Here is a 57,671-nt window from a genome sequence, read left to right as displayed (position 1 = left end):
CTGGTTGGAAATGGCTATTTGTCCAAAAGGAGCAGTAGCCATCTCGCTCATTTCGTGAATCTCGTAACCATAGCCTGTCGTCTCAAAGAGGGGGGCCTCCTGACAAGTCTTCAAAAGATAGTTGCTAAAGGCTTCTTTTCCACCCATAAGCTGGATTAAGTCTGGGATGTCGTGTAGGACGCCTAAAGTTGCTTGGATGGCAGAGCATTCGGCATAGTCGCGTCCCCAACTATAAGGAGAGAAGTCAGGCCGGAAGTTGCCTTGACTATCACGCGCTCGCATGTAACCTGTCTCAGCGTCAAATAGATGGCGGTAATTTTGTGATGCGGCCTTGTAGGTTTCAGCGATTTCTATTTTCCCTAGTTTTTCAGCACAGCTAGAGATACAAAAGTCACTATAGGCATAGTCTAGGGTGTGGCTGACGCTTTCGTGGTGGTCGGTAGAGAGGTAGCCTAGTTCTTGGTATTGGGCTAATCCGTGACGAGCATTGATGCCGAGAGGGTCGGACTTGCAGGCTGTTTCAAGCATGGCTTGGAGGAGTTCTTCTTCTAGGTCGGGGGCCATGTCCTTGCAGGCGCTATCTGCGATAATGCCATCTAGCAGGGTACCTGGCATCATGCCACGTTCATCTGGAGCCAGCCATTTTGGAAGGAAACCAGTATCGCGGTAGTTATTGAGAAATCCTTCTAAAAAGCGGTGATAGTGTTCTGGTATGATAAGAGCAAAGAGGGGGAAGGTGGTGCGGAAGGTATCCCAGAAACCATTGTTGCTGAAGAGGACACCAGGCTTGACAGTTCCAGTAGCCAAATCTATGTGGATGGCTTGTCCTGATTCATCAACCTCATAAAAAGTCTGAGGAAAGAGGAAGAGTCTGTAGAGACAGTGATCAAAGAAGGTCCGGTCAGCCTCTCCTGTCTTTATAACATCAAAACGATGGAGGAGATTTTCCCAGTCCGCTTGTGCATTCGATTTACAGCTATCAAAATCTTCTTGAGGTAGATTAAGCAGTGCTTGAGAAGGAGAGATGAAAGAAGTCGCTAGCTGAATTTCAGCATGACTATCTGCCAGGTCGATTCGCCAGTCTTCGCCTTCTTGGCTGATAGCAATAATATCCGTATTCATTTGCAGGGTAGTGAACAGTATCAGTGGATTTTTGTTGGTCTCAGTTTTTCCTTCTTGTCGCAGGGCAAGATTTCTCTTATCTACTTGCTCTATTGTCAGTTCATCTGCCGCGTGAAGATAGAGGGAGAGGGCTTTGCCTTGCTTTTGTTCCAAACGAATAGAAGCACCGTAGCGAGTCGGTGTGAGCTGGCTTTCAATCTGATAGCGCAGGGAGAAAATTTTCAGATAATGAGGTTGGAAAGAGGCCTTATCTATGTCATAGGAAGATTGGCGGTGAAAGAGGCTGTCTCCACCTAGTTGGCCTGTGATAGGTGTCAGAAGGAGCCAAGAGTAGTCGCCAATCCAAGGGCTGGGCTGGTGGGTTAATCGAATCCCTTGAAATATAGGCAGATGTGGGTCGAAAAACCAAGATCCCTCCTGGTCGCTGGTCTGGGGGACAAAGTAATTCATCCCAAAAGGCACGCCTGTGTATGGAAGGGTATTTCCCCGAGAAAAGGCATGCTTGCTGGCAGTTCCAAATCGGGTATCGATGGTTTCAAGTAGTGGTTTCATAGTCTTTCCTTTAGCTGTTTTTCTACATTATATCAGAAAAATAGGGACTTTAGATATGGGGTTCAAAAGAAAGCAATTTTGTAGAAAAATGAACCTGTTTCAAAATAAATCTAACAAAAACCTTGTTGCTATTGGCTTTTTGCTTTGTCTTGAATTGTTAATTTTTGAATTTGCTCCCCTTTTTGCTCCCCCTATAGTGCTTTTAGTGCAGTTTCGTAGAATGATACTGCTTTTTTTGCGTTCTCTTTTGAGAGGTGGCTATATGTGTCCATGGTCATGCTGATTTGAGAGTGACCTAGACGGTGCTGGAGTTCCTTGTAAGGTATTCCAGAGTTAAGCAGTAAACTAGCGTGAGTATGACGGAAACCATGAAAACCTATATTCGGAACATCAGCGCGTTTAAAATGTGTTAGTAATCTTTTTTTAAGTTTTACAATGCTAGTATATTCATGAATGAAGTCAGAAAATACTACACTTTCACGTTGCCCTATCTTCCAAGCCTCTTTAGTTTGGCGTAGTTTGTACTGCTTCAGCATGCTAACAGTCTCTTGATCTATATCTATATCCCGATAACTAGACTTAGATTTTGGGCTATTGATTTCTAAATACTGATTTAGTGTCTTGGTGACATGCACGATAGCATTATCTAAATCTATATCAGACCAAGAAAGGGCTAGAGCCTCATTGATACGGCAACCAGTTGCCAGTAGGAACTTATAGAGCGTTACATCATAGTAATAACGATATTTACAACTATCTAAATTATCAAGATAAACAAGAAACTTTTTTAACTCTTGATTATCAAAGTGCTTTAGCTTTTGTCGCTTTGCTTTCTGAGTGTTACGAGGTAAAACCACATCACGCGCAGGATTGGACGGTATTGCTTGCATGGTTACGCCATACTGTAAGATACGTTTGTTTAAAGCGTGTATCATATCATAGTGTAGAAAAGCGCCCTCTTCCCCTCTATTAGCCTTATCAGCAAGTTTATTGATAATTGACTGAATAAGTGGAGTAGTGAGCTTATCGAGCTTATACTCCCCGAAAGTAGGCAATATGTGATTATCTATTAGCGCTCTAACGTTTCCTTGAGTGTTTGGCTTAACTGTATTCTTATAGCTTTCCCACCAGAGAGTTGCCAATTCTTGATAGTTTCTTATGGTAATAGCCTTTTGTCTGGTAGATCCTGCTTTTTGAAAAGCTATTTTTTCTTGATTGGCTTTCTGCTTAACTTCCTTTTGTGTCCGACCTGTTACTTTGGTTTTTACTTTCTTTCCTGTTACCTGGTCAACTCCTAGATATACATTAGCACGATAGACTTTACTACCGTCTTTTTTTATAACTTCAGTTATTTTCATGATTTAAACCTTTCTAAAATACATCAGCAGGCAAGCCATTATCAAAAAGGTTTTATATCATGCTAGGGCTTCACAGATTTCACCTATTTTAATTGGTTTTCGGGAGCTTGGCTAAGATTATTCATTGTAACCAATGCCCCAGTAAGGGATATATTGCATATTCTTTTTACCAGCATTTTCATCATAGATTTTTATTTTATTATTTTCTAATGCAAGAGAAATGAGTTTAGAGGCAACGGATGATTGTTTATTTGTCAATCCAAATCTTTCTCTAAGTGTGCTATTTGTCATATAATCATCTTCGATGTAAAGTATGGCGGAATGATAATAAATAGCATTTATTTTTTCTCTGTTACCCATTTCTTGGATTGTTCGTCGTTGATGTAAAGTAACGACAGTATAATTATCTTTTGCAGTGATATCGGGAGCAGGTAAGTGATTTAATTCAAGGGTCAGTATAATCTTGTCTATACCGCTACCACGCGATTCTACTAGATGCATCTTTCGAAATAGATTAGCTAAATCTTCATTTCGAGAGTATGGAGGCATGTCAAGCAATCGTTCTGGACGATTAAGAGGGGAACCAGGATTGGTAAATACTACTCTATTATCAAAGATTTCAATTATTGGTGAGCTCCCTTTTACAGAAAAATCCTGATGCACTATTTGATTTGCAACAATCTCACGTATAACAAGAGGGGGATAATCCGTATCAGAGGTTATTTGTCCGTTTTCTTTTAATGTCTCAGGTTTTCTAGGTAAATGACTATTGATAAATTTTAGCAAACCATCAAAACCAACAGCAACTCCTTTACTAGCTGTATTATCGGCTACTGCACTGAGTTTATTATTACCATCATATCTGATTACTCTTAAAGCATGCGATGATAGATTTTCAAAGTTTTTAAGATTTTTTGCGAAAGTAAATGCCCCCATATTGGTCAAATTAAAACTTTTCCCAGAAGGTTCTACAATACCATCGTTTATCATATGGGTAATAATTTCTTCGTCAGTTGAACCGACAAAATGGCCTAACATTTTCAAATAAGAATTAACATCAAGTAATTCTTTGATTTCATCAAATGTACATGCAGTTTTTGCATATTCTTTTTCAAATGATCGTGCCTCAAAGGATTTCCATAACTCTCTTTCTTTTTCAGGATAATCCTTTAAATTTTTCAAAGATGAACCGCTTCTGATATATCGATCCCCTTTAAAAGCAACAGGTCTACCAGCATTCATATGGATAACTAGAACGACAACATGATTTTGATCAATATCATATTCTTCAAACCGAATTGTAATACGAGGGTCGAGCATTCTTTCTAGCCAAGTAATAAATGGTTCTCCACCATGTTTTTCAGTTTTTGGGTAGAACTTCGTGCCAAAAATCTCTTTTGAATCGTCGTCAATCCCCCAAATTAGGTACGAAAATTGTCGATTTAAAATTGCTGATGAATTGGCCAAAGCTGATATATATTTACCTATACGTTCATGATCATTATTATTTACTTTATATTCAATAATTTCATCTTCATTTTTAGTTAATAACTTTAATAATTTTTCTGAATCTCTATTTTCCATAATTTTTATTTTCCAAGTAAATTCCAAGTAGGCTAAAAACGTTGTTAAATCAACTATTTTTTATTTTCTAAGTAAATTCCACGCGCTTCAGGATTGTTTAACATTGTGGCGCGTGGGTATGCTATAGGTCGTATTTTTCCTTTTTAGGTAATTCATTGACAATTTGACAAATAGCTTTTAAATTATCGTATGACAAAAAGTCTAAATTATATATGATTTCGTTTTTTAGTACAGGAATATCAGACATTTCGCTTAAGGCTATCTTTATTCTTGAACTATAATTATCTGATAAAAGGTCATCTTCAGTCATTTCTAAGTATTCTTCTGCATCTTTTAAAATGTTTTCAAGAGTTTTTGCTTCTTCATACCCCAACAGATACCCAACGCTTACCCCGAAGAAGTCAGCTAGTTGCTGGGCCTTTTCTGGTTTAATTTGGCTTTCTCCGTTTTCCCAATTTTGAAGAGTCCGATAATGAACCCCAATATTTTCAGCTAACTCTTTTTGAGATAGCTTTTTTTCTTGTCTCAATTCTTTCAATCTATTCATGTTTTATCACACCTTTCACAGATGATTATATACTATATCTTAGAAAAAGTACATTTTTTTTGTGCAAAAATTAAAAAAACAGTTGATAACAGAAAAAATATTGTGTATCATACAATTAAAGCACAGAAAAAATGTGTGAAACCCTCCAACCTTTCACACTTTCAATCTATTCATGGAGGGGGATTTTTTAGAAAGGGGGAAACCTATGAGCAAACTACGAGGCTATCGAGTTATGCTTGGACTAACTCAGCAACAAATGGCGGATAAGCTAAAAATTTCTTTGCAGTCGTACAACAACAAAGAATTAGGTAAAACGCCATTCAATGACAAAGAACGTCTAGCGATTAAGTCAATGGTTGCAGAAATCAGATCAGATATAACCATAGATGAACTATTTTATAGCTAGAAAGGAGCGAACCAATGGAATTAGTCTACATGGACGGTAAGAAAGAGCCGTATACACTGAGCAGTATTGTGGCAGAATGCACGGGATTGCAACATCACACAATAACCAAGACGATCCGCAGACATCAAGCAAGGTTTGAACAGTTCGGAAAGGTTGGATTTAAAATCCAAGCTATGGAGAGTGGCCAGAATACCAAGGACTATATTTTGAATGAGCAACAAGCGACCTTGTTAGTTACATTCTTAAAGAACACCGAGCAAGTGGCCAACTTCAAAACCAACCTAGTCAAAGCATTCTTTGAAATGCGTGATGAACTTTCTAAGTTCCGTATGCAGAGGGCGCTAGAAAAGCCAAAAAGAAAAACCTTGCATGACAGTATTGAGAACTGGGAGGCAAAACCCAAGCACGCGCATAGCACCATGAACAACCTGCTACTGAAGGCAGTAACCGACAGGAACGCTAAGCAGTTAAGGGAAGAACGTGGGGGCTATAATGGCATCGATAGCTTGACCAGTGACGAGCTGGAGCAGTACCAGGCATTTGAGGACATGGTAATAGCTATGATTGGCTTGAATATGAGTTATCAGGAAATCAAGGCTATGGCATTCAGAAATAAAAAAACACGCCAAAGAAGCGCGTGATTGCAACAAAAAAGGCTTAGCAATAACCACACCGCAGAGCCTTTCACACTAACACTAAAACGAATTTAACAAAGCAGGCAAGCTATTATCAAAGAGGTTTTAGTAAAGATTTATACCTAGATTATAGCATATTTAGGGCAATTTGACCATACGGAGAGCGCCAACTCTTTAAACTGGTACTTTCTCACGCTTTCAATTTGGCGAGTCTGAGCGTGAGGATATCGTCTATAAGAAACAACTCAAAAAGCCCGCGCTCAGAAATTTGGCGACCGAGAGCATGAGGCTGTAGGCAAGAAAAACTGTATAAGAAACAACCATTAAAAATCCCCACACTCAAATTTTGGTCGAGGAGAGTGTGAGGATATCCTGGATAGTAAAAGGCATTAAAAAGCCCTTAGGGCAATTACACAACATAGAAACAGAGGTAAAAAAATATGGATACATACTTTAAAGATTTTGAAACAGAGTTAGGACTTGTAGAAGAAAAGCTAGATATTTTATCAGAGTGGCATTTATCAAAGAAACACCACGGAGCAACCGAGATTGCTGAAGATTGTAGATCAGCAATTAGTCAGTTATGGATTCAATTTTATAAACTATCGGAAACTTATAAAAAGCAAGAGGCAAGTCATGAGGAGTTTTTTAATAGGAATGTTGAGAACCTGCTTGGGGAATTAAAAAAATATGACGACGACTGTACAGAAAGGCATGGTGAAGCTCCTGACTGGTTGCTATTCAATTTCTTAGATCAAGCAATAAAAGAAAACAATCTAAGTAATGGGATCAATCATACAACTACTTCAACCTGGATGTACTTACGTCGTTTAGTAGTTGCTGATTTAGAAGAAAGAGGGCTATTAAAATGACACTAGACCTAGACAACATGACACAAGCAGAGTTTGATGAAGTAATGGCAGAAATTAAGTCAAGAAATCCAAACCTATTCCAGTTTATCGCTGATTTTTTAGATAGAAAGGTAACACCCGAAGAGGTGGACGACTTCCTGAAGATGGAGCGAACTGAACAAGTGGACTATATCAAGAATTACCAAGCGAGGGCATAACATGAATGAGTTAGATTTAACCAATACACAGGCGGTAATCTTCATGGTGGTATTGATTGGCTTACTGCTTTATTTAAACCATCGAGACCGCAAAAAAAGCGCCCAATTTGAGCGAGAAAACCAACAGACGATAGAAACACCTAGCGAGGATTTAAATCCTGAATATGGGCGATATATCCAGCTTGCAGGGGTAAGAGTTTACGGAGGGATGAAATGAGTTACACAGTGAAGATATACCCTGATATTGAAAAAATACCAGACGAACCTTATTTTACTAAAGATATTTTTCTAGCTACGTGTATGGACAATGCAACAAAGTTAGCTGTAACTATGGGCTTGTTGACAAAACAAACGTTGGATTTAGAGACTAAGACAGCTATTTTGAAAACCCTTGATACAATCATAGAAACTCAAAAAGATATTTTGCGAGGGGTAACGAGCGGACAAATAACCTTTTTGAATAAAAGCAAAGAAGAGGAGGAACTGAATGAGTCTATCAGAGAATGACAAACGAGTATTAAGACTAATCAAGGTAGGTGCTGAGAACTCCATAACAGGGGCAGAAATCAGCCTACTCACCAAACTAGCAGAAAGAACCGTGCAAGATATTATCAGTCGTCTAATCACGCGCCATAGCGTTCCTATTGTTGGGGTTCGCCATGGGACATTTAGAGGATATTTTATCCCAGCTAACAAAGAGGAGCTACTGGACGGTGCAAAAACCTTTTACAATCAGATACGAGAAGAAGAAAAGCGCCTAGCGGTGTTGATGAACAGCGACCTAGAAAGCTACAAAGAAACCTTGAAGGAGGTGGGCGGATATGTTTAGCCTAAGCCGAGAAAGTGAGCAAGACCTAGTGCATGGCATTCTGGAGGTAGTGGAAAGATACCATGAAGCGCGTGATAAACTCAAACCACGACTGACAGGCTTAATATCAGCCCAGGAAGTCATGGACGAGTTAGATATAAAATATATGACACTCCAAAAATGGGAAAAAGCAGGGCTAAGACGATACCATCCACCGCTTGAAGATACAAGAAAGGTTTACTATAAAATAACTGACATCTGGAAGTTTCTGGGGGTAGAAAATGGGTAGATATAACACACACCCAGCACAGGGCGGAGGCCATTATCATGACATTAAATTGTATAAGCACCGTGGCAGATCTTTGGAACAGTTCCAAGAACAAAAGCTACTGAAGAAGTTAAAAAAGAAACGCAAAAAGGGGCGATAGTATGACAATTTATGAGGCTAAAGGCTTTCAGAGTAATCTTGTCTATCCATTTGATAAAATTGAGCCGTTCCAGTACATTGAACGCTTTAAGCCTTTGGTAGTCCCTGAAGGGGCAAACATTGAAGAATTTAAACGTACACAAGCGCCTTACTGTATCAGTGGGAAAGTGACGCCAGAAAAGCATGGCAGTTACAAGCGAAACAACTCCAGTCTAATTTATCGGGATTTGATTTTCCTTGATTATGACGATATACAGGGGACGTCTGAGGGCTTTATAAAGGCCGTTTCTAGCGCTTTATTTGGCTACTCTTACATCTTATACCCGACTATTAAACATAGCTTAGAAAAGCCCCGTTTTCGCCTTGTAGTGAAGCCTGCCAACGTGATGAACGAGTCAACCTATAAGCAGGTAGTGAAAGAGATTGCTGACAAGATTGGGCTACCCTTTGACATGGCTAGTTTAACATGGTCACAACTCCAAGGGCTACCAGTAACAACAGGCGACCCAGCAAGTTATCAAAAGATTGTGGAGCATGGACTTGATTATCCAGTCCCCAAGGTTGAACCAAGAGCGAAGCAAGAAACTACTGAGCGTTACAAGCCTAGAGCAAGTGGCCAGAGGTCAATGACTATGAGAATTATTGACACGCTTTTTAATGGCTTTGGAGATGAGGGAGGGCGCAACGTAGCACTGACACGCTTTGTAGGTTTACTCTTTAATAAGTGGGTTGATTGCGACCTAGAGACCGCCTACGAGCTGACAAAGATAGCTAATAGCGTGACAGTTGAACCATTGCCTATTGAGGAGCTAGACCGCAGTTTTAGCAGTATAGCACGGGCTGAATATAGAAAGAGAGGATAGAACCATAGAACTAGAAGAATTAGGAAACCTAGAAAGTGAAATCTTAGAGGCGCGTGAAAGCGAAGATAAGCACTTTAAGACTTTCAAAGGTGTTAGGGGACAGCTTATCAAAGAGTGTCAAGAAATCAAGGACAAGGCTTATCAGCAAGCTTATGAAGAAGTTATGGCAGACAGCAAACACCTTGAAAATGTAAAGGCAGGCAGGTTGACCGAGGCCCAGCATGAAGAACTAGCCCAGCAGAAAGGCGAGGAAAAGAGCAGTAAGGCCTTACCAACTAATCCGCTGGGAGTTGCTATTATGTTAAAAAAGTACGTCCGATTTATTAGAATTAAGCCAGAGGCACAAGGGCAAAAAGCCCCATTATATTTCTATAATCCTGATTTTGGTATCTGGTTAGAGGATAATGAATTTTTGCAAGATCTTATTTCTGTCATTTATCCAAACGCAACGGAAAAACAGGCATTTGACACGCTTTATAAAATAGCTAGACAGAGCCAAATGAGGGAAATCCAAGGCAATTATACTGTAATTGGGAAACAGCTATACAATGCTAAGACAGGCATTTTTGAAGAAACGACACCAGAGATTACAGCAACAAGAAAGATAAAAACAGGTTATAGCCCTGGAGCAGAAGAGCCTATAATTAACGGCTGGAAGCCGACAGCTTGGCTTTTAGAGTTGTTTGACGGTGACAAGGAGCTTTATAACCTTGCTATCCAGATTATAAAAGCAAGCGTCACAGGGCAGTCTTTGCAAAAAATCTTTTGGCTTTTCGGTGAAGGTGGAACAGGAAAAGGAACTTTTCAGCAGTTACTTATAAACCTAGTTGGTATGGAAAATGTGGCAAGTTTGAAGATCACTGGTTTAACAAAAAGTCAATTTTCAACGTCTATATTATTGGGAAAGTCGCTTGTAATCGGTGATGATGTACAAAAGGACGCAGTAATTAGAGACACTTCAGATATGTTTAGCTTAGCAACAGGCGACATAATGACCATAGAGGACAAAGGGAAACGCCCTTATAGCATACGCCTTAATATGACGGTAGTACAATCTTCTAATGGTTTACCAAGAATGAACGGGGATAAATCAGCTATTGATAGGCGATTTAGAATTTTACCTTTTACCAAAATATTCAAAGGTAATCCTAACAAGGCTATCAAAGACGATTACATTAATCGCAAAGAAGTGCTGGAGTACCTGGTTAAGTTGGCTATTGAAACACCAATCGCTGACATTAACCCTACGAAGTCTATTGAAATACTTGAAGAACACCATAAGGACATGAACCCCGTTATTGATTTTGTTTCTAAGTTTTTTACTGATGAATTGACAAGTGAGTTTATTCCTAATAGTTTTGTCTATCACGTTTGGAAAGGTTTCCTAGAATACTATGGTATTAAAGAAAACAGGTCAGAAATGGGCTTACATCGAGAAATCAAAAGCAACCTGCCTGAAGGTTTCGCAGTTGGCCAGAAGGTTATCCCTGCAGGGCAACAGATCCATAAAGGTTTTTATCCTAAAGAAGACCTACCGCCGTTTGCAAGCGTAGCCTATGCTAATGGTAGGGCAACACCCGAAAAGCAGAAAAAGCCAAAGAATGAACGCGGGTATTACAACCATTGGCCAGAGTACAAAAAGAGAAGGAAAAGAAAATAAGAATTTTATACACTTTACACAGTAGGGCAAAAATTTTATACACTTAAAAACGTTGTCATATCAAGGGTTTTATACACTTTATACGAAAAACACGGAAATAAAAAAATTTCCTTATATTATGTTTTAAAAATGGGGTCCCTATTATCCCTATATATGTTTTTATTTTAATGTATAAAGCGTATAAAGTGTATAAAACAATAGCAAAACCCTTGGCATTACTGACTTTATTTTTTATACACTTTTAAAAACAAGTGTATAAAATTTGTAAGAAGCGTATAAAAAAGGGGACAGAAAAATCAATTAAGTACAAAAGGAGTAAAAAACATGAAAATTAAACTATTTTTTTATTACAAATGGCAACAATCACTAGAAAATTTTGAACAGGAAGTAAATGATTTTATGGCGACCGTGCAGGTAATTGATGTAAAACATTCAACCGCAACCGTAGGAGATAGTGATGGTATGGGTGCGATTGCTGGTTTGCTAGTATTATACAGATAACAAAATGGGGTAGATAGTACCGACCCCCTTGCAATGGTGTAACTACTAGTGACACCCTTAAAACAGAAAGAGGAAAAACAACATGACATTAAAAACATTTTCAGATAAAGCAAAAACATTCACTTTCACTTACTATTTTTGTGATCAGGCGACCGCTCAAGTAGCAGGTCACGCGCTACTGGGATATATGACTGGAACATATTGCCAGCCTGTAATCTCATTGACCTACAAGGATAAGGGAACGCTTGTCGCTGAGTATGTGGAAGATCACAAGCTAAACAAGACTTTCAAGCGTATTTGTGATAGCTTTAAAGACTACCACAAACAACCAGAAGAGGCTGAAGCATTTGAGGAACGTTACAAACGGGAGCGCGTGCTTCAACTCAAAGAGTCAGAGGACTTTGATAGTTTACTGAATAAGGTCACAGATTACGAGCTGGAACTATTAGACTATGCTGATCGCTTGCTTTCTGATAAGCCTATCCCTATGGACTCTATGACCGCTTTTGGTACGTTGGAAATGCTGGGCGATGAAAAGTATTAGCCTACTCCAAAAGTTGGACGTAGAGGGCGAATATAAAGGCCTTGCTGGTTATACAGAGCATTTGAAGTAGAACACAGGGGAGCAATCCCCTTTTTGTTATCAAGTCAATAGTTTTGGGTTTTTCCATATAGGGGGAAATAATGAAGCGGTTAGCAATAGAAACAATCACTAAACCAATGAAGCTGAGAGGAATATCTAAGGGTATAGCCGAGTTGGACGGTCAACGTTTAGAGATTGATTTGGATAATTTAATGATTGATTTTGGTGGAGAGTCATTTGAATTAGACAGAATAGCAGGAACTAAGGGAGGTAATCGATATTTCTTTCTTTGCCCTGATTGTGGTAGACGGTGCAGGTTGCTTTATAAACGGTATTTATATTTTAGTTGCGGTACTTGTCTAGATATCCACAAGAGCACTCTGAACCGCAGTAAAACGGATTGCCAATACTACTGGGAGCTTGCACTAAAAGAAGCCAGAAAGGTAGAACCAGGGTGGAGTCCTAGACGTGGTGGATATATGTTTGATAGTTTCCCAGAAAGACCAAAGTATATGAAGCGTGACAGGTATCATAAGCACTATAGGAAGTTTTTGAAGTATACTAAAAAAGGAGATAGATTTTGGTTGAATGGTTCTAGATTGTGAGACAATATGTAGTAGTGTGCAATTTACAAAACGAACAAATACTACATATTAGACGGTTTGAATGTTAAAAAAGCTAGATATATCAAGGATTTAAGTAAGCAGAGCGTTCCAACAAAGGGTGCGATAAATGGAGCGCGTGTTTTGATAAAAAATTATTCGTTTAGGAAAAGGAAACAGGAAATACTTAGGTTTTGGTTAGGTAGTGGCAGTAAATATGCCTGACAAATGGCAGGGTTATGTGTGTTGAACTCCGAGCGAACGCCGAGAAAGTGGCTATATCCCCCTATCATTTATCAAGCAGATAAGAGCAATAATAACCCTCCTTAACTCCCTGAGAAACGACAAGCAGATAAGCGAAGTTTTTAGCCCTCTTATTTCGGATCTACTCCTTGCAGAATGATAAGCAGATAAGGACGACAATAACCCTTCTTAATTGCTTACAAAACGATAGGGGGTTAAGACGAATTTAAAAGTTCCTTATTTTCATTTTTCTCCTTGTCAAACGGTAAGGAAATAAGACAGGAAATAACATCGCTTATTTTGATTTTGCTCCCTAAAAAACTGTAAGGAGATAAGGAGACTTATTAGCTTCCTTAATTTGAATTTTCTCCTTACAAAATGACAGGGAAATAAGAACTAAAATAACTCCCCTTATTTTCCTACCAAATGATAAGGAGATAAGAGCAGTTTAAAAGTCTGTTATTTTGGATTTGTTGCTTACCAAATGATAAGCAGATAAGCAAAGAAATAACTTGCCTTAATTGCTTGCAGAATGACAAGGAAATAAGAGAAATAAAAACATCCCTTAATTGCTTATCAAACCATAAGGAGATATGGGGGCTATCTCCCTCCCCACGCGCTTCTATGAGCTTCACACCGTCATTGTACATTTTTTCTCACGGGAAAGAATTTGAAGCTAGAGCGAACATAGAGAAATAGCAAAAAAAGCCAAGGCGCTCCGCCTCAGCTATAATCTCAATAATATTATATCATGAAGGAGCGAACTAATGGAGCTGGATAAGTTTAAAACGATGATGAACGTCAGAGAGAGGATGACATACTTTCTGAGATTCCAGAGGATGGCAGGGAGTGAAAACCAAGTTAGTATCGATGAAGAGGCTTGGAAACTTGTCTTACCTGATCAGTGGAATTTGAGTGGTGAACATGAAAAAGCAATCCGTGAGGGGTTGGAAATATTCGCCAACGATATCAATAAGATAGAGAACAAGCGAGCCAGAAAATACTTTATTATCCATTATTGCTACATGAGGAAGAAAACAATGAGTGAATGCGTAGAGATGGCAGGTACTAGCTCCACTAGCTACCACCGATACAAACAGATAGCCGTCTTAAACTTTGCGAGAATCCACCAGAACGGAGAGCTAGAAGCATATAAGTAGGTAAATGTAGGCTGAGGCTTCATATTCGCCCCCTATTTTGCTTTGTTTCGTACTGGACAACTAAAACACCATGGATAAACTACAAGCCCTCAGAAACGAATCTGGGGGCTTTTGTGAGGTCATAATCTTATAAACCACGCGCTTCATGGTATAATATACCTATCAGCAACCAGCAATAAAAAAAGCACGTTTGACCGTGCTAGTTTCTTGCCTGCTGAACTCGTTAAATCTTAGCCCTTTTGTGGGGCTTTTTTGCTCCCCTTTTTGCGTACTTTGGGGGAGCAAGTAGTAAAAAGTAATGTTAGTGTTTTTTGTTCAAAAGCGCGTGATATAAGGGTCAGGAAGCCCTAAGGAAACCTAAAATAATAATTCTTTTATTATGTAGAAAAATGACTATCATTTGTGTATGTATTTTCTGTCTCAAAAGCTATATACTGAAAATGAAACTTGTTTGAAAGAGGATACTGCACGATGATTTATTCAAAAGAAATTGTTAGAGAATGGCTAGATGAAGTGGCAGAGCGGGCTAAGGACCATCCAGAGTGGGTGGATGTTTTCGAGCGTTGCTACACCGATACCTTGGACAATACGGTTGAAATCTTAGAAGACGGTTCAACTTTTGTCTTGACTGGGGATATTCCTGCTATGTGGCTTCGAGATTCGACAGCTCAACTCAGACCCTACCTGCATGTGGCTAAAAGAGATCCCCTCCTGCGTCAGACCATTGCAGGTTTGGTTAAACGTCAGATGACCTTGATTCTAAAGGATCCTTATGCCAATTCCTTTAACATTGAGGAAAACTGGAAGGGTCACCACGAGACTGACCATACAGACCTTAATGGCTGGATTTGGGAACGCAAGTATGAGGTGGACTCGCTTTGCTATCCTTTGCAGCTGGCTTATCTCCTCTGGAAAGAGACTGGCGAGACTAGTCAGTTTGATGAGACTTTTGTCGCAGCAACTAAGGAAATTCTTCATCTGTGGACAGTGGAACAAGACCATAAGAACTCTCCTTATCGTTTTGTCCGCGATACGGACCGCAAGGAAGATACCTTGGTAAATGATGGCTTTGGCCCTAATTTTGCAGTGACAGGCATGACCTGGTCAGCTTTTCGTCCGAGTGATGACTGTTGCCAGTATAGTTACTTGATTCCGTCCAATATGTTTGCTGTGGTAGTCTTGGGTTATGTGCAAGAAATCTTTGCAGAACTGGACCTAGCTGATAGCCAGAGTGTTACTACAGACGCCAAGCGCCTCCAGTCTGAAATCCAAGAAGGAATTGAAAACTACGCCTACACAAGCAACAGCAAGGGCGAAAAGATTTATGCCTTTGAAGTGGATGGTCTAGGAAATGCCAGCATCATGGATGATCCAAACGTACCAAGTTTGTTGGCTGCACCTTATCTGGGCTACTGTTCGGTCGATGATGAAGTGTATCAAGCAACTCGTCGTACCATTCTGAGTCCTGAAAATCCATACTTCTACCAAGGAGAATACGCTAGCGGTCTCGGAAGTTCTCATACCTTCTATCGCTATATCTGGCCAATCGCCCTTTCTATCCAAGGTTTGACAACAAGAGATAAGGCAGAGAAAAAATTCTTGCTGGATCAGCTGGTTGCTTGCGATGGTGGTACAGGTGTTATGCACGAAAGCTTCCACGTGGATGACCCAACTCTTTATTCTCGTGAATGGTTCTCTTGGGCTAACATGATGTTCTGTGAATTGGTCTTGGATTACTTGGATATCCGCTAAGGAACACGCTTTAGCGCAACTGATTCTTGGAAAGAATCACAAATTTACATTTAACGTTAACAATAAAAATTTAAATTTAGAATGAGGTTTTACTTCATGGAAAATGTTGTCGTACATATTATCTCACATAGTCACTGGGACCGTGAGTGGTACTTGCCTTTTGAAAGCCATCGTATGCAGTTGGTGGAATTGTTTGACAATCTCTTTGATCTCTTTGAAAATGACCCTGAGTTCAAGAGCTTCCACTTGGATGGTCAAACCATTGTCCTTGATGACTACTTGGAGATTCGCCCTGAAAATCGCGACAAAGTCCAGCGCTACATTGACGAAGGAAAATTGAAAATTGGTCCTTTTTACATCTTGCAAGATGATTACTTGATTTCAAGTGAAGCCAATGTCCGCAATACATTGATTGGTCAAGCAGAATGTGCAAAATGGGGCAAATCTACTCAGATTGGTTACTTCCCAGATACCTTTGGGAATATGGGACAAGCGCCTCAAATTCTTCAAAAATCAGGCATTCATGTGGCCGCTTTTGGTCGTGGTGTGAAACCGATTGGATTTGATAACCAAGTCCTCGAAGATGAGCAGTTTACTTCTCAGTTTTCCGAAATGTACTGGCAGGGTGCGGATGGTAGTCGTGTTTTGGGTATTCTCTTTGCCAACTGGTATAGTAACGGGAATGAAATCCCGGTTGATAAAGACGAGGCATTGACCTTCTGGAAACAAAAATTGTTAGATGTGCGTAACTACGCTTCGACCAACCAATGGTTGATGATGAATGGCTGTGACCATCAGCCTGTTCAGAAAAATCTAAGCGAAGCCATTCGTGTGGCAAATGAACTCTTCCCAGATATGACCTTTGTTCATAGTTCTTTTGATGAATATGTTCAAGCTGTAGAAAGTGCCCTACCAGAGCAACTATCAACGGTTACAGGTGAGTTGACCAGTCAGGAAACAGATGGCTGGTACACACTTGCCAACACTTCTTCATCTCGTATTTATCTCAAACAAGCCTTCCAAGAAAATAGCAACCTCCTAGAGCAAGTTGTAGAACCCTTGACGATTATCACTGGGGGGCACAACCACAAGGATCAGTTGACCTATGCTTGGAAAACACTCTTGCAGAACGCGCCGCATGATAGCATCTGTGGCTGTAGCGTGGACGAAGTTCACCGCGAGATGGAAACTCGTTTTGCCAAGGTCAACCAAGTAGGAAACTTTGTTAAGAGTAATCTTCTGAACGAGTGGAAGGGAAAAATCGCTACAGCTAAGGCTCAAAGTGACTATATCTTTACTGTCATTAACACAGGTTTGCATGATAAGGTCGATACTGTCAGCACAGTAATTGATGTTGCGACTTGTGATTTCAAGGAATTGCACCCAACAGAAGGCTACAAGAAGATGGTTGCTCTTACCTTGCCAAGTTACCGTGTGGAGGACTTGGATGGTCGTCCTGTAGAGGCTAAAATCGAAGACCTTGGGGCTAATTTTGAGTATGATTTACCAAAAGACAAGTTCCGCCAAGCTCGTATCGCTCGCCAAGTGCGCGTGACCATTCCAGTTCACCTAGCACCACTTTCTTGGACAACCTTCCAATTGCTGGAAGGAGAGCAAGAACACCGTGAGGGTATTTACCAAAACGGAATGATTGATACGCCATTTGTAACGGTGAGTGTGGATGACAACATTAAAGTCTATGATAAGACAACTCATGAAGCCTATGAAGATTTTATCCGCTTCGAAGACCGTGGTGACATAGGAAACGAGTATATCTATTTCCAACCAAAAGGAACAGAGCCAATCTATGCAGAGCTTAAGGGCTACGAGGTCTTGGAAAACACAGCTCGCTACGCTAAGATTTTGCTCAAACATGAATTGACCGTGCCTGTCAGTGCAGATGAAAAGCTAGAAGAAGAGCAAAAAGGCATCATCGAGTTTATGAAGCGTGAAGCTGGACGTTCAGAAGAGTTGACAAGCATTCCTCTGGAAACTGAGTTGACTGTCTTTGTTGATAATCCACAAATCCGATTTAAGACTCGCTTTACCAACACTGCCAAAGACCACCGTATCCGTCTCTTGGTCAAGACTCATAATACTCGTCCAAGCAATGATTCTGAAAGCATCTATGAGGTGGTGACACGACCAAACAAACCAGCAGCTTCATGGGAAAATCCTGAAAATCCTCAACACCAACAAGCCTTTGTTAGTCTGTATGACGATGAAAAAGGTGTGACTGTATCCAACAAGGGATTGAATGAATACGAAATCCTTGGAGACGACACTATTGCAGTGACCATTCTGCGTGCGTCAGGTGAGCTAGGTGACTGGGGCTACTTCCCAACACCAGAAGCACAATGCTTGCGTGAGTTTGAAGTCGAGTTTGCGCTTGAATGCCACCAAGCCCAAGAACGCTTCTCAGCCTATCGTCGTGCTAAAGCCTTGCAGACACCATTTACCAGCCTTCAGCTTGCTAGACAGGAAGGAAGCGTGGCTGCGACTGGTAGCCTTTTGAGCCATTCTGTTCTCAGCATACCGCAAATCTGTCCAACAGCCTTTAAGGTAGCTGAAAATGAAGAAGGTTATGTCCTTCGCTACTACAATATGTGTAGTGAAAATGTACGTGTACCGGAAAGTCAACATCTCTTCCTTGACCTACTGGAACGACCATACCCAGTTCATAGAGACCTCATTTTACCACAAGAGATTCGTACAGAATTCATCAAAAAAGAAGGAATTTAATTTCAAAAAGTAAACATAAAGAGAAAGGAGAGGCGAAAAGGTAAGAACTAACTGCTGATTCGCCCCTTTTATGGTAAAAACAATGACTATTGCAACGATTGATATCGGAGGGACTGGGATTAAGTTTGCCAGTCTGACTCCTGATGGGAAAATACTAGATAAGACAAGTATCCCAACACCAGAAAACTTGGAGGACTTACTAGCGTGGATAGATCAACGCTTGTCAGAAGAGGATTATAGCGGGATTGCTATGAGCGTTCCAGGCGCGGTCAATCAAGAGACAGGTGTGATTGATGGCTTCAGTGCCGTGCCCTACATCCACGGATTTTCTTGGTATGAGGCGCTTAGCTCTTATCAGATTCCTGTCCATCTGGAAAATGATGCCAACTGCGTTGGACTCAGTGAATTACTGGCCCATCCAGAACTTGAAAATGCAGCCTGTGTCGTGATTGGGACAGGGATTGGCGGAGCCATGATTATCAATGGTAGACTTCATCGAGGTCGCCACGGCCTGGGTGGAGAATTTGGCTACATGACCACCCTTGCCCCTGCTGAAAAGCTCAACAACTGGTCGCAACTAGCGTCAACTGGAAATATGGTACGCTACGTGATTGAAAAATCTGGTCAGACTGATTGGGACGGTCGCAAGATTTACCAAGAGGCCGCAGCAGGAAATACCCTTTGCCAAGAAGCCATTGAGCGCATGAACCGTAATCTGGCTCAAGGCTTGCTCAATATTCAGTATTTGATTGATCCAGATGTCATTAGCCTGGGAGGCTCTATCAGTCAAAATCCAGATTTTATTCAGGGTGTCAAGAAGGCTGTTGATAACTTTGTCGAGACCTACGAAGAATACACGGTCGCACCTGTCATTCAAGCCTGTACCTATCATGCAGATGCTAATCTTTACGGTGCCCTTGTCAACTGGTTGCAGGAGGAAAACCAATGGTAAGATTTACAGGAATTAATTCCAAACAAACTCAGGCAATCGACTTGCTGACAAAGCATATTTCTTTACCAGATGTAGAGGTAGCTGTCGCTCAGTCTGACCAAGCCTCTATCTCTATCAAGGGTGAGGGTGGCCACTATCAATTAACTTACCGCAAACCCCACCAACTTTATCGTGCCTTGTCCCTGTTGGCAACATCCCTAGCAGAAGGTGACAAGGTAGAGATTGAGGAACAAGCAGCTTATGAAGATTTAGCCTATATGGCAGACTGTTCTCGAAATGCAGTGCTGAATGTGGCTTCTGCCAAGCAGATGATTGAGGTCTTGGCTCTCATGGGCTACTCAACCTTTGAGCTCTACATGGAAGATACCTACCAGATTGAAGGGCAGCCTTACTTTGGCTATTTCCGTGGAGCCTACTCAGCTAAGGAATTGCAGGAAATCGAAGCCTATGCCCAGCAGTTTGACATGACCTTTGTGCCTTGTATTCAGACCTTGGCCCACTTGTCAGCCTTCGTCAAATGGGGTGTCAAAGAAGTGCAGGAGCTCCGTGATGTGGAGGATATCCTCCTTATCGGCGAAGAAAAGGTTTACGACCTGATTGATGGCATGTTTGCGACGCTATCTAAACTGCAGACTCGCAAGGTCAATATCGGGATGGACGAAGCCCACTTGGTTGGTTTAGGACGCTACTTGATTCTGAACGGTGTTGTGGACCGTAGTCTCCTCATGTGCCAACACTTGGAGCGCGTGCTGGATATTGCTGATAAATATGGTTTCCACTGCCAAATGTGGAGCGATATGTTCTTTAAACTTATGTCAGCAGATGGCCAGTACGACCGTGATGTGGAAATTCCAGAGGAAACGCGAGTCTACCTAGATCGTCTCAAAGACCGTGTGACCTTGGTTTACTGGGACTATTATCAGGATAGCGAGGAAAAATACAATCGCAATTTCCGCAACCATCACAAGATTAGCCATGACCTTGCCTTTGCAGGTGGTGCTTGGAAGTGGATTGGTTTCACACCCAATAACCATTTTAGCCGTCTTATCGCTCTTGAAGCCAATAAGGCCTGTCGTGCCAATGATATCAAAGAAGTCATTGTGACGGGTTGGGGGGACAATGGTGGGGAAACTGCCCAGTTCTCTATTCTCCCAAGCTTGCAAATCTGGGCAGAACTCAGCTACCGCAATGACCTAGACCGACTGTCTGCTCATTTCCAGACCAATACAGGCCTATCAGTTGAGGATTTCATGCAGATTGACCTTGCTAACCTCTTGCCAGACCTACCAGGCAATCTCAGTGGCATCAATCCCAACCGCTATGTCTTTTATCAGGATGTTCTCTGTCCGATACTTGACCAGCACATGGCACCTGAACAGGACAAACCGCACTTCGCTCAGGCTGCTGAGATGCTCGCTGACATTAAAGAAAAAGCTGGGAACTATACCTATCTCTTTGAAACTCAGGCCCAGTTGAATTCCATTTTAAGTAGCAAAGTCGATGTGGGACGGCGCATTCGTCAGGCTTACCAAGAAGGTGATAAAGAAAGCCTACAAGAAATCGCCAGACAAGAATTACCAAAACTCAGAAGCCGAATTGAAGACTTCCATGCTCTCTTTAGCCACCAATGGATGAGAGAAAACAAGGTCTTTGGCTTGGATACAGTTGATATCCGTATGGGCGGACTCTTGCAACGCATCAAACGAGCAGAAAGCCGCATCGAGGCTTATCTAGCTGGTCAGCTTGACCGCATCGACGAGCTGGAAGTAGAAATTCTGCCATTTAACGACTTCTACGCAGACAAGAACTTCGCAGCCACAACAGCCAACCAGTGGCATACTATTGTGACAGCTTCAACCATTTATACAACTTAAAAACAAGAGCACTTTGCTTTGAGCAGAGTGTTTCTCGTGAAACATCCCTTTCTTCAAAAGTACTCCACATAAAATAATTTGTGGAGTTTTTTCTATAATTAGTAGTTTAACCTAACCTTTAAATAGGAGTATACTAATAATGTAATCGTTATCAAAAGTCTAAAAAGGAATTTTTAGATGGATATCAAAATAAAAAAGGGAGGAAATTATGAATAAGTTTTCAAAAACCTTGAGAGACAATTGGATCTTTCTCTTGATGGTTTTACCAGGGGCACTCTGGTTGATTCTATTCTTCTACATTCCAGTATTTGGGAACGTGGTTGCCTTTAAAGACTATCACATGACCAGTAATGGATTTATAGATAGTATCGTGAATAGTAAATGGGTCGGACTCGATAATTTCAGATTCTTGTTTAGTTCAAAAGACGCCTTTATTATCACACGAAATACTGTCCTCTACAATCTCGGCTTTATCTTTATCGGTTTGATTGTATCTGTAGGGATTGCCATCATCCTCAGTGAACTCCGTTCTAAGAGAATGGTTAAGATCTTCCAAACTTCCATGTTGTTCCCTTACTTCTTGTCTTGGGTTATCATCAGTTTCTTTACAGATGCCTTCCTAAACATTGATAAAGGGGTGTTCAACCATTTCCTAGAGTCTATCGGAATGAAGGAAATCAACTTCTACGCTGACTTGGGTATCTGGCCATATCTTCTACTTTTCCTAGGTATTTGGAAAGGCTTTGGATATAGCAGTGTCATGTACTATGCGACAATCATGGGAATTGATCCAACCTACTACGAAGCAGCAACAGTGGATGGGGCTAGCAAATGGCAACGAATTCGCAATGTAACTATTCCACAGTTGACACCATTGGTAACTGTATTGACCATCCTTGCAGTCGGAAATATCTTCCGTGCAGACTTTGGTCTCTTCTACCAAATCCCCCACAATGCTGGTCAGCTTTATAACGTAACCAATGTCTTGGACGTATATGTTTATAACGGTTTGACTCAGACAGCGGATATCGGGATGGCTTCAGCGGCAGGTCTCTACCAATCAGTTGTCGGCTTGATTCTGGTTATCCTATCAAACTTACTGGCAAGACGAGTTGATCCAAACTCAGCCTTGTTCTAGAAAGGAGGAGAATATGGCAGAAAAGAAAATTAAAAAAGAAAAAATTGATAATGTCGGCATTCACTCCTTCAGTAAGAAAGCAGATATCTTCTTCAGTACCATTTCTGGTTTGATCGCCCTCTCTTGTATCCTACCCTTTGTATTCGTTATCGTTATTTCGGTGACAGATGAAAAGAGTATCCTCCAAAATGGATATAGCTTCTTCCCATCCCAATTTGGATTAGACGGTTTTGAATTTTTGGCACAATTTAAGGATAAAATCCTCCAAGCCCTCTTCATCTCAGTCTTTGTAACCGTAGTTGGGACATTGACAAATGTCTTTATCACAACAACTTATGCCTACGCTATTTCACGGACAACCTTTAAGTATCGCAGATTCTTTACGATCTTTGCCCTTCTTAGTATGTTGTTCAATGCTGGTTTGGTACCTGGCTATATCGTGGTCACTCGTTTGCTTCAACTTGGTGATACAGTTTGGGCCTTGATTGTTCCAATGCTTCTCTCACCATTTAACATCATCTTGATGCGTTCCTTCTTCAAGAAGACCATTCCAGAAGCTATTCTAGAATCCGCTCGTATCGATGGTGCTAGTGAGGCCCGGATCTTCTTCCAAATCTGTTTGCCATTGTCACTACCAGGTATCGCAACCATCACGCTCTTGACAGCTCTTGGTTTCTGGAATGACTGGTTCAACGCCCTCCTTTACATAAAGAGTGACAACTTGTATCCATTACAATATTTGCTCATGCAAATCCAACAAAATATGGACTACATCGCCAAAGCAGTCGGCCTATCTGGTCAACTGGGAGTTGCTCTTCCAAAAGAAACAGGTCGTATGGCTATGGTTGTGGTCGCAACCCTTCCAATCGCAATCTTATATCCATTCTTCCAACGCTACTTTGTAAAAGGTTTGACTATCGGTGGTGTGAAAGAATAGTGCTTGTTGAGAAAAATCGTTTCTCGTTTCCAAACTTCCCTTGCGTGAAGTTAATGCTCTTCGAAAATCTCTTCAAACCGCGTCAACGTCGCCTTGCCGTAGATATATGTTCCTGACTTTGTCAGTCTTATCTACAACCTCAAAACAGTGTTTTGAGCAGCCAGCGGCTAGTTTCCTAGTTTGCTCTTTGATTTTCATTGAGTATAAGATCATTACATTGTTTATAAGTTTAAAAATAAAAAAAGGAGTTTTTGTCATGAAAAACTGGAAAAAATATGCTTTTGCATCTGCTAGCGTAGTCGCTTTAGCTGCTGGTCTTGCTGCTTGTGGAAACCTTTCAGGTAACAAAAAAGCTGCTGACTCAGCTTCAGGTGAAAAAACTGTTATCAAAATGTACCAAATCGGTGACAAACCAGATAACTTGGATGAATTGCTAGAAAATGCCAACAAAATCATCGGTGAAAAAGTTGGTGCTAAATTGGATATCCAATATCTTGGATGGGGTGACTATGATAAGAAAATGTCAGTTATCACATCATCTGGTGAAAACTACGATATCGCCTTTGCATCTAACTATGTTGTAAATGCTCAAAAAGGTGCCTATGCTGACTTGACTGACTTGTATAAGAAAGAAGGGGCAGAGCTTTATAAAGCACTTGACCCAGCTTACATCAAAGGTAACAGCATTAACGGTAAAATTTACGCAGTTCCGGTTGCAGCCAACGTTGCATCATCTCAAAACTTCGCCTTCAACGGAACTCTTCTTGCTAAATACGGTATAGATATTTCAGGTGTCACTTCATATGAAACACTTGAACCAGTCTTGAAACAAATCAAAGAAAAAGCTCCAGATGTAGTGCCATTTGCGGTTACTAAGAACTTCATCCCATCTGATAACTTTGACTACCCAGTTCCAAACGGACTTCCATTCGTTATCGACCTTGAAGGGGACACTACTAAGATCGTAAACCGTTACGAAGTGCCTCGCTTTAAAGAACACTTGAAGACTCTTCACAAATTCTATGAAGCTGGATACATTCCAAAAGACGTAGCAACAAGCGATACTTCATTTGACCTTCAACAAGATACTTGGTTCGTTCGTGAAGAAACAGTAGGACCAGCTGACTATGGTAACAGCTTGCTTTCACGTGTTGCAAACAAAGACATCCAAATCAAACCAATCACTAACTTCATCAAGAAAAACCAAACAACACAAGTTGCTAACTTTGTAATCTCAAACAACTCTAAGAACAAAGAAAAATCAATGGAAGTGTTGAACCTCTTGAACACTAACCCAGAACTCTTGAACGGTCTTGTTTATGGCCCAGAAGGCAAGAACTGGGAAAAAATTGCAGGTAAAGAAAACCGTGTTAAAGTCCTTGATGGCTATAAAGGAAACACTCACATGGGTGGATGGAACACAGGTAACAACTGGATCCTTTACATCAACGAAAACGTTACAGACCAACAAATCGAAGATTCTAAGAAACAATTGGCTGAAGCTAAAGAATCTCCAGCACTTGGATTCATCTTTAACACTGACAATGTGAAATCTGAAATCTCAGCAATCTCTAACACAATGCAACAATTCGATACAGCTATCAACACTGGTACTGTAGACCCAGATAAAGCTATTCCAGAATTGATGGAAAAATTGAAATCTGAAGGTGCTTACGATAAAGTATTGAACGAAATGCAAAAACAATACGATGAATTCTTGAAAAACAAAAAATCATAAGATTCATTGATTGCGTGTATTCATTCCTAATTCCTAAAAATGTGATCACTGTTTTCCTCAGGCTTATCTGGGGGAGGCAGTGATTTTTTGAAACGAGAGCATAGATATCTATGTTGTTTTATCACTATTTAACCATTCAGGAAATCTCAAGCACTATTTAAGATTTGGAGTAAGGATTTAGGAAAATATAGCTTATACTCTTCGAAAATCTCTTCAAACCACGTCAGCGTCGCCTTACCGTACTCAAGTACAGCTTGCGGCTAGCTTCCTAGTTTGCTCTTTGATTTTCATTGAGTATTATATTAGAGATGTTCCGAGTTTACAAAGGAGGGTTCACATGAAAAAGTATCAACTTCTATTCAAAATAAGTGCAGTTTTCTCTTACTTATTTTTCGTATTTGGTCTTTCTCAGATGACGCTTATTGTTCAAAATTATTGGCAATTTTCTTCCCAGATTGGCAATTTCGTCTGGATTCAAAATCTCTTGAGTTTGCTATTTAGCGGAGTCATGATTTGGATTCTGGTTAAGACAGGCCATGGTTATCTCTTTCACATTCCAAGAAAAAAATGGCTTTGGTATTCGATTTTGACAGTATTAGTGGTAGTGCTCCAGATCTCTTTTAACGTTCAGACAGCTAAACATGTTCAGTCAACTGCTGAAGGTTGGGCCGTATTGATCGGTTATAGTGGGACCAACTTTGCTGAGCTAGGTATCTATATAACTTTGTTCTTTCTGACTCCACTTATGGAAGAGCTAATCTATAGAGGATTACTGCAACACGCCTTTTTTAAGCATTCGAGATTTGGTCTTGATTTGCTTCTTCCGTCAATTTTATTTGCTCTTCCTCATTTTTCAAGCCTGCCTAGTTTATTAGATATCTTCGTCTTTGCAATATCTGGCATCATCTTTGCTAGTTTGACCCGCTATACCAAGAGCATTTATCCATCTTATGCGGTACATGTGATTAATAATATTTTCGCAACATTACCATTTTTGCTGACTTTTTTACACAGGGTGTTTGGGTAAATACTGGCACGAGCGTTAGGAATGATAGTTTTTCAATTTATAAACGAATTTCAGGAGGTAAATGAGTATGACACCATTAAAATGGTTTGCTGGAGGCAGTGAAAGACGTTGTGAAGCCATGACGATTATAAATCATCTATTGGAAGGTATAAACAATACACCTCAACTGACTCCCTTGAAAAATCTGTTAGTGAGTTATAAAAGACGATTAGAGGACGATGGGACCTCTACTCCATTTATTTTGAGTCAAATGAATGTTGACATCTCACATGTGTTGATTGACAATAAGCTGATTTTGTCAGAAAGTCAAGCTGAGCAAATAAAAAAATTGAGAGAATTATCAGCTATTCGCTATGGCTACTGACGAAATGCAGGGATAAATCCCTTTCTACAATTTCCAGTCAAATAAATTGCATTCGTTTTCTCAAGCAGGTATACTAGTATAGTTAGATGAAAAATTCTGAAAATTTAAGAATAGAAAAGAGAACAAATCTTATGGCAAAAGATATTCGTGTCTTACTTTACTACCTTTACACTCCAATTGAAAATGCAGAGCAATTTGCTGCAGACCACTTGGCTTTCTGTAAATCAATCGGTCTTAAAGGCCGTATCCTAGTCGCTGACGAGGGAATTAACGGAACAGTTTCAGGGGATTATGAAACAACTCAAAAATACATGGACTACGTTCACAGCCTCCCAGGCATGGAAGATCTCTGGTTCAAGATTGACGAAGAAAGTGAACAAGCCTTCAAGAAGATGTTTGTTCGCTACAAGAAAGAGATTGTCCACCTTGGTTTGGAAGACAACGACTTTGACAATGACATCAACCCACTTGAAACAACAGGTGCTTACTTGTCTCCAAAAGAGTTCAAAGAAGCCCTTCTTGACGAAGATACCGTTGTCCTTGATACACGTAACGATTACGAGTACGACCTAGGACATTTCCGTGGGGCTATCCGTCCAGATATCCGCAACTTCCGTGAGTTGCCACAATGGGTTCGTGATAACAAGGAAAAATTCATGGACAAGCGTGTCGTGGTTTACTGTACAGGTGGCGTTCGCTGTGAGAAATTCTCAGGCTGGATGGTCCGTGAAGGCTACAAAGATGTCGGCCAATTGCACGGAGGAATTGCAACTTACGGTAAAGACCCAGAAGTTCAAGGTGAGCTTTGGGATGGAAAAATGTATGTCTTTGACGAGCGTATCGCCGTTGATGTCAACCATGTTAACCCAACTATCGTAGGGAAAGACTGGTTTGATGGAACACCATGTGAACGTTATGTCAACTGTGGAAATCCATTCTGTAACCGTCGTATCTTGACATCAGAAGAAAATGAAGACAAGTACCTTCGTGGATGCTCACACGAGTGCCGTGTTCACCCACGTAACCGCTATGTTTCAGAACATGAATTGACACAAGCTGAAGTTGTCGAGCGCCTAGCCGCTATCGGTGAAAGCTTGGATCAAGCAGCTACTGTATAAGATTAAACAGTCCTTAGGGGCTGTTTTTTCTATGCTTTTTACTCAAAAATCTAATACTCAATGAAAATCAAAGAGCGAACTAGGAAGCTAGCCGCAGGCTGTACTTGAGTACGGCAAGGCGAAGCTGACGCGGTTTGAATTTGATTTTCGAAGAGTATAAAGTTTGTTTTTGTATCTTTCAGAAAAATAGGGTATACTATATGTAAACGATTTCAAAGGAGTCTAGTTATGACGAAAACATTTTTTATTCCAAATAAACAGAGCATTTTAGGAGAACAGGAAATTTTGACTGCCAAGTCTATCTTGACCTTGGTAGATGGTTTGGAGTCACATAGCTATGATGCAGTCTATCTCCGTCAGCCTCTTAACCGTCTTGAGTATATCGAGTGTGCGATAGTGGGGCAATCGCAATTTCTCTTTAAGGTCAGTTATGTTGATGGTCAAAAGGCTTACCGTGTCGATCTTCCTGACCTACTCACGAAGACAGACTGGCAGATTATCAAAGCATTTTTAGATGCCCTGCTTGCTTATACAGGAACTGAGATTGAAGGGCTCAATAGTTTTGACTTTGAAGCCTATTTCCAAGCAAGTATTCAAGCCTATCTGGCAGACACTGCAACTCGTTTTACGATTTGCCAAGGAATTTTTAATCCTGTTTTCTTTAGTCATGAGGATTTGAAAAGCTTTTTAGAGGAAGATGGCTTGGCTCAGTTTGAAGCGCGTGTACGTGCAGTTCAAGAGACAGATGCCTACTTTGCAAGAGTTTCCTTCTATCAGGATGGAGAAGGGAAAGTGCATGGCGTTTACCATCTAGCTCAAGGAGTCAAGACAGTTTTACCGAGAGAACCATTTGTTCCTGTAGCCTATATTGAGCAATTGCTGGATAAGGAAGTCCAGTGGGAAATTGACTTGGTTCAAATCACAGGAGATGGCTCTAAACCAGAAGACTATGAAGCCATTGCCCGATTGGACTATGCAAAATTCCTAGAGGTATTACCATCAGCATCTTACCACCAACTAGATGCCAATCAATTAGAAGTGCAACCCATCTTAGACAAAGATTTTAAAGCATTAGCACAAGAAAAGTAAAGCAGAAGCAGGTCAATCGACTTGCTTTTTGGCATAGAAAAATCCTGCCGTGAAAGACAGGATTGAAGTTTAAAGAAAGGCCAAGATACGAAGGTAATCCCCAATCAGTGCGACTTCAGCTACAAAGAAGAGGAGGATAATGACTCCGTTCACAAGGACAGACAAGAATAATTGATAGAAGGAGTCGGTTTCACTTGCTTGACTTGGTCTTGTAATGATATGGAGACTGGCAAGCAGAATGATTCCAATGCTAATCACACACAAGAGAGCTGTAAATCGTAGGCTATCAAAGAAGGCAAAGAAACTAGCAATGGCAGTGAGGAAGATTGGAATTGCCAAGAGTTGACTATATTGTTGGAGAACCTTTTCTAGCGTCCAGTCCTTTTCTTGGTAGATAAATCGTCTCACGACGAAACTACCCAAGAGGAATGAAAAGAAGAAGAGTGTGGTTGCTACTAGGATAGAGATAATCGAAAAGAGATTTAATGAAGCAAATTGTTCAGGGAAGTGGCTGTTTATGGTTGCTATATGTCCATAGTAAGCATGTTTGATGTGGTAGATACTAAAGAAAAAGGAAGATGCAGAAAACAGAATGAGCAAGAGAAAGGCTGTGTAGCTGTGTGTGCTACTTGTTTCAAGCTTGCTTGTAGGAGATTTGAGAGCCTCCACTAGCCAAGACCAAAAATCAAGTACTTGCTCTTTCCATCTATCTGTAGATTTTTGAGCTTGGTCGGGAATATAAGGACTTTCTAAGGATTTACTGAGAAGAAGTGGCTCTTTCGTAGTTGTTTTTTGCTGAGAAAGAGCTTCTTGATTCTCTTCAGCTTTAGTGACTTTTTCTGTTTCTTTAGAAAGATCTGGCTCTTCTTCAGTAGAATCTAATGCTTTCTTTTCTTCTGTCTCTGTTTTCGCTTCACTGTCTTCAGGCGTTTCAATTTTCTCTTCTTGCTGGCTTTCCAGTTCGGCTTCAGCTTGAGAAACTTCCTTCTCTAACTGAGTATTTTTTTCAATTGGCGTATCGAGATCGGGTATCGTTTCTTCAGCCTTGTCTGCACCATCTTGGGCTTGTTCATCAGGCTTGTTCTTGCTTGATGTTTTTACAAAATCATTACTTTCAAACCATTCTTGTTTCATGGTAGAACCTCCTTTTTAGTTGTATATACATCATTTTGGTAGATATAAGTAGATTTGTTAAGGTTTGTTGGCTGTAGTTTCAAGACTAATATAATCTTCAGCCCTAGCTATGAGTTGACCTTTTACATCGGTTTTTTCAGTTTTGTAAGGGTTGCTTAATTCGTTTGGGTGATGTTGACTCTCATCTCTTGATAACTGATAAATAGGGCCATAGTGACTTGATAGGTCTAAGTTGATTTCTTGGCTTTCTTTTTGAGTTAGCTTGATACTGAGTTCCTTTTTAGAAGTTAGTTCTACCTTACCATATACTTTAATATTGTCAACGTAGAAGTGATTTTTTGTTGACTCTAGCTGACTATCTGTAAGGTCTGTATCAAGTATATTAATGATATTTGGTGTTTTGAATTTGCTGTTTTTGATACGACTTCCTTCAATTCGGAGGAGATAACCATTTGTATTGAGAGTTGCATTTTCAAGGCTAGCATTTATGATGGTGGTTTGTCCACGATTGGCTGACACGTTGATCCCTTTTAGACTTCTTCCTTTTGGAACTTGGAGAATAACTTCTTCAAAACGACGAGAGTAGCTGCTTGCGATATGGAGAATCCCGCCAATTCCAGAAGAGAGAAATGGAGTTTCAGACAGTTTCTTATCAGTGAGGGTCAGCGTTTTATCGTTCTGATTTGTGATAAGATCATGGTGAGCAGAAAGAGATGGATGGTAAGAAATGTGGATTTGATCATCGAAAGAGTCTGTGATGGTCAGTGCGTGTTGATGGAGAGTAATCTCTAGGTTTTCGACTTCCTTGCCAAAGGTCAACTCTTCCATCCGACTATCATAGACAGGCTCCTTGGACATGGCAAGCAGACTCTTAATCCCGTCAGATTGGATCCCTACAAAGAGCAGGATAAAGCCGATAATGGTAGTCACCACACCAAAAATGAGAAATCCTTTTGTCAATTTACGCATGCTGGTCACCTCTCTTTCCTTTTTTGAGAACAAATTGCACCAGGCGAACAATGAGTAGGCCGAAGAAGCGGGCTACATAGGAAATACCTAGTAAGACTAGTGAAGAAGCACCGATAGCCAGTAAACCAGAACCAAAAATCAAGATAAAGGCTGATTTGGCTTGGGCGAGGACAGTGAAACTTTCAACTAAAAAGAGGAATCCGCCGATGATACCAAGTATGGAAACCGCAAAGAAAGCTAGAATGACAGTCAAGGCTGCCACAAGGATTGCGAACAGGGACACGAGGATGGCGATTCCCAGAGGAATACCGATGGGGGCTGCAAGGAGGGCTAACAAGGCGATATGCAAAATTTGTCGGTTATTTTTTTGAGCGGGTGCCTCATTGATTTTTTTATCGAGAAGATTGGAGAGGACTTCGTGAGCTGCTTCCTTAGGAGTTCCTAAGCTAGCGATGAGTTCTTCCTCTCCTTCGACTCCAGCATCGTCAAAGAGTTCCCTGAAATAGTCCATGGCTTCAATTTGGTCAGCCTGAGGCAGTTTTTTGAGATAAAGTTCTAGCTGAGTCAGGTATTCAGTTCTTGTCATGGCGGATACTCCCTTCTATGATGCCATTGATGGTGTCTGTATAGAGTGTCCATTCATCTTTTAGGGTCAAGAGCTGTTCTATACCACCGTTTGTCAAGGAGTAGTATTTGCGCATGCGACCTTGGAACTCTCTAGAATAGGTTGTCAGAAAGCTATTGCCTTCCAATTTTTTTAGGATAGGATAGAGTGTAGATTCTTTGATATTAGCGATCAGCTTAATGGTTTGGCTAATCTCATAACCATAAGAATCATCCTGCTCCAGTACGGCCAAGATGAGAAATTCAATCAAGGCAGAGGATGTTGGAAAGTACATGGGGAACCTCCTTTTCTAATGTGTAAGATTTTTATATATAATTTTTCTACACATACATTGTACATCTAAAAGAAAGCCCTGTCAAGAGGAATGTGTAAAATTTTTATATATAAAAAACTTCTAGCCAAAACTAGAAGTTTAGAGGATTTTATCAGCTCTGTCCACTGTAAAGAGGGCCACAGTCATGATGATATCGACGAGCAAGAGAGCAGCTACAGCTGGTACCCAAGAGTGGAAGAGGTCAAAACTGTAACCAAAGAGGGTTGGGCCAAAGGCTGCTAGGATATAGCCTCCTGTTTGAGATAAGCCAGACAATTGGGCAGTCTTTTCAGGGGCGCTTGTCTTGAGTGAAAAGTTGACCATGAGATAAGGGAAGAGGGCGCTTGTTGCGGTTCCGATGAGGAGATGGATGGCAAGCCAGTAAAAGAAATTACCGACTGGGAAAAAGAGCATGGAAATGCCGACCATACCAGCCAGTGAAACCAGAGTAAGCATGAGCTGACGGTTGCGGGTTGACAAGCTGGTTGTCAGGCTTGGGATGGTCATTGAAAAAGGAATGCTAATCAGAGAGAAGATAGAGGTCAGCAAGCCAGCTTCGTGACTGGATAGGCCTGCATGGATAGCCATGGTAGGTAGCCAGGTCATAGCAGTGTAAAAGAGCAAGGATTGAAAACCTGCAAAGACAATCACTGCCCAGACCTGTTTATTATGCATGACCTTTGTTTGGCTTTTTTGTTTGGTTTGTGGAGCCAGTCTGTGATTATAGCGGTGATTTGGCAACCAGACCAAAAAAGTTGCTAGACAGAGCAGGGTGAGGAGGAGGATAAGTCCTTTCCAAGAACTAGCTTGTGTAATGGGCACAGCTAGATAGGAAGCCAGAGCTGTCGCAATCCCCATAGACGTTACATATAAGGTGGTCAGAAAACCAATCTTCTTTGGCTGATTGGCTTGGATAAGACTAGGAAGCAGAACATTGATGACTGCGATACTTGCCCCAACCATCAAGGTTCCTAGATAGAGGAGGGGCAGATTGATTAGTCGAATGAGAGAACCGATAGTCAAGAAGAAGAGGCTGTAGGTGAAGAAATGCTCCAAGCCGATTTTCTGAGCCAGTCGGGTAGAAAAGAGCGAGAAGAGGGTAAACATGAGGAGAGGAAGGCTGGTCAAGACACCGAGCGAACTAACTTCTACTCCCAACCCTTGCGAAATATCTCCCAAAATAATGGGTAAAACAGTAAAAGGAGTCCGCAAGGAAACACCAATCAGGATAATACCTGGAACAAAAAAGAGTGATTGCTTTTTCATATAATACCTCTTCTAGCTGATTTTAATAACAGCTTATTTTAAGGTTTTTTCCCTATAATGTCAAGTAAGGTTTTGGGCTTTCAAGATAAAAATGGGAAAGTCTTGAAAATTATGATAAAATAGTGGAAGGAAATCTATATATTGGAGAAAAACTGTGCTTGAAAAGCAAAAAATCAGCGTCTTGATGTCGGTCTATGTAAAGGAAAATCCGACATTTTTGAGAGATGCCATTAATAGTATTCAAAATCAAACCTTGAAACCGAGTGAGTTGGTTCTGGTTGAGGATGGGCCTTTGACTCCTGAGCTCTATCAGGTATTAGACCAGGTTGAAGCTGAGTCTAATATTCCAGTGAAACGTTGCCCCTTAGAAGAAAATCAAGGTTTGGGTCTGGCTCTTCGATACGGTGTTTTACAGTGTCAGTATGATATTATTGCCCGTATGGATACGGATGATATAGCTGTTCCAGATCGTTTTGAGAAACAGGTTCAGCTAATGGAGAAGGACCACCTCGATCTATTAGGTGGACATATTGCAGAGTTTATTGACAATCCTGATGAGATCGTTTCTTATCGTCGTGTTCCAACACAGCATGCAGATATTGTAGCTTATCAAAGGATGAGAAGTGCCTTTAACCACATGACTGTTATGTTTAAGAAGGACATGGTTCTCAAGGCAGGCAACTATGAGGATGGCCTTTATATGGAGGATGACCTCCTCTGGCTCAATATGATTGCTACAGGAGCCAAGACTGGAAATCTGGATCAAATCTTGTGTCAGGTTCGTGTCGGAGCAGGGATGTTTGAGCGTCGTGGGGGATTGCGTTATCTCAAACTCTATCGTCAAGCTCGTCAGCGCATGCTGAAGAGAGGGCAAATTTCTTACATGGAGTATGCCAAGAGTGTTGCCATTCAGATGGTTGTTGCTCTTTGTCCAGGATTTGTCCGACAGTTTATTTTTATGAAACTGTTACGAAAAAGCAAGTAAAAGATTGTAGCAAATCGCAAACGGGATAAAAAGTGTTATAATAACAATATAATGCTCTTCGAAAATCTCTTCAAACCGCGTCAACGTCGCCTTGCCGTAGGCATATGTTACTGACTTCGTCAGCTCTATCTGCAACCTCAAAACAGTGTTTTGAGCAGCCTGCGGCTAGTTTCCTAGTTTGCTCTTTGATTTTCATTGAGTATAATCATCCAGCTCTTTTAAGGAGGAGTAAATTTCTATGAATAAAAAACTCACAGATTATGTGATTGATCTGGTGGAAATTTTAAATAAACAACAAAAACAGGTTTTCTGGGGAATATTTGATATTTTGAGTATGGTGGTTTCCATCATTGTATCTTATATCTTATTCTACGGCTTGATTAATCCAGCCCCTGTTGACTACATCATCTATACGAGTTTGGCCTTCCTGTTCTATCAATTGATGATTGCATTTTGGGGCTTGAACGCGAGTATTAGTCGTTACAGCAAGATTACAGATTTTATGAAGATCTTTTTTGGTGTGACTGCCAGCAGCGTCTTGTCATATAGTATCTGCTATGCCTTCTTGCCACTCTTCTCCATCCGTTTCATCATTCTCTTTATCTTGTTGAGTACCTTCTTGATTTTATTGCCACGGATTACTTGGCAACTAATCTATTCAAGACGCAAAAAAGGAAGTGGTGATGGAGAACACCGCCGTACTTTCTTGATTGGTGCTGGTGATGGTGGGGCCCTCTTTATGGATAGCTACCAACATCCAACCAGTGATTTGGAACTTGTCGGTATTTTGGACAAGGATGCTAAGAAAAAGGGCCAAAAACTTGGTGGAATTCCTGTTTTGGGCTCTTATGATAATCTGCCTGAATTAGCCAAACGTCATCAAATCGAACGTGTTATCGTTGCGATTCCGTCTCTTGACCCGTCAGAATATGAGCGTATCTTGCAGATGTGTAATAAGCTGGGTGTCAAATGTTACAAGATGCCTAAGGTTGAAACGGTTGTTCAAGGCCTTCACCAAGCAGCTACTGGCTTCCAAAAAATTGATATTACGGACCTTTTGGGACGTCAGGAAATTCGTCTTGATGAATCGCGTCTAGGCGCAGAACTGACAGGTAAGACAATCTTAGTCACAGGGGCTGGTGGCTCAATCGGTTCTGAAATCTGTCGCCAAGTTAGTCGCTTCAATCCTGAACGCATCGTCTTGCTTGGTCACGGTGAAAATTCAATCTACCTTGTTTATCATGAATTGATTCGTAAGTTTCAAGGGATTGATTATGTACCTGTGATTGCGGACATTCAAGACTATGACCGTCTTTTGCAAGTCTTTGAGCAGTACAAGCCAGCTATTGTTTATCATGCGGCTGCCCACAAGCATGTTCCGATGATGGAGCGCAATCCAAAAGAAGCCTTCAAAAACAATATCCGTGGAACCTACAATGTTGCTAGAGCTGTTGATGAAGCCAAAGTACCTAAGATGGTTATGATTTCAACGGATAAGGCGGTTAATCCACCAAATGTGATGGGAGCGACCAAGCGCGTGGCTGAGTTGATTGTTACTGGCTTTAACCAACGTAGCCAATCGACCTACTGTGCAGTTCGATTTGGGAATGTTCTTGGTAGCCGTGGTAGTGTGATTCCAGTCTTTGAACGCCAGATTGCTGAAGGTGGGCCTGTAACGGTGACAGACTTCCGCATGACCCGTTATTTTATGACTATTCCAGAAGCTAGTCGTCTGGTGATCCATGCTGGAGCCTATGCTAAGGATGGAGAAGTCTTTATCCTTGATATGGGCAAACCAGTCAAGATTTATGACTTGGCTAAGAAAATGGTCCTTCTAAGTGGTCACACAGAAAGCGAAATTCCTATCATCGAGGTAGGAATCCGCGCAGGTGAAAAACTCTATGAAGAACTCTTGGTTTCAACTGAATTGGTTGACAATCAGGTTATGGATAAGATTTTCGTTGGTAAGGTCAATGTTATGCCTCTAGAAGCTATCGATCAAAAGATTGAAGAGTTCCGCACTCTTAGTGGAGATGAGTTGAAGCAAGCCATTATCGCCTTTGCTAATCAAACAACCCACGTTGAATAAAAAAGAAAAACGCATATTATCAGGTCTTGAAACCTTGGTAGTATGCGTTTTGTTATGTATAGATTGCCTCATCTTCTTCTGAAATAGAGTTGTCGCCCAGTCTATGTTATTGAAAATACTCCAAAACTTCTATGGGTTTGTGGGCGATATAATCAGGTTGATAGTTTAGTAGATCTGCTTGCTCTCCAAATCCCCAAGTGACGGCCAATTTCTGAATGCCTGTTTCTTGAGCTCCCAGCATATCAAACTTGGTATCTCCGATGATGATGGCTTGTTCCGGTGCTAGTTGATGTGTCTGCAAGGCTTGGCGAATGACATCTGCCTTATGGGGTGTTTCAGGGCTGGAACCATAAATGCCATCAAAGAAATGATTGATTCCCAAGTTTTTAGTCATGTCTTGAGCGGTAGGGGTATTCTTTGTAGTAGTAATATAGAGTGGATAACTGCTCGATAACTCCCCAAGTAAGTCTACAATCTGAGGAAAGAGTTGAGCTTCATGGATGCCTTTTTCTTTGTAGTAAGAACGGTATATCTGGACAGCCTCAGAAATTTGGTCTTTGGGCAGGCAGGTCGCAAAACTACTTTCAAGGGGTGGTCCCATAAAACCACGAATCGTTTTGGCATCAGGACTAGGCACCCCTAGCTCCTTAAAAGTATGAGTAAAGGCATTGTGAATCCCGATAGAACTGTCAACGAGGGTTCCATCCAGATCGAAAAAAATCGCTGTGATAGAGGTCATGATTTCTCCTATTTGATAAACTTATTCTCCGAAAATTTCTTTTTGGAGGCGACGACCAGTAGGGGTGGTAGCGAGTCCACCTTCAGCTGTTTCACGAAAGGCAGTTGGCATGCTTGCTCCTACTTGGTACATGGCATCGATAACTTCATCTACAGGGATTTTAGATTCGATCCCTGCCAGGGCCATATCTGCTGCGATGAAGGCAAAGCTGGCTCCCATGGCATTGCGTTTGACACAGGGAACTTCAACCAAACCGGCAACAGGGTCACAGATGAGGCCTAGCATATTTTTAATGACAAAGGCAATGGCCTGGCTGGCCTGATAAGGTGTTCCGCCCGCAGCAAGAGTCAAGGCAGCAGCACTCATAGCAGAGGCAGAGCCGACCTCGGCCTGACAGCCACCCTCAGCACCTGAGATAGAGGCATTGTTTGCGATGACTAGTCCAAAGGCACCAGCAGCAAAGAGGAAATCCAGCTGTTGCTCGTGGCTGAGGTCTAATTTTTCAATAGCAGCAGTTAGAACTGAGGGCAGACAGCCAGCACTTCCAGCAGTCGGAGTGGCACAGACCAAACCCATTTTGGCATTGTGTTCATTGACTGCGATGGCATTTCGGGCAGCAGAGAGAATCGTGTAATCCGACAGAGTTTTTCCGTTTTTGATGTAGCGGTCCAGCTTGGCAGCATCTCCACCTGTCAGGCCACTACGAGATTTATTTTCATTGAGTCCAAGTTGGACAGAGGCTTTCATGACTTCCAGATTGCGTTCCATGAGAAGGAGGACTTCTTCACGTTCGCGACCAGTCAATTCAAACTCTGTTGTAATCATGAGTTCTGCGACATTTCCTTGAAAGTCCAGATCTGCTTGCTCGACCAATTCTTTGATAGAATAAAACATGCTTCCTCCTATTTAAAGAAATTGACATTGTGGAGATGAGGGATTTTTCGAATTTCATCGATGGCCTCATCACAGTTGCGACTGTCGACTTCGATAATCATAATGGCTTTTTCACCAGCTTTTTCACGAGTAACATTCATCTGGGCGATATTAATACCATAGCGTGAAAGGGCCTCTGTTACGAGGGCAATCATACCTGGAATATCTTGATGAACGATGATGATAGTCGGTGTATTCATATTGAGAGAGACGGCAAAGCCATTGAGTTCGGTTACCTGAATATTTCCTCCACCGATAGAAATACCAGTCACACTGATGGTCTTGTGAGCATTTTTGACGGTAATTTTAGTGGTGTTTGGATGAGGAGCATTACTATCTTTTTGAATGGTCCAGACAATCTTGATGCCACGCTTGTGGGCAATTTCCAGGCTGTTTGGAATTTCAGGATCATCTGTATCCATGCCTAAAATACCTGCCACAAGGGCTAGGTCCGTCCCGTGACCACGATAGGTTTTAGCGAATGAGTTAAAAAGTTGGAATTCGACTTCTGTCGGAGTATCATCAAAAATGGAAGAGACAATCTTCCCAATACGAACAGCACCAGCTGTATGACTACTAGATGGGCCAATCATAACTGGTCCGATGATATCAAAGACAGATTGAAAACGAAGTGATTTCATCAGTTTCCCCTTATAAAAATTCTTATCTCTATTATATCAAAGAATGAGGGGCTTGGCTTTAATTGTGGATGAAAACCTTTTTAATGCTACAAATAGCATAAAAAAGCATCTTTTGTAACAAAAAATAGCTTATTTAGGGAAATAAAAAATAATTTTGTAATATTTCTACATAAAAGCGTCAAGAAACGGTAATATTTAAAGGGTATCATAGAACTATAGAAAGAAGGAGAATTTTCAAATATGAAATCAACAACTAAAAAGATTAAAACAACTCTTGCAGGAGTAGCTGCCTTGTTTGCAGTATTTGCTCCATCATTTGTATCTGCTCAAGAATCATCAACTTACACTGTTAAAGAAGGTGACACACTTTCAGAAATCGCTGAAACTCACAACACAACTGTTGAGAAATTGGCAGAAAACAACCACATTGACAACGTCCATATGATTTATGTCGGTCAAGAGTTGGTTATCGACGGTCCAGCAGCGCCAGTAGCACCAGCTTCAACGACTTATGAAGCACCAGCTGCCCAAGATGAAGCTGTTTCAGCTACAGTGGCAGAAACTATAGAGGTAGAGGAAGAAACTCCAGCAGCAAGCGGAACAGTAGCCGAAGAAACAGTTGCTACAACTGTAAGCGGATCTGAAGCAGAAGCCAAAGAATGGATCGCTCAAAAAGAATCAGGTGGTAGCTACACAGCTACAAACGGACGTTACATCGGACGTTACCAATTGACAGATTCATACTTGAATGGTGACTACTCAGCTGAAAACCAAGAACGTGTAGCAGATGCCTACGTTGCAGGACGTTACGGTTCATGGACAGCCGCTAAAAACTTCTGGCTTAACAACGGCTGGTATTAAGAAATAACGAACAGAATAATATGAAAAGGTCGAGGAAATCCCTCGACTTTTTTATATTTCCTTCGGTTGAGAATAGATCTCTACTTCTTTTTTGAGATGAGACAGCATAGAAGTTTCCTCGGTCAGCTCCAGAAGTGAGAAACCTTTTTGGATAAGTTTAGAATCGTCTGTACAAATCCCGATACGGACATAGCAGATAGCAAGCCTATCGTAGTGCTTCTTTTTCTTGGCATCCTCTAGTAAAGTATAGCAGATTTGTTGACACATATTTTTGTCTTGATGGTATAAGTAAATGGTGGACAGATTGAGTAGGATTGCCATTCGTAAGTCATATAAATGTTGGTAGTTTTTATAGACTTCCAAGCGTTGCAAGATTTTTCCAGTGATGAGATGGAGGTGTTCAATGGGAAAGCTGAAAAGAATGGTATTGAGAATTTTTAGGTCATTTTCATACCATGTATCTTGTTTTTCAATTTTTTCCCAAAGCTTTTTGATAGTCTGTTTTACTTGGTCTGACAGTTGCTCTGTACCATGTTGACGGATATGAATGACAATTTCCAACATATCTCTGATTTCTTCTATGGGCAGGTCGTGGTGGGTTTTGAGATAGTCTTGGCATTTTTGAAATAGTTTTTCGAGTTCACTAGTCCCTAGGGTTGAGCTCATATTGAGATAGGTTTGCATGATTTCTGTTCGTTGGCTCGGATGATAGAGGTGGCAGATATAGTCAAACTCTTCAAAACTCATATTGATTTGCCGGAGAAGAAACTCCATATTTTCATATTTGGGAGTTGCCTTGCCACTTTCAATTTTTGATAAGCTGGTTCTTGAGAGAACCTCCCCACAGACCTCTTCTTGGGTCAATCCTTTTGACTCACGTATTTCTTTATAGACTTTTCCGAAATCATAACGCATGGGCTTTCTCCTTTTCGTGAAAAAAGTTAACAAATAATAAAATCCTGTTAAAAATATTGTATCATAATACCAGGAATAGTAAAAAAGAAAACTAAAATAATATGTGAAAAAAGTTAACTAATTTTAAAATAGAATAAAGAAGAGGTATACTATAGATACAAAATATAGATAGGAGGGAAAAAGTATGAATAAAAAAGTTTTTCGCTTTTTAGTTGTTCTTGCTTTCTTATTTAGCATTGCTACGGTTTTCCCATGGAAATGGCCGATATAATGCGCTAGTTGCAAAAATGAAAGGAAGGTGAGTCCAATGGATTATTTAGTAATTACATAAGATTTTCTGTGAATGTTAATTTCGTTTTAAGGTAGTTATTCTATAAATTTGAATTCATTATAATTTTGATTTTTAGTTTATCATATTTGGTTTCACAGGAAGTATATCATATCCCAAATTAAAGAAAACAACACAATACAACATGTTTTTCATTTTGTATTGTGTCGTAAGTGGAGAGAAAGGATTGGATTGTAATAATGAAAAAACTAGATACTAAAACAAAGTTATTTGCAAGTATATGTGCTACGTTAATGATTGGTGCAATGGCTGTCTCTGCTAGAGAAATTTCGGACTACGATATGATTATGCCGAGATTCGGAGGTCGTACAGTGACTGACTCATTATATAAAACAAATCAATCAAGAGGAGTAAATAATAATACATCAATCGGTGGTGGTTATACAATGCACTGTGCTATTTTTAGAGGTGACGCTCAAATGACACGTACATATTCTGCAGGCAGTGGAGATAGGATTTATTTGAATTATAATAGTCCATCAGATGCAGAAGGAGCTAATCTTAGATTGGGTGGATGGACAGGGTTCGCAACATATGTTAAAGTTCAAACCAGCGGTTCGTGGAGTCCTGATGAGTATTAAGAGCTAGAATATAGGTTTGTATATTTGGGGGTGAGCATGTTCGCTCATCCCATTTGTTTTATAGGAGAGAAGTATGGATTACAAGGTCAGTATGTTTTTAAAAGGGATGAAAAATAAGCAATTCTTTTTAGCAATATTAATTATTTTAACTTCTATGATATTTTCTGTAAGTGCATTTATTGAAGAGGGGATGGAGTATTTTTTTAATCATGATTATATTGTGGCATTTTTACAAGGTTATAATGGTGATAGGTCGTTGTTAATAGTTTTGGCACCTCTTATTGCAACAATTCCTTTTGCGTCACAGCATATCGAAAATAGAAAAAGTGGAATAATGAAATATATTATATCAAGGATGGGATATAAACAGTATTTTAATTCTATTTTTATAATCAATGGATTCATATCATTTACAACATTTATTTTTGGAATGTTATTATTCTTGATAATGTCAATTTTATTTTTTAATAGAAGTATAAATATGGATGCTTATTATGCAATAACAAAAGTTTCTATTTATGAATCAGCAGTGAGGACATCCCCGTTATTTTATGTAGTAATAATCATTTTACATTGTTCCTTTGTTGGCGTTGCATATAGTAGTGTTGGATTGGCGATGTCATATTTTATTAAGAGCAAATTTGTTGCATGGTTATCCCCATTTATTTTAACGACAATAGGATCATTGTTTGCTATGTTTTTAGGTCTTACTAAAATTGAACCAATGGCAATTTTTGATGTTTCAAGAGTAAAAGGAATAAGCATAATATTTGTTTTTGTATATTTGATACTTGTAGTAGTAATATCATATTGGATGTCGTATAAAAAATTTAAAAGGGATATAGAAACTGATGAAGAAATTTAAAGAATTAAAAAATAAAGAAGATTTTTATATAGGTTTTATATATTTATTAGTGGCTTTTGCTATATTAGCAAATTTTAGTCAGCTGATAGTATTGAAATATAAATTTGGGAATTTTCATTTTGGTGAGCTGATTCTTATCATGTTTAATGATTCCTATACTGGATATTTCACATTTCCGTTTTTATTAGCTTTCATAATGATGCTACAAAGCCCAGTTGAACAAAATATATTTTTTGTACTAAGTAGGTATTCAAGTAGAAATGATTTTTATAGAAATAAGCATTTCAAAATTTTGAAAAGTGTGATTTATTATGTGGTTAGTATTTGTATATTTTCCACTATAGTAGGAATAGGAGATTCTAACTTTGGCATCGGCATTTCAACAGCCACAAAAAAATTTTCAGAAACGTATTTATTTGGAAATTTTGAAACGAATATCGTAATTTATGAGATAGGGAAGATAATAATTTTACAAGGATTGTTGCTATATTTCTTTTCCCTGCTCCATGCACTTTTAACACAGTTTAGAATATCACAATCGCTAGTATTTGTTATCTATACGGGCACTTTGATTGTAATGGCGGGTTCAACATTGGGCTTGTTAGGAGAACATCTGAGACCATTTTCATTGTTTTCTATTTCCGGTTCAGTATATGGTTACGGTATAAATTTCATTGGTAGATGTGGGATATTGGTATTTGTTGATGCAATGTTAGTTCTATTAAATTTTAAAATATTTGAAAATAAAGATATTACATTACCTAAAGGAAGTAAGCAGTATCAAGATGAGTAAGGAGTTGAAACGTATGGATTGTATAAAAGTAGATCATCTTTCAAAAACATTTGGGAAAAAGTGTGTTATAGATGATGTTAGTTATGTTTTTGAATCAGGTAAAATATATGGAATTATAGGAACCAATGGATGCGGGAAAAGTGTATTATTTAAAATGCTTTCAGGACTAATGAAACCTACTACGGGTAAGATTACAGTTGGAAGTGTAATTGTTGGTGAAAATGGCTCTATGCCACTTGATGTAGGCTTACTTATTGAACATCCAGGATTTTTGTCTAGTCTAACTGCATTAGAGAATTTAGAGCAATTAGCTACAATCAAAAATAAAATTACTAAGAAAGAGATTGAGGAAGTATTGAATAAGGTAGATTTATATCAGGATAAAGATGTAAGAGTAAAAAATTATTCATTAGGTATGTTACAAAGGTTAGGGATTGCCCAAGCATTGATGGAAAATCCTAAGATTTTACTCCTAGATGAACCATTTAATAGTATGGACTATGAAGGTGTAGAAGAACTTAGAAAAATAATTAAGAGTTATGCTCGAAAGAATCATATTACTATGTTGGTCACATCTCACAATAAAGAGGATATTGAAGTATTATCTGATATTGTTCTTGAATTGAAAAATGGTAAATTAGTTGAGATATCTAACTTTTAGTAATGGTAGGTGGCTAACTTTATTATAGACCTTCCCGAAATCATAACGCATGATGTACTCCTTTTTGTGAAAAAAGTTAACAAATAATAAAATCTTAGCAAAAATATTGTATAATAGTAATATAGAAAGTAAGGGAGAAAACTAAAATAAGTTTAAGTAGTACTATGATGTAGCTAGAAAAGAAAGAATTCTAGCTTGATACAATGTCACCAGTTTTATTTAAAGTTGTTATGGAACTATTTTCAAAATAGATAGGCCTCTGTTTTAGGCGGAAAAGTTAATCAGGAGGTTAAGTAATGAACTACAATTTAAAATATCTTTTATCAGGAATATTTGTCCTAGTCTTTATAGGTTTCCTAGTCTGGATGCGTTATTTTAATCAGAAGAAGGAAGAGGAGCATTCAGATGTGTCTTTTGAAGCGAGGTTAGATAGTGAAGTCAAGACCTTATATAAACAACTAGGATTGGGTGAGGAACCTAACTATTTCTTAGCTTATCGCTACTTACACCCTTGGTTTAATCTAGCGATTTTACCACCAACAGTTGAAATTCTCTTAACTAAAATAGCACTAGTGATGGTAACTCCAGATGAACTACTGATAAGAAATCTTGGGAATGGGATGACTTTCACAAGTGAGCATCATCGTGATTTGCGGCAAGGACTTATCCGCATTCCAAAATCAGAGATGAAAGAATTTGAGATTCGTAACTGGAAAAAAATTTTTGTATTGGGCGATTTTTTGACAATTAAAACAAGCCAACATAGCTATTATTTACAGGTTAGAGATGATGGACTTCAAAAAGGAAGTCTTTCTACCAAACATTTCTCCGACTTGAAACGACAAGATTTTCTCGGATTATTGACAGATAAACGGACATTTTGATAGACGATTGCTCAAAAAACTAACCTCTAAACATTCAAAAACCACACAGTGTTTTCAGCATTGAACATAATCAAACTGAGAAAATCACTGTGTGGCTTTATTGGAAAGTTAGTTTTTCCCAGTTTAGTCTCTTCACGGGAGGTATCTCTATGAAAAAAATCAGTCATCTTTGTATGCTCCTGCTCTTGCTGTGTACCACTTTTTTTGTTTTTAATGTAAACTACACACGTGAAGCGGTTCGGATTCGGGAAATGGGAAAGACTGTAGATTCTTTGGATTTGTATTTGAAAGATATTAACGAACCTGCAGCGTCTGTTCTTCGATTTTTTGAGGATGTATCAAAGGAGTACAAGGTCTCCATCATCAAAACAGACAGTGGTGATGAGGTAATCAAGTCTGGTGTTTTTGATAAAGATACCTTCCCCTACCAAGAGTTTGGGATTTCTTCTCTTGATTTTACCACAGATGGTGAAGGAGTCTACAGTAATAAAGAAATTTCTAATAAACTTGGTACGATTCCGACCTTTCTAAAAGCCAAGCCTATTCAGCTTATGACTTTTCAAACCTATATCAAGGATACATCTCGTAGTTTAAATGGTCGCTATACGATAACTTCTACACAAGAGATGGATAAGGATAGGATTGTACAGAGATGGAGCGATTTTTTCAAGATAGACCAGGCTACCTTGCTAGAGCCTACCTATAAAAGTGCAGTGGAAGTCATAAATCGAGATTTGCTTTTATCTGCCATTGTTTTTGTCTTGGCTATTTTACTTCTTGTGTTAGTAACAGTTTATCAGCCGATGATGGAGATGAAACGAGTGGGGGTTCAAAAGTTACTTGGTTTTCAAAGTAGGGCGATTTTGGCTGGTTTTGTAAAGACTAATTTTTATCTTCTCTTGGGTGGAAGTCTTGTCATTGACTTGGGACTATTTTTAGTGCTGGACTACAGGCCAAAACTTCTGTTCCCAAGTTTACTCTTATCCCAATTTCTGCTTTTACAGTTGTATTTGTTCATCAGTTGGCTGACCTACCTGATGATTCAGAAAATGACAGTCAGTTCCATGTTGAAAGGTTTTTCATCTGTCAAACTTGGTCTTATCTTCAATTATGTGATGAAAATAGGGACAACTATTTTACTGACGGCCTTACTGATTGGGGTGGGCAGAAGTCTAGAACAAGAAAACAAAGAACTTGCTTATCAGCAACAGTGGGTAAGCCAAGGGAATTACTTGACCTTAGAAACCTTCCAACTCAATGATAACCTGTGGCAAGAAGAGCTAGCAGGGTCAGGGAAATCTACAGATTATTTCTACCAATTTTATCAAGACTTGCTAGCAAAAATACAAGTAAATTATGTGCGAAGTGCGAGTCTTCCTATCAAACCAGTCATCAAAGCTGAACAAGTACAGCAGTACCAACTGCCTGATAAGGTAGATGTTTACTATGCTAATAGCAATTTTCTAAAGAGCAAGGGATTCAAGTTACCAGATAACAGCACTAAAAAAGTTATTTTAATGCCAGCCAGTGATAAAGGACAAGAAGGTAAGAATCAGTTCTTGGGAAAATCCATCGCCTATCTTTCTCTGAGGTATGAAGATCAGCAAAAGCAAACAATAGAAGATATGGATGTAGAAATTGCCTACTATGAAGGAGATTGGTCTTTCTTCCCTTATAATAATGAGCGAAAGGAAAATCTCCACAATCCAATCATTAGTCTGGTAAATGATCAAGACATGATGTGGGAAGAAAAGACTCACTTGTCAACGACAGGTTTAAACAACCCGATGAAAATTGAAAATACAGAGCAAAATCAAAAAGTGATTACAGAGTTAGTCGATAACTTATCTGATGGTAGCTATTTAAAATTTTCATCGCTTCAAGCCATTCAACAAGAGAAAGTAGATTCTTATCGAGATGCAGTTCGAAATCTTAATATACTCTTTGCTTTGTTTGGTCTCCTTAGCATGATGATTTCCTACTTCTTACTAGTAACAACTTTCTTATTGAAGCGAACAGATATCATTACCAAGAAGTTTATGGGGTGGAAACTGGTCGATCGCTACCGTCCTCTCTTAGTTCTGCTCTTGCTGGGCTATAGTCTGCCTCTTCTAATATTGATTTTCTTTGCCCATGCGCTCCTGCCACTTCTACTGTTTGCAGGTTTTACATGTTTGGATATACTATTTGTGCTAGTATTGGCTTCTAGGATGGAGAAAAAAAGTCTAGTAGAGTTATTGAAAGGAGGCATCTTATGATTGAGTTGAAAAATATTACGAAAACCATTGGGGGAAAAGTGATTTTGGATAACTTATCTCTCAGGATTGATCAGGGGGATTTGGTAGCCATTGTTGGCAAGAGTGGTAGTGGTAAGTCGACCTTGTTAAATTTATTAGGTTTGATAGATGGTGATTATAGCGGACGGTATGAGATTTTTGGTCAGACAAATCTAGCGGTCAATTCTGCTAAGTCGCAAACAATAATCCGTGAACATATCTCTTATCTGTTTCAAAATTTTGCCCTGATTGATGATGAAACGGTCGAGTACAATCTTATGCTGGCACTGAAATATGTGAAATTGTCCAAGAAAGACAAGCTCAAAAAGGTGGAAGAAATTTTAGAGAGAGTAGGTTTGTCAGCTACTTTGCATCAAAAGGTCTCCGAGTTGTCTGGGGGCGAACAACAACGAATTGCAGTTGCTAGAGCCATCTTAAAACCCAGCCAGCTGATTTTAGCCGATGAACCTACAGGTTCGCTGGATTCTGAAAATAGAGATTTGGTCTTGAAGTTTCTCTTAGAGATGAATCGAGAAGGGAAAACAGTCATTATCGTGACCCACGATGCTTATGTAGCCCAACAATGTCATCGTATCATTGAATTGGGCGAGGGGGAATGAGTTAGCTCTGCTTATTTTGACTGACTGAATACTCATGTTTTCCAGAGAGAAATAGCATAAATACGCCTAGGAATAACATTTTTATGTAGTATTTCTAGGTTTTTTTGCTTCAAATTGAAAAATTTTTCAATTTAGGCTTGACAAAGGATGAATATAGGTGTATTATTTATACAACCAAAAAGAATAAACATAAAGGAGGCTTTGTTATGAATAAGATAAAGAAGGTGTTGATGACGATGTTTGGTTTAGTGATGCTCCCCCTACTATTTGCTTGTAGTAACAATCAATCGGCTGGAATTGAAGCCATCAAGTCCAAAGGAAAATTGGTTGTAGCTCTCAATCCAGATTTTGCTCCATTTGAATACCAAAAAGTGGTTGATGGGAAAAATCAGATTGTGGGTTCAGATATCGAATTAGCCAAAGCTATCGCAACAGAACTAGGTGTCGAATTGGAACTATCACCCATGAGTTTTGACAATGTACTGGCCAGTGTTCAATCAGGAAAGGCCGACCTTGCCATATCAGGTGTTTCTAAGACAGATGAACGGAGCAAGGTGTTTGACTTTTCAGTCCCATACTATACTTCCAAGAACAAGGTTATTGTAAAAAAATCTGACTTGGCTACTTATCAGTCTGTAAATGACTTGGCTCAGAAAAAGGTTGGAGCGCAGAAAGGTTCGATTCAAGAGACGATGGCGAAAGACTTACTACAAAATTCTTCCCTCGTATCTCTGCCTAAAAATGGAAATTTGATTACAGATTTAAAATCAGGTCAATTGGATGCCGTTATCTTTGAAGAACCAGTTGCCAAGGGATTTGTGGAAAATAATCCCGATTTAGCAATTGCTGAAATTGAGTTTGATCAAGAAAAGGATGATTCCTACGCTGTCGCCATGAAAAAAGATAGCAAGGAATTGAAGGCGGCAGTTGATCAGGCTATTCAAAAGTTGAAAGATTCTGGAGACTTGGAAAAATTAATTGATGATGCCTTTAAAGCATCCATTGAAAAATAAAATAGGAATAAGGAAAATAAGGAAAAGAAATGAGTAAAGAAAAAGTAATTTTGGCCTATTCTGGCGGTTTGGATACATCAGTTGCAATTACTTGGTTGAAGAAAGATTACGATGTCGTTGCAGTTTGTATGAATGTAGGTGAAGGCAAAGATTTGGATTTCATCCATGATAAGGCTCTCAAAGTTGGAGCGGTTGAATCCTACGTCATTGATGTACAGGACGAATTTGCTACAGATTATGTATTGGTAGCCCTTCAAGCTCATGCCTATTATGAGCAGAAATATCCTTTGGTGTCTGCCTTGAGCCGCCCTCTGATTTCTAAAAAATTGGTTGAAATCGCGCATCAGACAGGAGCGACTACAATTGCTCATGGTTGTACAGGTAAGGGGAATGACCAAGTACGTTTTGAAGTATCCATTGCAGCCTTGGATCCCAATTTAAAAGTGATTGCTCCTGTTCGTGAATGGAAATGGTCTCGAGAGGAAGAGATTGATTTTGCTAAGGAAAATGGGGTGCCTGTTCCTGCTGACCTTGACAATCCTTACTCTGTTGACCAAAACCTTTGGGGACGTGCCAATGAGTGTGGTATTTTGGAAAATCCATGGAATCAGGCTCCAGAAGAAGCCTTTGGTATCACAACTTCTCCAGAGCAAGCTCCAGATATGCCAGAATACATTGAGATTGAGTTTAGTGAAGGTGTTCCAGTTTCCCTCAATGGAGAAGGGTTAAAATTGGCAGATTTGATTCAAAAACTCAATGAAATAGCTGGAAAGCATGGGGTCGGACGGATTGACCACGTGGAAAATCGTTTGGTTGGGATTAAATCAAGAGAAATCTATGAGTGCCCAGGGGCGGTGACCCTGCTGACAGCTCATAAGGAAATTGAGGATTTGACGCTTGTGAGAGAAGTGGCTCATTTTAAACCAATCATAGAAAATGAATTATCTAATCTCATTTATAATGCTTTGTGGTTTAGTCCGGCTACACAAGCCTTGATTGCTTATATTAAAGAGACTCAAAAAGTTGTCAATGGGACTGCAAAAGTCAAACTCTATAAGGGAAGTGCTCAGGTCGTGGCTCGGAAATCACCAAATTCACTTTACGATGAAAATTTGGCGACATATACTAGTGCAGATACCTTTGACCAAGATGCGGCTGTTGGCTTTATTAAGTTATGGGGACTTCCAACCAAGGTTCATTCTGAGGTTCAAAAAAGCGCCAAATAGGACGGATTGGATAGAGAGGTGGATGTGATATGGCTAAGAATACAAAATTATGGGGTGGTCGCTTTGAAGGTACTGTCGAAGACTGGGTAGAGCGCTTTGGTGCGAGTATATCTTTTGACCAGAAATTAGCTAAATTTGATGTGATTGGTTCTTTAGCCCACGTTCAGATGTTGGGCCAGACGGGCATTTTGAGTTTGGAGGAGTCTGAAAAAATACAAGCAGGCTTGAAAGAGCTTTTAGAAGAGCTAGAGGCAGGCCAACTTGACTTTGATATCGCAAACGAAGATATTCATATGAATATGGAAGTGTTGCTGACAGAAAAAATTGGTCCCCTTGCAGGGAAGTTACATACGGCTCGTTCTCGAAATGACCAAGTTGCGACAGATATGCACTTATATCTCAAGGAACAGCTAGACCATGTCCTAGGTAAACTGGCTCATCTCAAGGGTGTTTTATTAGACTTGGCGGAAAATCATGTGAAGACGATCATGCCGGGCTATACCCATCTGCAACATGCCCAGCCTATTAGTTTTGCCCACCACCTGATGGCTTACTACAATATGTTTCAAAGAGACAGTGAACGTTTTGAATTTAACCAGAAGCATACAGACCTATGCCCTCTAGGTGCGGCAGCTTTGGCAGGGACGACTTTCCCCATTGATCGTCAGTTGTCCAGCGATTTGCTGAAGTTTAAGCAACCTTATACAAATTCTTTGGATGCTGTTAGTGACCGCGATTTTATCTTAGAATTTCTGTCCAATGCCAGCATACTCATGATGCATATGAGCCGTTTTTGTGAAGAAATGATAAACTGGTGTAGCTTTGAGTACCAATTCATTACCTTGTCAGATACGTTTACAACAGGTTCCTCTATTATGCCCCAAAAGAAAAATCCAGATATGACTGAGTTGATTCGAGGAAAGACTGGTCGAGTTTATGGGAATCTATTTGGACTATTGACAGTCATGAAGTCCTTGCCTTTAGCTTATAATAAGGATTTGCAAGAGGATAAGGAAGGAATGTTTGACACGGTCGAAACGATTTTAAATTCCCTCGATGTATTGGCAGGTATGTTATCTAGTTTGCAGGTAAACAAGGAAAAAATGCAAGAATCAACAGAGAAGGACTTTTCAAATGCGACTGAGTTGGCAGATTATTTGGCAGGGAAAGGCTTGCCATTTAGAGAAGCTCATGAGGTTGTGGGAAGATTGGTGCTAGACTCTATCAAGTGTGCTAAAAATATTCAAGATTGGACTTTGGAAGAATTGCAAACCTATCATTCTCTTATTGCCGAGGATATCTATGTTTACTTGCAACCTAAAACTGCGGTTCAAAGACGAAATTCTTTGGGAGGTACAGGATTTGACCAAGTGAAATACCAAATTGCAGTCGCTAAGAAAGCGAATAAAGATTTAAAAAGTTGATAAGCAGTAAAAATAAAGGCGCAAGCTTATTTTCATAATAAGGCAGTGTGAGCTTTTATTTTGTGATTTTTATCCGTTTTGTAATGATTTTTTGTCTACTATGTAGGATGGATATCAATTTCAGAAGAATTGAAGTAAATCTTTCCACAATAAAACGCATATTATCAGTACATTGCCTACCTGATACTATGCGTTTTTCTGATTTCAAAGCTTTTTGGCTAAGGATTAACGCTGACCGAATGATGTAACTCCGCCACCTAAACTAGCGAGATCATCACTGTTTGTTGTGGGAACTTCAGCATTGTTACTATTGGTATTAGTCTCTGCTTGAGCTTCTGAAGTATTAGCTGCTTGATTTTGTGTACTTGCCACATCATTTCTGCTGCTGCCAGCACTATCAGATGAAGGTTGTTCGCTTGCAGGCGCTTGTGAACTGTATCTGCTCCCATTTGACTCAGTATAGGTTGGAGTGTAGCTCCCTCCTTCTGAAGAATAGGTTTCTCTTTCCCTCTCGCTACTAGTCGTTCCTGTTTCTTTTTTGTCAGTCTTTTGTCCTTCTTTTTTGGTCAAGACTTCAACTTGCTTCTGGAATTTAGAAATCAGTTCTTGAATTGGTTTTATTTTTTCATCAATAGTGGCTTGTTCGCTTGTGGAATTGACACTTTTAATAATCTCTAGTATTTTTTGTAAGGAAGTGATGGCTGTTTCAAGTGCTTGTTTATCTTCGAACTGGCTATCGGATTCCTTTACATCTAATTTTAAAGCTTTTTCGCTATAATGATTGGTGATTTTATCGGCAGTAGTAGCAAGAAAGTCTGCTAATGTTTGCTTGCCTTCGTCAGTAGTTGGCTTTAATCTTGAATTTTTTTCCAATCCTCTATAATCGTTTCAGAATCGATATTAAAATCTTTGATGGCTTTTTTTACTTGTTCGACATCTTGTTCATTTTTTTGCCGTTTGAAGAAAGCAATATTACCTCTTTCTGTTAAAATGTTTTCTTGATGAATGACTAAACCTATTAAAAGTCCAAGACTTGCGACAATGATAATAGTAAAAATGGTGTTTTTTGATTTTAGAATATCTTTGTAGTTTTTCACAATCGTTCTACGTACATGGATGGTAGTATCTTTAAGAGATCATGTACGTATTCCTCCTCATTACAGTATATCATTTTTAGTTTATTTTATAAATAAGATAATAACAGTAGAGGGATTAAGCTATAAATTACACTCTTTTTAAACAATTATATATGTATTTACAGAGAGGGGTAACTTCTAAAACTAACTTCCAGTTTCCCACAACCTAGCTTTTAGTATGAGAAAAACGCGTGAAATCAGTGGAAATCCGTCTTAGACTAACTTCCACTGGTTTTCTTTTTCTTGATATATAAGGGTTCAAAAGCGAAAAGACTCAGAAAAAAGTGCACGACAAATAGCCCTAAAACAGAGTCGTCTTAGAGTAAATTCCAGTTGCTAGCGTTTAGTGTGAGACTTTTCGATGGTGATAAGATGTGTAGTTAGAGGGGAAAATTCCCTTTATTTCAATAAATCAGGTGATAGGTGTGTGTCTTCTGGTTTGACAAATTGGCAACCCAGAAGAGCAGCGATGTCCTCGCCAAAGGTGAAGGTGAAGATGTCGTAAGCAGATTTTCCTTGAAACTCTTCTCGTTTCAAGGAATTGACATGGGAAATGACTAGATTGACGTCTTTCTGAGTCAGCTGGTCAAAGGAAGTGCCCTTGGGAAGAATGGCTCGCAAAACCGTATGGTTCTTCTCAATCCGCCCCTTCTGGTCAGGACGGCTAGGGTCGCAGAAGTAGAGGTGAGACTTCCCATCAATGTCTCGCTCAAGCTCCTCCACATAGGCGAACTCAGATCCGTTGTCTGTGAGAATGACAGGGAACAGCTGATGGAACGCACACCCTCCGTCCATGACTCTTTCTTTCAAAGCTGCGAATTTAGTGGCGACCTCCAGAGCGGTCTTGTTGTTCAAAAGCAGGGCGAAGAGGAAGTTGCAGAAGGAAACGTTGAAGGTGAGCAGTAGCTTTCCACCAGGTCTGCCGATGACCGTGTCCATTTCCAACCATTTGAAGAAATCATCTGTTTCTCGTAACTCTTGGAAATCTTGATAGGTCCGCCCAATTTTCAGCTCTTTAGGAATAGCTACTTTTCTGGATTTTCTGCGTTCCTTGAACGTGACCATCCGAGGGAAATCAATGGGCTTGGCTGTCAGATAGCCCAGCTTGGCATGCCGATACACCGTAGCTTTCGACACAGGTAGGTTATGTGTCTGAATGATATGGTAGATGCTTTGTTTCTTCTGGATGCCTTGGGTTAAGACCTTGTCCATCTGATAAAAACTTTCCTTGTTTAGGGGAATTCCCTGTCTGGATTCCCTCAACATAGTCTCGTACTGCTCCTGTGCCTTTTTCGCGTAGTAAAGATAGCGGTTAAACCCACAATCCGTCCTCTTTTTTGGACAGTTGTTACAGACATAAGGAGCTTTTTTGAGAAGAGGGCAATCCGTGCAATCAGATTTGACGGATGTTGGATGCATGATGCGATTGCGCTTGATTTCCTTTGAAATCGTTGACGGGTCTTTCCCCATCTTCTCAGCGATGGAACGGAAAGTCTCCTGTTGGCTGATTCCAGTTTGGATGTCAATACGGTCTTCTAGAGTGAGATGTTTTTGTTTTTTCGTCATGAGGTGCCTCCTCACGAAAAGTCTCAGACTTAATTCTAGCATAATTCATCGTCTGAGACTAACTTCCAGTTTTGGGAGAGAGATGGAAGTTACTTTGAGAAGTTACGATTTACAGAGAGGCTGGTAGATTATCAGTCTCTTTCTTGTCTTCTCCAACCAAGCGTGTTATAATGAATACTGCTCAAGCGACCTTCAATCGTGAAGCACACACGACCTTCAATCGTGAATAAACGAATAGATGGGAGACTTACCATGAGTGATAACTCTAAAACACGTGTTGTTGTGGGGATGAGTGGTGGTGTTGATTCGTCGGTGACGGCTCTTCTTCTCAAGGAGCAGGGCTACGATGTGATCGGTATCTTCATGAAGAACTGGGATGACACAGATGAAAACGGCGTCTGTACAGCGACCGAAGATTACAAGGATGTGGCTGCGGTGGCAGATCAGATTGGCATTCCTTACTACTCTGTCAATTTTGAAAAAGAGTACTGGGACCGCGTTTTTGAGTATTTCCTAGCGGAATACCGTGCAGGACGCACACCAAATCCAGATGTCATGTGCAACAAGGAAATCAAGTTTAAGGCTTTTTTGGACTATGCCATGACCTTGGGGGCAGACTATGTAGCGACTGGGCACTATGCTCGAGTGGCGCGTGATGATGATGGTACAGTTCACATGCTTCGTGGCGTGGACAATGGCAAGGATCAGACTTATTTCCTCAGCCAACTTTCGCAAGAACAACTTCAAAAAACCATGTTCCCACTAGGACATTTGGAAAAGCCTGAAGTTCGAAAACTAGCAGAAAAAGCAGGACTTGCGACTGCTAAGAAGAAAGACTCGACAGGGATTTGCTTTATCGGAGAAAAGAACTTTAAAAACTTTCTCAGCAACTATCTGCCAGCTCAGCCTGGTCGCATGATGACAGTGGATGGACGCGATATGGGTGAGCATGCTGGTCTGATGTATTATACAATCGGTCAGCGTGGTGGACTCGGTATCGGTGGGCAACACGGTGGAGACAATGCTCCTTGGTTCGTTGTCGGAAAAGACCTGAGCAAGAATATCCTCTATGTCGGTCAAGGTTTCTATCATGATTCGCTCATGTCAACCAGCCTAGAAGCCAGTCAAGTCCACTTTACTCGTGACATGCCCGAGGAATTTACGCTCGAATGTACGGCTAAATTCCGCTACCGTCAGCCTGATTCGAAGGTGACCGTCCATGTCAAAGGAGACAAGGCAGAGGTCATCTTTGCAGAACCGCAACGAGCCATTACACCAGGACAGGCAGTTGTCTTTTACGATGGTGAAGAGTGTCTAGGTGGCGGTTTGATTGATAATGCCTACCGTGACGGACAAGTTTGTCAGTACATTTAGATTGACAAATTTTCTCAATTTGCTACAATAATAACAGCAATAGAAATGATGGTCAAAGCTCATGGATGTTGCAGGCTTTTTTGTCCTGCACTTCTTTGGAGTTTTGACTGTTTTTGTGTCGTTTAGAGGAAAGGACAAAAATGACTCAACAAGACTTTCGGACAAGAGTAGGAAATACGGTTTTTGGAGTTCGGGCGACAGCCTTGATTGTCCAAAATCGCAAGCTTCTAGTTACCAAAGACAAGGGAAAGTATACACAATTGGAGGTGCGATTCAAGTCAATGAAAGCACGGAAGAAGCGGTAGTCCGCGAAGTGAGGGAAGAACTGGGTGTTAAAGCTCAAGCTGGGCAGCTAGCTTTTGTTGTTGAAAATCGCTTTGAACAGGACGGTGTTTCTTATCACAATATCGAGTTTCATTATCTGGTGGACTTGCTTGAAGATGCCCCATTGACCATGAAGGAAGATGAGAAAAGTCAGCCCTGTGAATGGATTGACTTGGACCAGCTCCAGGATTTCCAGCTAGTTCCAGCCTTTTTAAAAACAGCCCTACCAGATTGGGACGGCCAACTAAGACACATTCATCTTGAGAAATAGGAGAGAAAACATGACTTATCATTTTACTGAAGAATACGATATTATTGTAATTGGTGCGGGACACGCTGGGGTAGAAGCATCCCTAGCTGCCAGCCGTATGGGCTGCAAGGTCTTGCTTGCGACTATCAACATTGAAATGCTGGCTTTCATGCCTTGTAACCCCTCTATCGGTGGTTCTGCCAAGGGGATTGTCGTGCGTGAAGTCGATGCCCTCGGTGGCGAAATGGCTAAGACTATTGACAAGACTTACATCCAGATGAAGATGCTTAACACCGGGAAGGGGCCAGCTGTTCGTGCTCTTCGTGCGCAGGCTGACAAGGAACTTTACTCTAAGGAGATGCGCAAGACAGTTGAAAATCAAGAGAATCTGACCCTTCGTCAGACCATGATTGATGAGATTTTGGTGGAAGATGGCAAGGTTGTCGGTGTTCGTACAGCAACCCATCAAGAATATGCTGCTAAGGCTGTTATCGTGACGACAGGGACGGCCCTCCGTGGGGAAATTATCATTGGAGACCTTAAGTATTCATCAGGTCCTAACCACAGCTTGGCTTCTATTAATCTTGCTGACAATCTTAAGGAGTTAGGACTCGAAATTGGTCGTTTCAAGACGGGAACCCCTCCACGTGTCAAGGCTTCTTCTATCAATTATGATGTGACCGAAATTCAGCCAGGAGACGAAGCGCCTAATCACTTCTCATACACTTCACGAGATGAGGATTATGTCAAGGATCAGGTGCCATGCTGGTTGACCTACACCAATGGTACCAGTCATGAAATTATCCAAAATAACCTCCACCGTGCGCCTATGTTTACAGGTGTGGTCAAGGGAGTGGGACCTCGTTACTGCCCGTCGATTGAGGATAAGATTGTGCGCTTTGCGGACAAGGAACGTCACCAACTCTTCCTTGAGCCAGAAGGGCGCAATACTGAGGAAGTCTATGTTCAAGGACTTTCAACCAGTCTGCCTGAGGATGTCCAGCGTGATTTGGTTCATTCCATCAAAGGTTTGGAAAATGCAGAGATGATGCGAACTGGTTATGCCATTGAGTATGACATGGTCTTGCCTCACCAGTTGCGTGCGACTCTGGAAACCAAGAAAATCTCAGGTCTTTTCACTGCTGGTCAGACAAATGGAACGTCAGGTTACGAAGAGGCAGCAGGCCAAGGGATTATCGCTGGGATCAATGCGGCTCTGAAAATCCAAGGCAAGCCTGAATTGATTTTGAAGCGCAGTGACGGTTATATCGGAGTCATGATTGATGACTTGGTGACCAAGGGAACTATTGAACCCTATCGTCTCTTGACCAGTCGTGCTGAATACCGCCTCATTCTCCGCCATGACAATGCTGATATGCGTTTGACAGAGATGGGACGCGAGATTGGACTTGTGGACGATGAACGCTGGGCTCGCTTTGAAATCAAGAAAAATCAATTTGACAATGAGATGAAGCGCCTAGACAGCATCAAACTTAAGCCAGTCAAGGAAACCAATGCTAAGGTTGAGGAGATGGGCTTCAAGCCATTGACAGATGCAGTGACAGCCAAGGAATTCCTTCGCCGTCCAGAAGTCTCTTACCAAGATGTGGTAGCCTTCATCGGACCAGCTGCAGAGGACTTGGATGACAAGATTATCGAATTGATTGAAACAGAAATCAAGTACGAAGGCTATATTTCCAAAGCCATGGACCAGGTTGCTAAGATGAAACGCATGGAAGAAAAACGCATTCCAGCCAATATTGATTGGGATGATATTGATTCTATTGCGACGGAAGCCCGTCAGAAGTTCAAACTTATCAATCCAGAAACCATCGGCCAAGCCAGCCGTATTTCGGGAGTAAACCCAGCAGATATTTCTATTTTGATGGTGTATCTGGAAGGTAAAAATCATAGTATTTCTAAAACTCTTCAAAAATCAAAATGATACGTCGTCGGCTTCGGCTCACCTAACTCAAGTTATGCTTTCGCCTAGCCTTCTAGTCTGATT

56 protein-coding genes and 2 pseudogenes (1 of these 58 cut by a window edge) are annotated in these 57,671 nt (G+C 40.3%); 42 read left to right on the top strand and 16 right to left on the bottom strand.

The genetic code is table 11. The annotated features are described in order from the left end of the window. The 4 genes from SMI_RS10170 to SMI_RS10155 all read right to left on the bottom strand — a co-directional run. A protein-coding gene (locus tag SMI_RS10170; protein ID WP_000803428.1) for a GH92 family glycosyl hydrolase crosses the window boundary here: on the bottom strand, window positions 1-1,674 show its 5' portion. The gene continues 411 nt to the left of window position 1, outside the view; the window shows 1,674 of its 2,085 coding nt (coding positions 1-1,674); its start codon is at window positions 1,672-1,674; its stop codon lies off the left edge, out of view. Window positions 1,675-1,865: 191 nt separating this feature from the next. Beyond that, the gene (locus tag SMI_RS10165; RefSeq protein WP_000704662.1) at window positions 1,866-3,032 is read right to left on the bottom strand and encodes a site-specific integrase; all 1,167 of its coding nucleotides are present in this window, start codon (window positions 3,030-3,032) and stop codon (window positions 1,866-1,868) included. Window positions 3,033-3,149: 117 nt separating this feature from the next. Continuing rightward, window positions 3,150-4,616: an ATP-binding protein gene (locus tag SMI_RS10160; protein ID WP_000431494.1), complete on the bottom strand. Its 1,467-nt coding sequence runs from the start codon at window positions 4,614-4,616 to the stop codon at window positions 3,150-3,152. Window positions 4,617-4,737: 121 nt separating this feature from the next. Continuing rightward, complete coding sequence (locus SMI_RS10155) at window positions 4,738-5,163, bottom strand: helix-turn-helix domain-containing protein (RefSeq protein WP_001080846.1); 426 nt, start codon at window positions 5,161-5,163, stop codon at window positions 4,738-4,740. 205 nt (window positions 5,164-5,368) lie between these two features. Here SMI_RS10155 and SMI_RS10150 point away from each other — a divergent pair, with 205 nt between their 5' ends. From SMI_RS10150 to SMI_RS10035, 26 genes and pseudogenes are all read left to right on the top strand, one after another. After that, complete coding sequence (locus SMI_RS10150; RefSeq protein WP_000040968.1) at window positions 5,369-5,569, top strand: helix-turn-helix transcriptional regulator; 201 nt, start codon at window positions 5,369-5,371, stop codon at window positions 5,567-5,569. A gap of 14 nt (window positions 5,570-5,583) precedes the next feature. Next, a complete protein-coding gene (locus tag SMI_RS10145; protein WP_000424672.1) occupies window positions 5,584-6,210 on the top strand; it encodes a Rha family transcriptional regulator in 627 nt (208 codons plus the stop codon). 434 nt (window positions 6,211-6,644) lie between these two features. Beyond that, window positions 6,645-7,076 carry a hypothetical protein gene (locus SMI_RS10140; protein ID WP_000382047.1) on the top strand — a complete coding sequence of 144 codons (432 nt, stop codon included), beginning with the start codon at window positions 6,645-6,647 and terminating at the stop codon, window positions 7,074-7,076. Beyond that, window positions 7,073-7,273 (top strand): hypothetical protein, encoded by a 201-nt coding sequence (locus SMI_RS10135; protein WP_000171240.1) that lies wholly within the window; start codon window positions 7,073-7,075, stop codon window positions 7,271-7,273. The genes SMI_RS10140 and SMI_RS10135 overlap by 4 nt, the downstream gene beginning before the upstream one ends. 1 nt (window position 7,274) lies before the next feature. After that, on the top strand, window positions 7,275-7,490 hold the full coding sequence (locus SMI_RS10130) for a hypothetical protein (protein ID WP_001003769.1): 216 nt from the start codon (window positions 7,275-7,277) through the stop codon (window positions 7,488-7,490). Further along, a complete protein-coding gene (locus SMI_RS10125) occupies window positions 7,487-7,780 on the top strand; it encodes a hypothetical protein (RefSeq protein WP_000122741.1) in 294 nt (97 codons plus the stop codon). Before SMI_RS10130 ends, SMI_RS10125 begins: the two co-directional genes overlap by 4 nt. Then, on the top strand, window positions 7,761-8,102 hold the full coding sequence (locus SMI_RS10120) for a hypothetical protein (RefSeq protein WP_000058836.1): 342 nt from the start codon (window positions 7,761-7,763) through the stop codon (window positions 8,100-8,102). The genes SMI_RS10125 and SMI_RS10120 overlap by 20 nt, the downstream gene beginning before the upstream one ends. Further along, a complete protein-coding gene (locus SMI_RS10115) occupies window positions 8,095-8,370 on the top strand; it encodes a hypothetical protein (protein WP_000492147.1) in 276 nt (91 codons plus the stop codon). The genes SMI_RS10120 and SMI_RS10115 overlap by 8 nt, the downstream gene beginning before the upstream one ends. After that, window positions 8,363-8,509: a hypothetical protein gene (locus SMI_RS10600; protein ID WP_165442198.1), complete on the top strand. Its 147-nt coding sequence runs from the start codon at window positions 8,363-8,365 to the stop codon at window positions 8,507-8,509. Before SMI_RS10115 ends, SMI_RS10600 begins: the two co-directional genes overlap by 8 nt. A gap of 1 nt (window position 8,510) precedes the next feature. Beyond that, window positions 8,511-9,371, top strand: a complete 861-nt coding sequence (locus tag SMI_RS10110; RefSeq protein WP_000158193.1) for a primase alpha helix C-terminal domain-containing protein — start codon at window positions 8,511-8,513, stop codon at window positions 9,369-9,371. A gap of 163 nt (window positions 9,372-9,534) precedes the next feature. Next, window positions 9,535-11,031: a phage/plasmid primase, P4 family gene (locus SMI_RS10105; protein ID WP_000785436.1), complete on the top strand. Its 1,497-nt coding sequence runs from the start codon at window positions 9,535-9,537 to the stop codon at window positions 11,029-11,031. A gap of 324 nt (window positions 11,032-11,355) precedes the next feature. Then, the gene (locus SMI_RS10595) at window positions 11,356-11,532 is read left to right on the top strand and encodes a hypothetical protein (RefSeq protein ID WP_000694570.1); all 177 of its coding nucleotides are present in this window, start codon (window positions 11,356-11,358) and stop codon (window positions 11,530-11,532) included. An 82-nt stretch (window positions 11,533-11,614) separates the two neighbouring features. Next, a pseudogene (locus SMI_RS10100) lies at window positions 11,615-12,146 on the top strand (hypothetical protein). A 70-nt stretch (window positions 12,147-12,216) separates the two neighbouring features. Further along, window positions 12,217-12,720 carry a hypothetical protein gene (locus tag SMI_RS10095; RefSeq protein ID WP_000824783.1) on the top strand — a complete coding sequence of 168 codons (504 nt, stop codon included), beginning with the start codon at window positions 12,217-12,219 and terminating at the stop codon, window positions 12,718-12,720. A gap of 1,007 nt (window positions 12,721-13,727) precedes the next feature. Continuing rightward, a complete protein-coding gene (locus tag SMI_RS10090) occupies window positions 13,728-14,120 on the top strand; it encodes a transcriptional regulator (RefSeq protein WP_000417880.1) in 393 nt (130 codons plus the stop codon). Between the two features lie 471 nt (window positions 14,121-14,591). After that, on the top strand, window positions 14,592-15,872 hold the full coding sequence (locus SMI_RS10085) for a glycoside hydrolase family 125 protein (RefSeq protein ID WP_000640534.1): 1,281 nt from the start codon (window positions 14,592-14,594) through the stop codon (window positions 15,870-15,872). Window positions 15,873-15,968: 96 nt separating this feature from the next. Beyond that, on the top strand, window positions 15,969-18,614 hold the full coding sequence (locus SMI_RS10080; protein WP_000432731.1) for an alpha-mannosidase: 2,646 nt from the start codon (window positions 15,969-15,971) through the stop codon (window positions 18,612-18,614). Window positions 18,615-18,696: 82 nt separating this feature from the next. Beyond that, window positions 18,697-19,566 (top strand): ROK family protein, encoded by an 870-nt coding sequence (locus SMI_RS10075; protein WP_164925577.1) that lies wholly within the window; start codon window positions 18,697-18,699, stop codon window positions 19,564-19,566. Then, window positions 19,560-21,440 carry a beta-N-acetylhexosaminidase gene (locus SMI_RS10070; RefSeq protein ID WP_000251368.1) on the top strand — a complete coding sequence of 627 codons (1,881 nt, stop codon included), beginning with the start codon at window positions 19,560-19,562 and terminating at the stop codon, window positions 21,438-21,440. The genes SMI_RS10075 and SMI_RS10070 overlap by 7 nt, the downstream gene beginning before the upstream one ends. A gap of 208 nt (window positions 21,441-21,648) precedes the next feature. Continuing rightward, a complete protein-coding gene (locus SMI_RS10065) occupies window positions 21,649-22,578 on the top strand; it encodes an ABC transporter permease (RefSeq protein ID WP_001032152.1) in 930 nt (309 codons plus the stop codon). Window positions 22,579-22,591: 13 nt separating this feature from the next. Next, window positions 22,592-23,515, top strand: a complete 924-nt coding sequence (locus SMI_RS10060) for a carbohydrate ABC transporter permease (RefSeq protein WP_000818352.1) — start codon at window positions 22,592-22,594, stop codon at window positions 23,513-23,515. Between the two features lie 256 nt (window positions 23,516-23,771). Next, entirely contained in the window at window positions 23,772-25,253 is a 1,482-nt protein-coding gene (locus SMI_RS10055; protein ID WP_000800385.1) for an ABC transporter substrate-binding protein, read from the top strand. A gap of 337 nt (window positions 25,254-25,590) precedes the next feature. Further along, a complete protein-coding gene (locus SMI_RS10050; RefSeq protein WP_000760537.1) occupies window positions 25,591-26,280 on the top strand; it encodes a CPBP family intramembrane glutamic endopeptidase in 690 nt (229 codons plus the stop codon). 67 nt (window positions 26,281-26,347) lie between these two features. Continuing rightward, complete coding sequence (locus SMI_RS10045; RefSeq protein ID WP_000188113.1) at window positions 26,348-26,644, top strand: bacteriocin immunity protein; 297 nt, start codon at window positions 26,348-26,350, stop codon at window positions 26,642-26,644. Between the two features lie 131 nt (window positions 26,645-26,775). Beyond that, window positions 26,776-27,762 (top strand): rhodanese-related sulfurtransferase, encoded by a 987-nt coding sequence (locus tag SMI_RS10040; RefSeq protein WP_001030020.1) that lies wholly within the window; start codon window positions 26,776-26,778, stop codon window positions 27,760-27,762. A gap of 228 nt (window positions 27,763-27,990) precedes the next feature. Continuing rightward, entirely contained in the window at window positions 27,991-28,851 is an 861-nt protein-coding gene (locus tag SMI_RS10035; RefSeq protein ID WP_000167728.1) for a DUF4299 family protein, read from the top strand. A 69-nt stretch (window positions 28,852-28,920) separates the two neighbouring features. On the opposite strand, the gene SMI_RS10030 is transcribed toward SMI_RS10035, so the two are convergent. The 5 genes from SMI_RS10030 to SMI_RS10010 all read right to left on the bottom strand — a co-directional run bounded on the left by SMI_RS10030 (window position 28,921) and on the right by SMI_RS10010 (window position 33,158). Beyond that, the gene (locus SMI_RS10030) at window positions 28,921-29,985 is read right to left on the bottom strand and encodes a DUF6574 domain-containing protein (protein ID WP_000808422.1); all 1,065 of its coding nucleotides are present in this window, start codon (window positions 29,983-29,985) and stop codon (window positions 28,921-28,923) included. A gap of 57 nt (window positions 29,986-30,042) precedes the next feature. Then, window positions 30,043-30,954, bottom strand: coding sequence for a DUF4097 family beta strand repeat-containing protein (locus SMI_RS10025; RefSeq protein WP_001229052.1), 912 nt, complete (start codon window positions 30,952-30,954; stop codon window positions 30,043-30,045). Beyond that, window positions 30,947-31,540, bottom strand: a complete 594-nt coding sequence (locus SMI_RS10020; protein WP_000198700.1) for a DUF1700 domain-containing protein — start codon at window positions 31,538-31,540, stop codon at window positions 30,947-30,949. Before SMI_RS10020 ends, SMI_RS10025 begins: the two co-directional genes overlap by 8 nt. Beyond that, window positions 31,527-31,853: a PadR family transcriptional regulator gene (locus SMI_RS10015; protein WP_000273857.1), complete on the bottom strand. Its 327-nt coding sequence runs from the start codon at window positions 31,851-31,853 to the stop codon at window positions 31,527-31,529. Before SMI_RS10015 ends, SMI_RS10020 begins: the two co-directional genes overlap by 14 nt. Window positions 31,854-31,991: 138 nt before the next feature. Further along, on the bottom strand, window positions 31,992-33,158 hold the full coding sequence (locus SMI_RS10010) for a CynX/NimT family MFS transporter (RefSeq protein WP_000744880.1): 1,167 nt from the start codon (window positions 33,156-33,158) through the stop codon (window positions 31,992-31,994). A 154-nt stretch (window positions 33,159-33,312) separates the two neighbouring features. Here SMI_RS10010 and SMI_RS10005 point away from each other — a divergent pair, with 154 nt between their 5' ends. Further along, window positions 33,313-34,143, top strand: coding sequence for a glycosyltransferase (locus tag SMI_RS10005; protein ID WP_000890771.1), 831 nt, complete (start codon window positions 33,313-33,315; stop codon window positions 34,141-34,143). Between the two features lie 238 nt (window positions 34,144-34,381). Then, entirely contained in the window at window positions 34,382-36,232 is a 1,851-nt protein-coding gene (locus SMI_RS10000) for a polysaccharide biosynthesis protein (protein WP_001035710.1), read from the top strand. 106 nt (window positions 36,233-36,338) lie between these two features. On the opposite strand, the gene SMI_RS09995 is transcribed toward SMI_RS10000, so the two are convergent. The 3 genes from SMI_RS09995 to sdaAB are packed head-to-tail and all read right to left on the bottom strand — an operon-like array spanning window position 36,339 to window position 38,545. Beyond that, window positions 36,339-36,971, bottom strand: coding sequence for an HAD family hydrolase (locus SMI_RS09995; RefSeq protein ID WP_000200879.1), 633 nt, complete (start codon window positions 36,969-36,971; stop codon window positions 36,339-36,341). 21 nt (window positions 36,972-36,992) lie between these two features. Continuing rightward, window positions 36,993-37,865, bottom strand: coding sequence for an L-serine ammonia-lyase, iron-sulfur-dependent, subunit alpha (gene sdaAA / locus SMI_RS09990; RefSeq protein ID WP_000500045.1), 873 nt, complete (start codon window positions 37,863-37,865; stop codon window positions 36,993-36,995). An 8-nt stretch (window positions 37,866-37,873) separates the two neighbouring features. Beyond that, window positions 37,874-38,545 (bottom strand): L-serine ammonia-lyase, iron-sulfur-dependent subunit beta, encoded by a 672-nt coding sequence (sdaAB, locus tag SMI_RS09985; RefSeq protein ID WP_000838911.1) that lies wholly within the window; start codon window positions 38,543-38,545, stop codon window positions 37,874-37,876. 240 nt (window positions 38,546-38,785) lie between these two features. Here sdaAB and SMI_RS09980 point away from each other — a divergent pair, with 240 nt between their 5' ends. Beyond that, complete coding sequence (locus SMI_RS09980) at window positions 38,786-39,406, top strand: LysM peptidoglycan-binding domain-containing protein (protein WP_000843471.1); 621 nt, start codon at window positions 38,786-38,788, stop codon at window positions 39,404-39,406. A gap of 51 nt (window positions 39,407-39,457) precedes the next feature. Here the strand turns inward: SMI_RS09980 and SMI_RS09975 are convergent, their stop codons facing one another. Next, window positions 39,458-40,321, bottom strand: a complete 864-nt coding sequence (locus tag SMI_RS09975; RefSeq protein WP_001268145.1) for a helix-turn-helix domain-containing protein — start codon at window positions 40,319-40,321, stop codon at window positions 39,458-39,460. A gap of 528 nt (window positions 40,322-40,849) precedes the next feature. Between SMI_RS09975 and SMI_RS09970 the strand changes: the two genes are divergently transcribed. The 10 genes from SMI_RS09970 (at window position 40,850) to argH (ending at window position 51,013) form a co-directional block, all read left to right on the top strand. Further along, a complete protein-coding gene (locus tag SMI_RS09970; protein ID WP_000732158.1) occupies window positions 40,850-41,251 on the top strand; it encodes a hypothetical protein in 402 nt (133 codons plus the stop codon). A 73-nt stretch (window positions 41,252-41,324) separates the two neighbouring features. Next, window positions 41,325-42,116, top strand: coding sequence for a hypothetical protein (locus tag SMI_RS09965; RefSeq protein ID WP_000385029.1), 792 nt, complete (start codon window positions 41,325-41,327; stop codon window positions 42,114-42,116). Then, entirely contained in the window at window positions 42,103-42,909 is an 807-nt protein-coding gene (locus tag SMI_RS09960) for a hypothetical protein (protein ID WP_000713604.1), read from the top strand. Before SMI_RS09965 ends, SMI_RS09960 begins: the two co-directional genes overlap by 14 nt. Window positions 42,910-42,922: 13 nt before the next feature. After that, window positions 42,923-43,570 (top strand): ATP-binding cassette domain-containing protein, encoded by a 648-nt coding sequence (locus SMI_RS09955; RefSeq protein WP_012972615.1) that lies wholly within the window; start codon window positions 42,923-42,925, stop codon window positions 43,568-43,570. Window positions 43,571-43,866: 296 nt separating this feature from the next. Beyond that, window positions 43,867-44,454: a hypothetical protein gene (locus SMI_RS09950; RefSeq protein WP_001108793.1), complete on the top strand. Its 588-nt coding sequence runs from the start codon at window positions 43,867-43,869 to the stop codon at window positions 44,452-44,454. A 149-nt stretch (window positions 44,455-44,603) separates the two neighbouring features. Next, entirely contained in the window at window positions 44,604-46,712 is a 2,109-nt protein-coding gene (locus tag SMI_RS09945) for an amino acid ABC transporter permease (RefSeq protein ID WP_000723958.1), read from the top strand. Further along, window positions 46,709-47,350, top strand: a complete 642-nt coding sequence (locus SMI_RS09940) for an ABC transporter ATP-binding protein (protein ID WP_000571333.1) — start codon at window positions 46,709-46,711, stop codon at window positions 47,348-47,350. The genes SMI_RS09945 and SMI_RS09940 overlap by 4 nt, the downstream gene beginning before the upstream one ends. Before the next feature lie 206 nt (window positions 47,351-47,556). Next, window positions 47,557-48,363 (top strand): ABC transporter substrate-binding protein, encoded by an 807-nt coding sequence (locus tag SMI_RS09935; RefSeq protein ID WP_001033580.1) that lies wholly within the window; start codon window positions 47,557-47,559, stop codon window positions 48,361-48,363. A 29-nt stretch (window positions 48,364-48,392) separates the two neighbouring features. Further along, window positions 48,393-49,589 carry an argininosuccinate synthase gene (locus tag SMI_RS09930; protein ID WP_000031921.1) on the top strand — a complete coding sequence of 399 codons (1,197 nt, stop codon included), beginning with the start codon at window positions 48,393-48,395 and terminating at the stop codon, window positions 49,587-49,589. A 29-nt stretch (window positions 49,590-49,618) separates the two neighbouring features. Continuing rightward, the gene (argH, locus tag SMI_RS09925; protein ID WP_001107610.1) at window positions 49,619-51,013 is read left to right on the top strand and encodes an argininosuccinate lyase; all 1,395 of its coding nucleotides are present in this window, start codon (window positions 49,619-49,621) and stop codon (window positions 51,011-51,013) included. 225 nt (window positions 51,014-51,238) lie between these two features. Here argH and SMI_RS09920 read toward each other — a convergent pair whose 3' ends face one another. From SMI_RS09920 to SMI_RS09915, 3 genes are all read right to left on the bottom strand, one after another. After that, on the bottom strand, window positions 51,239-51,886 hold the full coding sequence (locus SMI_RS09920) for a hypothetical protein (RefSeq protein WP_012972614.1): 648 nt from the start codon (window positions 51,884-51,886) through the stop codon (window positions 51,239-51,241). Beyond that, a complete protein-coding gene (locus tag SMI_RS10885) occupies window positions 51,865-52,110 on the bottom strand; it encodes a hypothetical protein (protein WP_012972613.1) in 246 nt (81 codons plus the stop codon). The genes SMI_RS09920 and SMI_RS10885 overlap by 22 nt, the downstream gene beginning before the upstream one ends. Window positions 52,111-52,548: 438 nt before the next feature. Next, window positions 52,549-53,715, bottom strand: a complete 1,167-nt coding sequence (locus tag SMI_RS09915; RefSeq protein ID WP_000163009.1) for an IS30-like element ISSmi1 family transposase — start codon at window positions 53,713-53,715, stop codon at window positions 52,549-52,551. A 252-nt stretch (window positions 53,716-53,967) separates the two neighbouring features. On the opposite strand from SMI_RS09915, the gene mnmA reads away from it, so the two are divergent. The 3 genes and pseudogenes from mnmA to mnmG all read left to right on the top strand — a co-directional run bounded on the left by mnmA (window position 53,968) and on the right by mnmG (window position 57,608). Next, window positions 53,968-55,089, top strand: coding sequence for a tRNA 2-thiouridine(34) synthase MnmA (gene mnmA / locus SMI_RS09910; protein WP_001282936.1), 1,122 nt, complete (start codon window positions 53,968-53,970; stop codon window positions 55,087-55,089). Between the two features lie 140 nt (window positions 55,090-55,229). Further along, window positions 55,230-55,684, top strand: a pseudogene (locus SMI_RS09905) (NUDIX hydrolase). A 10-nt stretch (window positions 55,685-55,694) separates the two neighbouring features. Next, on the top strand, window positions 55,695-57,608 hold the full coding sequence (gene mnmG, locus SMI_RS09900) for a tRNA uridine-5-carboxymethylaminomethyl(34) synthesis enzyme MnmG (RefSeq protein ID WP_000220952.1): 1,914 nt from the start codon (window positions 55,695-55,697) through the stop codon (window positions 57,606-57,608). Window positions 57,609-57,671 lie beyond the last annotated feature (63 nt).

The organism is Streptococcus mitis B6, assembly GCF_000027165.1.
Lineage (GTDB): Bacteria > Bacillota > Bacilli > Lactobacillales > Streptococcaceae > Streptococcus > Streptococcus mitis_AR.
Note: the sequence above shows the minus strand (reverse complement) of the source record. Positions and strands in the feature narration are given on the sequence as shown.

What these genes read in the sequence shown, in the direction of transcription:
- SMI_RS10165 (WP_000704662.1), bottom strand. Translation starts at nt 3,032, where the DNA reads ATGAAAATAACTGAAGTTATAAAAAAAGACGGTAGTAAAGTCTATCGT.
- SMI_RS10160 (WP_000431494.1), bottom strand. Translation starts at nt 4,616, where the DNA reads ATGGAAAATAGAGATTCAGAAAAATTATTAAAGTTATTAACTAAAAAT.
- SMI_RS10155 (WP_001080846.1), bottom strand. Translation starts at nt 5,163, where the DNA reads ATGAATAGATTGAAAGAATTGAGACAAGAAAAAAAGCTATCTCAAAAA.
- SMI_RS10150 (WP_000040968.1), top strand. Translation starts at nt 5,369, where the DNA reads ATGAGCAAACTACGAGGCTATCGAGTTATGCTTGGACTAACTCAGCAA.
- SMI_RS10145 (WP_000424672.1), top strand. Translation starts at nt 5,584, where the DNA reads ATGGAATTAGTCTACATGGACGGTAAGAAAGAGCCGTATACACTGAGC.
- SMI_RS10140 (WP_000382047.1), top strand. Translation starts at nt 6,645, where the DNA reads ATGGATACATACTTTAAAGATTTTGAAACAGAGTTAGGACTTGTAGAA.
- SMI_RS10135 (WP_000171240.1), top strand. Translation starts at nt 7,073, where the DNA reads ATGACACTAGACCTAGACAACATGACACAAGCAGAGTTTGATGAAGTA.
- SMI_RS10130 (WP_001003769.1), top strand. Translation starts at nt 7,275, where the DNA reads ATGAATGAGTTAGATTTAACCAATACACAGGCGGTAATCTTCATGGTG.
- SMI_RS10125 (WP_000122741.1), top strand. Translation starts at nt 7,487, where the DNA reads ATGAGTTACACAGTGAAGATATACCCTGATATTGAAAAAATACCAGAC.
- SMI_RS10120 (WP_000058836.1), top strand. Translation starts at nt 7,761, where the DNA reads ATGAGTCTATCAGAGAATGACAAACGAGTATTAAGACTAATCAAGGTA.
- SMI_RS10115 (WP_000492147.1), top strand. Translation starts at nt 8,095, where the DNA reads ATGTTTAGCCTAAGCCGAGAAAGTGAGCAAGACCTAGTGCATGGCATT.
- SMI_RS10600 (WP_165442198.1), top strand. Translation starts at nt 8,363, where the DNA reads ATGGGTAGATATAACACACACCCAGCACAGGGCGGAGGCCATTATCAT.
- SMI_RS10110 (WP_000158193.1), top strand. Translation starts at nt 8,511, where the DNA reads ATGACAATTTATGAGGCTAAAGGCTTTCAGAGTAATCTTGTCTATCCA.
- SMI_RS10105 (WP_000785436.1), top strand. Translation starts at nt 9,535, where the DNA reads ATGGCAGACAGCAAACACCTTGAAAATGTAAAGGCAGGCAGGTTGACC.
- SMI_RS10595 (WP_000694570.1), top strand. Translation starts at nt 11,356, where the DNA reads ATGAAAATTAAACTATTTTTTTATTACAAATGGCAACAATCACTAGAA.
- SMI_RS10095 (WP_000824783.1), top strand. Translation starts at nt 12,217, where the DNA reads ATGAAGCGGTTAGCAATAGAAACAATCACTAAACCAATGAAGCTGAGA.
- SMI_RS10090 (WP_000417880.1), top strand. Translation starts at nt 13,728, where the DNA reads ATGGAGCTGGATAAGTTTAAAACGATGATGAACGTCAGAGAGAGGATG.
- SMI_RS10085 (WP_000640534.1), top strand. Translation starts at nt 14,592, where the DNA reads ATGATTTATTCAAAAGAAATTGTTAGAGAATGGCTAGATGAAGTGGCA.
- SMI_RS10080 (WP_000432731.1), top strand. Translation starts at nt 15,969, where the DNA reads ATGGAAAATGTTGTCGTACATATTATCTCACATAGTCACTGGGACCGT.
- SMI_RS10075 (WP_164925577.1), top strand. Translation starts at nt 18,697, where the DNA reads ATGACTATTGCAACGATTGATATCGGAGGGACTGGGATTAAGTTTGCC.
- SMI_RS10070 (WP_000251368.1), top strand. Translation starts at nt 19,560, where the DNA reads ATGGTAAGATTTACAGGAATTAATTCCAAACAAACTCAGGCAATCGAC.
- SMI_RS10065 (WP_001032152.1), top strand. Translation starts at nt 21,649, where the DNA reads ATGAATAAGTTTTCAAAAACCTTGAGAGACAATTGGATCTTTCTCTTG.
- SMI_RS10060 (WP_000818352.1), top strand. Translation starts at nt 22,592, where the DNA reads ATGGCAGAAAAGAAAATTAAAAAAGAAAAAATTGATAATGTCGGCATT.
- SMI_RS10055 (WP_000800385.1), top strand. Translation starts at nt 23,772, where the DNA reads ATGAAAAACTGGAAAAAATATGCTTTTGCATCTGCTAGCGTAGTCGCT.
- SMI_RS10050 (WP_000760537.1), top strand. Translation starts at nt 25,591, where the DNA reads ATGAAAAAGTATCAACTTCTATTCAAAATAAGTGCAGTTTTCTCTTAC.
- SMI_RS10045 (WP_000188113.1), top strand. Translation starts at nt 26,348, where the DNA reads ATGACACCATTAAAATGGTTTGCTGGAGGCAGTGAAAGACGTTGTGAA.
- SMI_RS10040 (WP_001030020.1), top strand. Translation starts at nt 26,776, where the DNA reads ATGGCAAAAGATATTCGTGTCTTACTTTACTACCTTTACACTCCAATT.
- SMI_RS10035 (WP_000167728.1), top strand. Translation starts at nt 27,991, where the DNA reads ATGACGAAAACATTTTTTATTCCAAATAAACAGAGCATTTTAGGAGAA.
- SMI_RS10030 (WP_000808422.1), bottom strand. Translation starts at nt 29,985, where the DNA reads ATGAAACAAGAATGGTTTGAAAGTAATGATTTTGTAAAAACATCAAGC.
- SMI_RS10025 (WP_001229052.1), bottom strand. Translation starts at nt 30,954, where the DNA reads ATGCGTAAATTGACAAAAGGATTTCTCATTTTTGGTGTGGTGACTACC.
- SMI_RS10020 (WP_000198700.1), bottom strand. Translation starts at nt 31,540, where the DNA reads ATGACAAGAACTGAATACCTGACTCAGCTAGAACTTTATCTCAAAAAA.
- SMI_RS10015 (WP_000273857.1), bottom strand. Translation starts at nt 31,853, where the DNA reads ATGTACTTTCCAACATCCTCTGCCTTGATTGAATTTCTCATCTTGGCC.
- SMI_RS10010 (WP_000744880.1), bottom strand. Translation starts at nt 33,158, where the DNA reads ATGAAAAAGCAATCACTCTTTTTTGTTCCAGGTATTATCCTGATTGGT.
- SMI_RS10000 (WP_001035710.1), top strand. Translation starts at nt 34,382, where the DNA reads ATGAATAAAAAACTCACAGATTATGTGATTGATCTGGTGGAAATTTTA.
- SMI_RS09995 (WP_000200879.1), bottom strand. Translation starts at nt 36,971, where the DNA reads ATGACCTCTATCACAGCGATTTTTTTCGATCTGGATGGAACCCTCGTT.
- sdaAA (WP_000500045.1), bottom strand. Translation starts at nt 37,865, where the DNA reads ATGTTTTATTCTATCAAAGAATTGGTCGAGCAAGCAGATCTGGACTTT.
- sdaAB (WP_000838911.1), bottom strand. Translation starts at nt 38,545, where the DNA reads ATGAAATCACTTCGTTTTCAATCTGTCTTTGATATCATCGGACCAGTT.
- SMI_RS09980 (WP_000843471.1), top strand. Translation starts at nt 38,786, where the DNA reads ATGAAATCAACAACTAAAAAGATTAAAACAACTCTTGCAGGAGTAGCT.
- SMI_RS09975 (WP_001268145.1), bottom strand. Translation starts at nt 40,321, where the DNA reads ATGCGTTATGATTTCGGAAAAGTCTATAAAGAAATACGTGAGTCAAAA.
- SMI_RS09970 (WP_000732158.1), top strand. Translation starts at nt 40,850, where the DNA reads ATGAAAAAACTAGATACTAAAACAAAGTTATTTGCAAGTATATGTGCT.
- SMI_RS09965 (WP_000385029.1), top strand. Translation starts at nt 41,325, where the DNA reads ATGGATTACAAGGTCAGTATGTTTTTAAAAGGGATGAAAAATAAGCAA.
- SMI_RS09960 (WP_000713604.1), top strand. Translation starts at nt 42,103, where the DNA reads ATGAAGAAATTTAAAGAATTAAAAAATAAAGAAGATTTTTATATAGGT.
- SMI_RS09955 (WP_012972615.1), top strand. Translation starts at nt 42,923, where the DNA reads ATGGATTGTATAAAAGTAGATCATCTTTCAAAAACATTTGGGAAAAAG.
- SMI_RS09950 (WP_001108793.1), top strand. Translation starts at nt 43,867, where the DNA reads ATGAACTACAATTTAAAATATCTTTTATCAGGAATATTTGTCCTAGTC.
- SMI_RS09945 (WP_000723958.1), top strand. Translation starts at nt 44,604, where the DNA reads ATGAAAAAAATCAGTCATCTTTGTATGCTCCTGCTCTTGCTGTGTACC.
- SMI_RS09940 (WP_000571333.1), top strand. Translation starts at nt 46,709, where the DNA reads ATGATTGAGTTGAAAAATATTACGAAAACCATTGGGGGAAAAGTGATT.
- SMI_RS09935 (WP_001033580.1), top strand. Translation starts at nt 47,557, where the DNA reads ATGAATAAGATAAAGAAGGTGTTGATGACGATGTTTGGTTTAGTGATG.
- SMI_RS09930 (WP_000031921.1), top strand. Translation starts at nt 48,393, where the DNA reads ATGAGTAAAGAAAAAGTAATTTTGGCCTATTCTGGCGGTTTGGATACA.
- argH (WP_001107610.1), top strand. Translation starts at nt 49,619, where the DNA reads ATGGCTAAGAATACAAAATTATGGGGTGGTCGCTTTGAAGGTACTGTC.
- SMI_RS09915 (WP_000163009.1), bottom strand. Translation starts at nt 53,715, where the DNA reads ATGACGAAAAAACAAAAACATCTCACTCTAGAAGACCGTATTGACATC.
- mnmA (WP_001282936.1), top strand. Translation starts at nt 53,968, where the DNA reads ATGAGTGATAACTCTAAAACACGTGTTGTTGTGGGGATGAGTGGTGGT.
- mnmG (WP_000220952.1), top strand. Translation starts at nt 55,695, where the DNA reads ATGACTTATCATTTTACTGAAGAATACGATATTATTGTAATTGGTGCG.